A 54,461-nucleotide genomic window follows, 5' to 3' on the forward strand; every position below is an offset into this window, starting at 1 on the left:
ACCGAAAACGACTTCGTCGTATCCACCACCGGACCCGACGTCGCCGCATAAGCCGAAGCCCCGTTCAAGCGCAACGCAGAACCGGACTTACCCGCAACACCCAGCTCGGCACCGCCACCCAACTGCGCGGAGAAATCCTCGGCGGCACCTCCCACCGCACGCCGCGAACCCGCACCCTCGTCCAGGCCGAACCGTGCCTTGCCGGTGAAGGTGCTGCCCTCGAACCATGATTCGATGTTGTCGGTGCGGGCCGCGGTCGCACTGTTGCCCTGTCCCGACTGGCCGAGGCAGCCGACCTGGTCAGCACGGCTCTGCACCCCGGCGATGCGCCCGTTGCCGTCGAGAATCGGGCCGCCGGCATCTCCCTTGCAGATCCGGCCGCCCGTCAGCCCCAGGGTGGTGGCGGTGGTGCCGGCCTGCGTGACGTTGCTGGTGTGGGGGCTGCTGGGCAGCCACTCGGTGTCGGTACGGCCGTATCCCGCAGCGGCGAGAGACGCTCCGGCGGCCGGGGCGCTTCCCGCGAGCGTGGCGGGGGTGATGCCGGTGACCGGTGTGGCCAGCCGGGCGAGCATCACGTCCCGGTCACTGCGCGGTATCAAGTAATCGATCTTCACGGGGGCCTGCCCGGCGAAGGCGGCCGTCGCGTTGAGCGTCGGTGCGGCCGCGCTCCGCATCGGCTTGGCCGGGTTCTCGGCGAAACAGCTTGCCGCGGTCAGCAGCCAGGTCCTGTCGACAAGAGCACCGCTGCAACTCCGGCCACCTTCGCGGCCGGGCTCGTTCACGGTGACACGCGCCAGCCACGGGCGGGCGGCATCGCCGGTCAGCGTCGACGCCGGCTTTCCTTCGCCGACGCTGATCTCGACGAGGAGGTGCTCCTGTTTCTGCGGGTCGGTGGATTCACCGACCGGCGTCCACTCGTTCTTGGCTATCTCGACCTGCTGCTTCTTGTTGTCCGGTGCGGTGAGGGTGATGTCAGCGGCGTGGTCGGCGCTGCCCTTGACCGCGAACACGGCCGGGATCTCCAGCGCGAGGTACCCGGAAGCGCCGTTGATCCGGAAGCAGGTCTTGTCGTTCTTCCGCGACCACACCTCCATCAGGCCCGCGGCGCTGCCGCACTCGGCAAGGGTGATACGGCCGTCGCCGCGCTTGAGGGTGATCCCCTTCTGCTCCTTGATCTTGTCCGCGTCCGGGTAGCTGAAGTCCTCGATCGCATAGCCGGGCTCGCTGCCCGCGACCGGCGACATGTCGACTAAGGAGGCACGAGGAGTGGTGGAGGCGATGACCGCAGCCGCACAGGCCGCTGCTGCCGCACCCGTGACGGTGATCCGCCGTACGAGCTTCATGCGAAGTCCCTTGTGTGAACGGTGAGCTGAGCCGCGCCCGCCCCGTCAGGGAAACCCGCTACCAGGATCGTGATGGTGCGGGCACGGAGAGGCACGATTCAAACACGGGCCTGTACCCCATGCCACTCAATATTTATGCCTAAAACCAGCCAACTCAACCCATAAGGGTTTTGTATTCCTTCTCACGCTTTTACTGCTGGCAGATAGCTAGCGAAAACGCCAGTTAGTTTCATATGGTCACCAGTTGTGCCCCCCATTCAGGCCCGCTCAACAGCCATGCCTTTGACGGGACATGGGGGCGTCGACCACAACACACCTGTCTGGCGGCATGCCGCCCTCTGCGCGCCGCCGCCGGGCGCCTTCCGATGGGACCCACCTTGGACACCACCTTCTGGAGCAGACGACGCGTTCTCGGCGCTTTAGCGGCCACGACCGCCGCTGCCGCCACTTCAAGCCTCGTTCTGAATCCTGTCGCAGCCGTGGCAGCCCCGGCGAGCGGCAGCACCGACGCGGATCCCTTCACCCTGCCCGACACCGACCGGGCCAAGGTCCTCAAGGCGTGGATGACCGGAGGCAAAGCCGCCCGCGCCGCCGCCGAGCAAGCCCTCATGGGCTCCGATGCCGACGTCCAAGCCTTCCTCACCCAGGAGCTGCCCAGGGCGACGGTGGAGGACAACCGGGTCGCCATCATGACCGCCCTGGCCGGCGCCGGAAAGGGCACGCGCCGCGAGGCCGTCCGAGCCATCGAGGGCGGCGATGCGGCCATCGCCGCATTCCTCCAGGGCGGCTACAAACCCGCCGTCATGGAAGACTTGCGCGTGGTCACCGCCACCGTCATGGCCACAGGCGACAAAGCCGTGCGCCGGGAGGCAGGCGCCGCCCTCAGCAACGACACCCAGCCGACCCTGGAGACCTTCCTCACCGAAGGCCAGTACGCCGCCCGCCTGGAAGACATGCGGGTAGAGGTGTCGAAGATGCTCACGGATGCCGGGCCCGAGGTGAAGAAGTACGCCTCCCGCGCCCTCTCCGGCACCGCCCAGGACGTCGAATGGTTCCTCGACACCGGCCAGCACATCGCCCGGGCCCGTGACCAGGAGTCGTCGACGATCGAGGAACTCGTCGCGGTCGTCGAGCGCGAAGGCAAGCGGGCCGACGCGCAGACCAAGCTCGCTGAGGAAGCCTCCGCCCGCGCCGTCACGGCGGCCGAGAAGGCGAAGGAGGCCGCACAGAAAGCGGCTGCCGAGGCGGAGGCCGCGAAGGAAGACGTGATCAGGTCCGGCAAGGCCGCCCGGAAGGCAGCCGGTGCCGCGCAGGGCGCGGCCGATGCCGCCCGTACCGCCATCCGCGCCTCCCACGCCGCCGTCACCGCCTCCCGCCGCGCCGCCTATGCCGCGACAGCCGCGAGCCAGGCCGCCGCCACTGCCGGGAGCGCGGCCGCGGCCGCCTACAACTCCGCCATCGCCGCCTCCAGGGACGCCTCGAAGGCCGGCGCCGCGAAGGACGCGGCGGTCGCCGCGCGGAATGCCGCCTCCAGGGCCCGCAGCGCCGCGAAGGCCGCCGACTTCGCGGCCTCCGCCTCCGCGCAGGCCGCGTCCGCCGGCTCCGCCGCCGCCTCCGCCGCCCGGAACGCCGCCTCCGCCGCGAACAGCGCGGCCACGGCTGCCTCCGCGGCCGGCAAGGCACAGGCCGAGGCGGCCGAGGCCAGGCGGCAGGCGGGCATCGCCAGCAGCAACGCTGCTATTGCCACCAACGCCGCCGGCACTGCCCAGGCATTGGCCAACGCCTCTGCCAAGGCAGCACGCACCGCGCGCGATGCCGCCAATTCCGCCGCCGATCACGCGGAGAAGTCCGCTGACGCCGCCGAGTGGGCCGCCAAGTACGCGGGCCAGGCGCTCGAATACGCGAAGAAGTCTCAGGAGTTCGCCAACGGGGCCACCAACGCCGCGAACAACGCCACCACGGCCGTCACCGCGGCGATCGAGGTGGAGAAGAAGGCCCGGGAAGCCGAATGGCAGCGCCTGGACGAAGAAATGAAGCAGGCCATGGAGGAGGCCCGGCTGCTGGCGCAGATCGAACAGCAGGAGCGGACCGAGTTCGCCGAGAAGCGCACGCAGGCGGCGCAGGCGGACCAGGCCACAAAGGACCTCCTCAGCCAGGCCGAGGCCGCTCTGAAGGCGAACGACCTCGGCCTGGCCGCCACCCTGGGCCGCAAGGCCGCCATCGCTCTCCTCAACTCACATGGCACGTGGGGCAGGGAGGCGGCCCGGTTCGCCCTGGCCGGCACCGACGCCGACATTCACGCCTGGATCGACACCGACCGAGCCATCGCCCAGCGGCAGGACGATCGAGAAACCGCCCTCTACGTCGCCCAGATCTCCACCCCGGCCGTCGCGGAAGCGGCGCAGAAGGCTCTGGAGAACGACGCCGTCGACGCCCCCGGCAAGTTCCTGGAGACAGGAGCCATCGAGGCCGCCGCGATGGACAACCGCGTCCAGGTCTTCGGCATCCTCGCCAATAACCCGGGTACCGCGGTCAAGAAGGCGGCGAATGAGGCGATCAACGCCGATACCGCCAAGGCGCTGCACCTTTTCTTCAACACCACCTACCAGGAGGCGCTGAAGGAGGACGACGCGGTTGCCACCGCCACCATCCTCGCCAAGGCGGGCCCCTACACCAAAGCCTATGCGCGGGCTGCAATGGAGGGGCCCGCGTGGATGCGCCGCAATTTCGTCCTCGCGGTGCAGTACAAGACCGCCCAGCTCGACCACGACTCCGCCACCCACACCGCCGCCATCCGGGGCGCGATCGCCGCCGCCGCGAAGATCGCCCACAAGGCACAGGAGGACGCGGCACGCGCCCAGGAGGCCGCGGCCAAGGCACGCGACGCCGCGAAGGAAGCCGCTGAGTGGGCGGACAAGGCCAACGCCTCGGCAACCCGTGCGCAGTCGTACGCGAAGGAGGCGAAGGAGAACGCGGACGCCGCCGACAAGTCAGCGGCGGCAGCGCAGGCTTCCGCGAACGAAGCGAAGAAGGCAGCCACCGTCGCCCGGTCGGCCGCCCGGTCGGCGAACTTCTCGGCCAACCGCGCTTTGGACGCCGCGCGTCGCGCGGTGTCCTCTGCCAATAGCGCCCAGTCCTCCGCGGCCAGCGCCCACTCCTCCGCCGTCCAGGCGGGTAAGGACGCCAAGACAGCGGCTTCAGCCGCGAGCCAGGCTCACCAGATCGCCTCGGCCAAGCGCAAGGCTGAGATCGCGGAGGCGGCCAGGAAGGCGGCTGAGGAGGCGCGCAGGGTCAAGGAGAGCGGCAAGAGCCCGAGCGATACGCCGGACAACGATGACGTCAAGGGCGGCGACACCCCTTGGTGGAGGGACGCGGGGTGGTGGGCGAACGCCACCAACTGGGCAAGCATCGGCACCGGATTCATCGCTGCCGGCCTCGGTATCGCCAGCCTGGCCTTCCCTCCCCTCGCAGTTGTCGCCGGCGGATTCGGCATCGCGTCCCTGGCGCTCGGCGGAGTAAGCTCAGTGTTCACGGGAATCGCGCACGGATTCTCAAGCAAGGAGTTCTATGCGTCCGCCGGAAGCGCGGCCCTGGGCCTGATCACCTTCGGACAGTCCAAGTGGATCGGCATCGCCGGCGGAAGTAAAGTCACGACGAAGATCACGCAGTTCGGACACGACCTGGTCTCACCGGTCACCGGCCTGCTGGGATCCATAGGGCTCTGACCAGCGTCATTGCATGACCCGCATCGAGGGCTGGCGACGCGTCCGGTCGCCAGCCCTTCGGCATGCCGAAAGGGACCGCCTCGTGCTCGCATCTCTCCCTATCGCCTATCTACTGCTCATGGCCGCCGTAGCTACCCTCATCTTCTGCCTCGCCATGATCAAATGGATTCCCAGCCGCAAAGGGAAAGCGGTATTCCCTCTGGTATCCATCGGGTGCTGCCTCGGCATGGTCCTGGTCGGGCGGCTCCAATACCAGCATTGGGCGCCGCAACAGATGCTGGTGCTGTACTCCTTCGCGTGGACCGGGGTGACGATCGGGCTGTTCCCGTCCAGGAAGCTTCTGCACACATACGCCGTCGAGATCAACCAAGGCGTGAAGCGGGAGAAGTACGAGATTCCCGCGCGCTACCAAATCGCCGCCGTGGCTTCAGTCATTGTCATGTGCTTCTTGGCGTACGGCCTGTCGCAGTGAATGGCCCGCCGCCCACCCCCAGGCCCCACCAGGTGGCTCGCCGGGCCATCTGGGAGATCCAGGCCGCTGCTGCGCGGTCGGCCCAGTGGGTGTTGGCCGGTTTCACCACGTGCGGCAGGTCGACGGGGCGAAGGCTGCCGTAGTCGGTGAAGCGCTCCACCCCGCAACGTCCGCATCGCGCCCGGCCTTTGGACTGCGTCCAGGCTGACTCGTGGCGGCACTCCCCCGCCAGGACTGCCGCACTCACCGTCGACCTCCGGCCAGCAGGTGATCCATGCGCCAGTGACTACGCTGCGCGACGAGGGCATCGCCGACCTCCACCTCGTCGTCGCTTCAAGCGGCGTGGCTGACCTTTGATGACGAACAGGCTGGGTGCGTAGAGACACAGCCGACCAGCGACGGCTTCATTGCCATAGGCGACAGCAAAGATCGGCCCCGCGGCGCCCTTGCCTTCCCCCCTGCCGCCTGGTCGACTTTTATACGCGCCATACAGCGCAACACCCTTAACTCGTGAGTGAGGTGACGCAGTGATGCGACGACGCGGCCTGCCCGTCTCGGCGTGGCGCAAGTCCTCCTACAGCGGAGAGACAGGGCCACAGTGCGTCGAAATACAGCCGACCAGCGACGACTTGATCGCCATCGGCGACAGCAAAGACCGCCCTCGAGGCGCCCTAGCCGTTCCCCCAGCCACTTGGTCGACCTTCATACGCGCCCTACAGCGCAACACACTTCACCCCTCCTGACGCGACCGGAACAGTACCGCCAGCCCCGTCCCCGCCCCCAGCGTCACCAGCACGCACCCCAGCAACATCGCCCGACTCATCGGCGGGCCGCTGTGCGCCAGCTCATGACCGTCCCCGGCCACCGGCGGAGCCGACGACACCGCCGGGGCCCGGGCCTCCGTCGGCGAACCCCGCAAGGCGAACGCTCCCACCAGCAGCACCGCGACCACCAGCGTCACCACGCCCACCACCGGCCCGGCCCGGCCGAGAAAGCCGGACCGGGCACGGCGCCGTTTCCCGGGACCACCCATACCGAAAATATGCCTACCCGGGGACGGGGAACCGTGCAGCACACACCCGCGTTCCCCCGAACGCCGGAGGCGCAGGGCGTCAGAGCGCCTCGGCCGTCGCACGACTCGCGGCAGCCACCGGTGACGGCCCGCGCAGGCCCGCGCTCAGCGCCACATTGACGGCCAGGGCGACCGCGGCCAAGGTCAGGGCGGTGCGCAGCCCGGTGAGGAATCCGGCGGAGGCCGCCTCGCCGACGAGCAGGCCCATCACGGCTACCCCGATGAGGCCGCCGAGCTGCCGCGAGGCGTTCAGGACGCCGGAGGCGATGCCGGCGTTCTCGGGGTCGACCGACCCCAGCATGGCGTTCGTCATGGACGGCACGACCAGGCCGATGCCGAACCCGGCGAGGAGGAACGGCGCGAGGATCGCCAGGTAGCCGCTGGAGCCGACCGCCGGGACGACGGCGAGGTAACCGACGGCGGCCAGGGCGTTGCCGGTGACCAGGACCGTCCGGGCACCGAAGCGCTTGACCAGCGGCCCGCACACCAGGTTGGCGATCATGATCGTGGCGGTCATGGGGAGGAAGGCGAGCCCGGCGGTGATCGGCTCGTAGGACCAGACCTGTTGGAAGAAGATGCTGAAGACGAAGATGAGCCCGTAGAAGGAGAAGTTGATCAGCACGCCGATGAGCGAGGTGGAGCTGAACGCCTTCCGGCCGAAGAGGTGCAGCGGCAGCATGGGGTCGCTGCTGCGCCGCTCCACTGCGATGAATCCGGTCAGAGCCAGGACGAAGACGGCGAGGCTGCTCAGGACGAGCACGGAGCCCCAGCCCCGGGAGCCGGCCTCGACGACGGCCGTGGTGAGGGTGCCGAGGCTGAGGACGGCGAGCAGTTGTCCGGGCAGGTCCAGGGAGCGGCGGACGGTGGTGTCGCGGGCGGGGGCGGGCATCGCGTAGGCGCGGGTGAGCAGGATGCCGACGGCGGCGATCGGGACGTTGACGTAGAAGATGGAGCGCCAGCCGAGCGCGTCCACGAGGATGCCGCCGGCCACCGGGCCGAGCGCCAGCGCCAGACCGCCGGCGGCGGCCCAGAGGCTGACCGCGCGGGTGCGCGCGGCGGGGTCGGGGAAGTTGGTGTTCACGATCGACAGGGAGGAAGGAACGATCATGGCGGCGCCCACCCCCTGGACGACGCGGGAGGCGACGAGCGTCAGCAGTGTGGGCGAGGCGCCGCAGGCGAGTGACGTGAGGGCGAAGAGCGCGAAGCCCCAGAGGAAGATCTTCTTGGGGTCGAAGCGGTCGCCCATGGCGCCCGCGGTCAGCAGGAAGGCGGCGAAGGTGAGCGTGTAGCCGTTGATCACCCATTCCAGGTCGGACATGCTGCCGCCGAAGTCCGCGCCGAGCGCCTTCGTCGCCACGTTGACGACGCTGACGTCGAGGATGACGACGACGAACCCGAGGCATGCCGCGAGCAGGGCCAGGCCGGGCCGGGTCTGACGTCGGTTCTCTGACATTTCCTCTTCTCCCCCGGACGGTAGACTGTTCGCAGAGAAGCGAACACCTCCGGAGTGTACGCACGTCGACGAACACTCAGCAAGGCGTCAGGGAGGAAACGGACATGACGGCAGAACAGCCCGCCACGCCCACCAGCCACCGCATGCCACCGGTCCACACGGATCCCCGCGACGTGCCGCTGGAGGCCGCGCTGACGGCGCTCGCCGACCCCGTTCGGCAGACCCTCGTACGGGAACTGGCCTCCGCCGGTGACTGGGAGCGCCCGTGCGGAAGCTTCGACGTGCCGGTGGGCAAGGCGACTCTCAGCCGTCACTTCAGCGTCCTGCGTGACGCCGGGCTTCTGGAGCAGCGCGACGCGGGCCCGAAGCGGCTCAACCGCTTGAGGCGGCCCGAGTTCGACGAGCGGTTCCCCGGCCTGCTGGACCTCGTGCTGCGAGACGAGGGCGGCACGCGGTAGGTCGGGGACGCTGGGACCCCGTGTCGGGGCGGATTGGTGTCGCCAACCTACCGGGATCCCGGCCCGGCGAGGCGGCTACGCCTCCTTGAGCACCTGCCGCTGCCGGCCGAGCCCGTCGATCTCCAGCTCGACGACGTCCCCGGCGCGCAGGTACGGCTTGGGCTCGGGGTGGCCGAGGGCGACGCCGCCGGGGGTGCCGGTGTTGATGATGTCGCCGGGGTGGAGGGTCATGAAGCGGCTGACGTAGCGGATCAGCTCGGCGACGGGGAAGATCTGGTCGGCGGTGGTGCCGTCCTGCTTGAGCGTGCCGTTGACCCACAGCCGCAAGCGGAGCGACTGGGGGTCGGGGATCTCGTCGGGGGTGGCGAGCCAGGGGCCGAGGGGGTTGAAGGTCTCGCAGTTCTTGCCCTTGTCCCACTGACCGCCGCGCTCCATCTGGAAGGCGCGCTCGGATACGTCGTGAGCGAGGGTGTAGCCGGCGACGGCGGCGAGGGCCTCCTCGTCGGTGTCGAGGTAGCGCGCGGTGCGGCCGATGACGACGGCGAGCTCGACTTCCCAGTCGGTCTTCTCGCTGCCGCGGGGGATGAGCACGGTGTCGTCGGGGCCGACGACGGTGTCGGCGGCCTTGAGGAAGAGGACGGGCTCCGAGGGGACGCGGACCCGCAGCTCCGCGGCGTGGCTGTGGTAGTTGAGGCCCACGCAGACGATCTTGCCGATGCGGGCGACCGGCGGGCCGGTCCGCAGGCCCGTGGGGTCGAGGACGGGCAGGATGCGGGCGCCGACGGCGGCGCGTACGCGTTCGAGCGCGGCCCGGTCGGCGAACAGCCGGCCGTCCACGTCGTCGACGACGGAGGTCAGGTCGCGCAGCGCCCCTTCCTCGTCCAGCAGTGCGGGGCGTTCCGCCCCCACCGGTCCCACACGTAGCAGCTTCATCGGTACGGCTCCCGAGGTCGAAAGGTCGGCCCGGGCGAGGCCGCCCGGGCCGGCCAATGGGGACGGCCATCGAGTGATCGTGATTGGTTGATCGTGCAAGGACGGGGGCGCTCTTCGCAAGGCTCCTTTCGGCCTGCGGGCGGTGACGTGGCGCAAGCCACGTCCCTATGGGGCGGAAGGCGACATCTTCGCCGTTCGCCACCGCTGGAGGCGGGCGCGTTCGACGGCGGTCCAGGTGCTGCTGGTGACCAGGTAGAGGCCGGCGGCCAGGGGTACGAGGGCGACGGTGACGAGCGTGCCGAAGGCGAACAGGGGCATGATCTTGGCCAGCCCCGCCATGCCGGGCATGTCGGCGCCGTCCACCGCGCCGGGCAGGGGCATCCGGCGGGCGCGGCGGTAGGTCCACGTGGCGACCGCGGCGACGACGGCGAACAGGCCGAGGTAGACGAGGCCCTGGGCACCGAACACGCCGCCGTCGCCGAGTGCACCGGCCCACCGCCCACCGAGCGGGGCACCCAGGAGAGCGTGGTCGAGCAGCTCGCCGCCCGAGCCGGTGGAGAACAGGTGGTACATCACGTAGAAGACGGGCAGTTGCAGCAGGGTCGGGCCGATGCCGGACAGCGGGGAGATCCCGGCCTTCGCGTGCAGTTCGCGCGTCGCACGCATCAGGCGCTCCGGGTCGCGCTGGTGCTTGCGCCGCAGCTCGGCCACCTGGGGGGCCAGCTCGGCCCGCGCCCGTTCGCCCCGGGCGGCGGCCCGGGCCAGCGGGTGCAGGGCGAGCCGGACGCACAGGGTGAACAGGACGATCGCGGCGGCCGTCGCCGAGGCCCCGAAGAGCGGGTCGAGAGTGCGTGCGAAATGGTCGAGCAGGGAACCGAGCGAGGCGAATACGGACATGGGTGAGCCCTCCACGGGTCTCGTCGTGCCGGAGTGAGGATTCGGCGTGACGAGCCGCGGGCGCGGCGGGACAGGCGGCCGGCGAGCGGCAGCCGGGGGCGGGAGCGCCTACGCGGCCGTCAGGAGGGGACGGCCGGGCGCTCGGGGCCGCCTGCGGCCCCTGGCGTCGGGATCGCGCTGGGCGAGGAACGCCGTGCGCGACTCCCGGTCCCGTATCGCGGTGCGTATGCGGGTGGGCGTGACGGGCCCGCCGGTGCCGGCCGCGGCGGCGACGGTGCAGAGCACCAGCGCGGCCGAGACGGCGGTGGTCGCGGCCACGGCGACCGCGCTCAGCAAGCCCTCCTGGGCGAGGAGCAGTTCGGACAGCAGAAGGAGGAGCACACTCACGTACGTACGGAACACGGCACTCACGAGCAGCTCTCCTTTCTCCACTGAATGATCCACCGGGTGGGCAGGTCGGGCGCTCCCACCGGGTCAGTCGGTCGTTCCGATGCTAGACCGTCCCACTGACAACCGGCCCGGCCGGGGGTGATCGGGCCCGGGGTCAGCGGCCAGGACCTCGGCATCCGGACGGGCGGCCTCCGCCGGCCCCGGCCGGGGACCCAGCCAGGAAACACCCAGTGCCACCAGCAGGTTCACCCCGAGAGCGAGGGCACCCGCGTTCACGCCCCAGACCGGATCGTGCTCGGTGAAGACGAGGGCGCACACGAGGACTTCCCCGGTCACCAGGCCGCTCACCGCACCCCACAGGGTCAACTTCCGCCACACCAGGCCCAGCAGGATCATGGGAACAAGTTGGGCCATGCCCTCGTAGGAGATGAGGGAGAGCCGGACCAGGGTGTTGGGCTCGGTGTAGGTGAGGACCAGCGCCAGAACCCCCGTGGCCACGACCACCACTTGCGCGCCCAGCTTCTGCCGGTCCGGCCGGCCGGCCAGCCGGGGCAGGACACCCAGCACGCTCTTGCCCCACATCGTGCCGATGACCAGCATGAACACCGCCATGGGCACGATCGACGACAGAGCCGCCGCGGCCCCGATCAGGCCGACCGCCCAGGCGGGCAGCGAGTCCACGACGAGCTTGAAGAGGGCCAGGTTGGAGCCGGCCCCGGTCAGCCCGGGCACGACGAAGATCGCCGCCATGCCGAGCAGCATCGGCACGAAGAGCAGGACGTTGTAGAAGGGGAGCAGCATCGCGTTGCGGCGCAGGGCGTCGGCGCTGCGGGCGCCGAGGTAGCCCGCGACGGTGGTCGGGAAGATCACCACGGTCAGGGAGTTCAGGAAACTCGTGGTGACGTACCAGCCGCCGCCGAGCCCGCTGCCGCCGTGGCCGGTGAAGGTCAGCCACTCGGGCTTCTCCGCCACGACACGGTCCAGGAACGGGCCGTAGCCGTCGAAGTAGTGCACCGGGACGTAGATCGCGAGGAAGCCGAGCGTCCCGATGACCAGCAGGTCCTTGAGCACGGACACCCAGGCGCTGCCGCGCAGCCCGCTGATCACGACGAAGCCCGTGGTGACGGCGAAGGCGAGGAAGTACGCCCAGTTCAGGCTGATCGCGCCGTAGGAGATGGTGGAGACGACCACACCCATGCCCGTGATCTGGAGCTGGATGTAGGGGAGCAGACAGACGGTGGCGAGGATCGCGACGGCCGTGCCGAGCCAGGGCCGGCCGTAGCGGTGGGCGACCATGTCGGTGATGGTGACGAGGCCGTGCCGGCGCGCGTACGCCCAGAGGGTCGGACCGACGACATAGCCGAGGGCGTAGCCGCAGGACATGTACGCGATGACGTAGAGGACTGGGGCGCCGTGGTTGTAGCCCCAGCCCGCGGCGCCGAGGTAGCTGAAGCTGGTGTAGCCCTCGCCCGCCATCAGGACCCAGATGAAGACGGTGCCCAGGCTGCGGCCGCCCACCGACCACTCGGCCAGCCCGCCGCCCGCACCGCGGCCGCGGACGGCCAGCAGGCCCAGGGCGACGGTGAGCACCATGAAGCAGCCGAAGACGGAGGTGGCGACGGCGGCGTTCACACGCGCCCCCGCTTCCGGTCGCCGCGCCAGGCGAGGAAGACGGCGCCCGGGGTGAGCAGGGTCGCCAGCAACAGCCAGAAGAAGAGGAAGGGCAGCCCGAACACCGTCGGGTGGACCCGGTCCACGAGGGGCAGCGCGCCCAGGTAGAGCGCGTAGGGAATGAGCAACCACAACAAGGTGGGACGTTTCAGCACGCCGCAGACCCTAGCGGGGCAACCCGGCCTACCGAGTCACCCGGACCCCGGCCGACCCGGCTGCCCCGGCTGACCCGGCTGTTCTGGCTGTTCTGGCTGACCCTTTCGCCCCGGCTGACCCGGCTGACCTGGCTGTCCCGGCTGTCCCGGCTGCTCTGGCTGCTCTGGTTGCTCTGGTTGCTCTGGTTGGCTCTGACCGTCCCGACTGACCCCGGTTGCCCTGCCTGCCCCGCCTGCCCCTGGCTGCCCCTGTTGCTCACGGCCGTTTCCAGCCGCTCCCAGCCGTTCTCAGCCCCTTCACGGCCTCGAAGCGGAATCGCCGGCGGCGGTGCAACCCTTTCTCGGGCGCCGGTGTTCCAAGGGGTGAAAGGCAGAGACGGCGGAGAGCGGGCCGGTCAGGGGCCGACTCTTCTCGTCAGGCCCGACCCTGGTCACGTCTCTCCCATGAACAAGGAGGACTCGCTCGTGGACGACCTCGCGTCTTTGACCGCGACTCAGCTCGCCGCACTGATCCGGAACCGCAGCGTCTCGCCCGTGGAGGCCGTCCGCGGCAGCCTGGAGCGGATCGAGCGCCTCAATCCGTCGGTCAACGCCTTCGTCACCGTCTGTGGTGACGAAGCGCTCGCCGCCGCCGAGCAGGCCGAGCGGGAGGTGATGTCTGGTGCCGAGCTGGGCCCCTTGCACGGCGTTCCCATCGCCGCGAAGGATCTCGATCCCGTCGACGGCGTCCGGATCACTCGTGGCTCGCGCCTGTTCGCCGACGACGTGGCGCAGGAGACGATCCTCTGCGTCGACCGCCTGGTGCGGGGCGGCGCGATCGTCGTCGGCAAGACGAACACCCCGGAATTCGGCTTCAAGGCCACCACGGACAACGCGCTGTTCGGCCCCACCTCCACCCCGTTCAACCTCTCCATGAACGCGGGCGGCTCCTCCGGCGGGAGCGCCGCCGCGGTCGCCTCGGGCATGGTCCCCCTGGCCCAGGGCTCGGACGCCGGCGGCTCCCTCCGCGTGCCCGGCGCCTTCTGCGGCGTCTTCACGATGATGACGACGTTCGGCCGGGTGGCCGTCCCGGCCCGCCCCAACGCCTTCCGCCGCTACAACCCCATGGTCTGCTACGCCCCCTTGGCCCGCTCCGTGGAGGACGCCGTCCTCGGGCTGGACCTGATGTCGGGGCCGCACTCCCGCGACCCTTACTCCTTCCCCGTCACCGACACCCTCGCCTCGGCCATGGAGCCCTCCCTCGCCGGGATGCGGATCGCCTATCTCCCCGACCTGGGCGGCTACCCGGTGGAGCCGGAGGTCGAGCGGATCGTCCGGGACGCCCTGCCCGCCCTGAAGGAGGCCGGGGCGGAGATCATCGAGCCGGATTTCCGGCTGCCGATGCCGCACGGCGAGCTGACGGCCATGTGGCGCCGTTACCTCTCCCTGTGCCACGCGGAATCCGCCGAGGTCACCCGGCGGCTGGGCATGGACTTCCTCGGCGAGGAGGGCCGCGTCATCGACCCCGAGTACCTGGACAGCGTGCGCACCGGCGCTGCGCTGACCGCCGTCGATTTCCGCCTCGGCGACCTGCTGCGCACCCAGATCCTGGAAGCCTTCGAAGCCGTCTTCGACGACTTCGACCTGATCGTCAGCCCGGTCAACTCGGTGGCGGGCATACCCAACGACACCACCCGCACCACCGTCGGCCCCCGCCAGGTGCAGGGCGAGGATGTCGACCACCTGGTCGGCTGGTCGCTGACCAGCCCGTTCAACCTGATCGGCAGCCCTGCCGCGACCATCCCGGCCGGTTTCGCGTCCAACGGCGTCCCCGTCGGCCTCCAGCTCGCGGCCCGGCGGCACAACGACCACGCCGTCGTCCGGGGCGCCACCGCCTTCCAGGCCCGGGCGCCCTGGCAGAACCACTACCGCACTCTCTGGGGCTCGCTCTCCAGCGGCAGCTGACCCGCCGGACCCACCGGGCCCGGCGGGTCCGCAGTCACACTCACCTAAGGAAGGACGGTCCCACCCATGGAGAACCCGGTCATCTCCGGGCCGGACGCCCCGGGCACGGCGCCGAGGGCGGCGCTCTTCGACCTCGACGGCACCCTGGTCGCCACGGAACACCGCAGCCGCGCCGCGTGGACCCGGCTGTTCCAGAACCACGGGCTGCCCGTGGACGACGCGCTGCTCGCCACCTTCGTCGGGCGGCGCGGCCAGGAGGCCCTCGGCGATCATGTGCACCGGTTCGCCGGCAGCACCGTCGACGAGCTCTTCCAGGAGGCGGTCGGCTATCTCAACGGCCCCGACAGCCCGCCCGCCTACCCGGTGCCCGGCGCCGAGGCGCTGGTGAAGCGGCTGCACGCCGAAGGCGTCCCGATCGGCGTGGTCACCTCCGGCCTGCGGGAGCACGTCCAGGCCCTCCTCGATCTGGTGGGCGGCGCCGACCTCTTCGCCACCATCATCACGGCCGAGGACGTGAGCCTGGGCAAACCGCACCCCGAGGGCTATCAGGCGGGCTGCGCGGCCCTCGGCGTCGAACCGGCCCGGGCGGTCGCGTTCGAGGACGCCCCCGCCGGTATCGCGGCGGCCAAGAGCGCCGGGATGGCCTGCGTGGGCATCACCACCACCCACCCGGCCGCCGATCTCCGGCAGGCCGACCACGTGGTGCCCGACCTCACCGAGGTCGCCTGGCCACCGATCCCCCACGGCACCACCGTGTGACGGCCACCCCGACGGCCGCCCCGAGCGGCGCCCCCTGAGACGGACACCTCTTCAAGGACAGGACCTGCCATGCGGTCACAGCACTCCGGCACGGAGAGCGGGGAAAGCCCCCGGGACGGGAAGCCGGCCCCGGCACCCGCCGGGGGAACACCCGCACCGCCCGTTCCCCCCGGGGACAGCGGCGCGGGCGGTGCGGCCCGCCCGCAGGGCGCGCAGCGGTGGCGGCTCCTGGCGGTCCTGCTGGCCGCCCAGTTCATGGCCAATGTGGACACCGCCATAGCCAATATCGCCGCACCCTCCATCCAGAGCGGGCTCGGCGCCTCCGGCGGCGAGGTCGGGCTGGTGATCTCCGGCTATGTGGTGGCCTACGCGGTGCTGCTGGTGATCGGGGCCCGGCTGGGGGCGGCCCACGGGCACCGCCGGATCTTCGACCTGGGCATGGCGGTGTTCACGGCGGCGTCCCTCGCCTGCGCCCTGGCGCCCGGGCCGGCGGTGCTCATCGCGGCCAGGGTGGTCCAGGGCGCGGGCGCAGCCCTGATGGTGCCTCAGGTCCTCAGCGGCATACAGCTGCATTTCGCCGGCCGGCACCGCATCAGGGCCCTGGGCTACTACGCCGTCGCCCTCTCCGGCGGCGCCGTCGCCGGGCAGGCGGCGGGCGGGCTGCTGATCGCGGCCGACATCTACGGCCTGAGCTGGCGCCCGATATTCCTGATCAACGTCCCCATCGGGCTGCTGCTCATCGCCGCGGCGGCCCGCTGGATGCCCGACGACAGGCCGGACACCCGGCAGGCCCGCGAGACGCGCGAGCTCGACCTGTGGGGCATGGTGACGCTCGGGGCCGCCGTGCTGCTGCTCATCGTCCCGCTGCTGCTGGGTACGGACCAGGGCTGGCCGGTGTGGATGTGGGTGTCCCTCGCCGGAAGCGTGGCGGCGTTCCTCGCCTTCCGGCGGAGCGAGCGCTCCCTGACCGCCCGGGGGCGGCGGCCGCTGATAGCCGAGGAGGTGATCCGGGAGCCCGCCGTGCGCTGGTCCCTGATCGCCCACGGCGTGACCACCATGACGTACTTCGCCCTGCTGTTCGTGCTGGCGATCTACCTTCAGGACGGTCTCGGCCGGGGCCCGGCCTACGCCGGGATGGCGATGGTCTCCTGGGTGGCCGCGTTCGGGCTGGCCGGGCCCCTGCTGGCCCGCATACCCGAGCGCCACAGGGCGGCCATGCCCGCCCTGGGCTGTCTGATATTGGCCGTGGGCTACGCCGCCGTCTGGACGTACCTGCTGGCCGGGCACCGGAGCGGCCCCACCCTGTTCGTGCTCCTGGGCGTGGGCGGGCTCGGCCTGGGCATCAGCTCCAACGCCCTCATCGGCTGGATGACGTTCGCCTTGCCCGACCGCTACGCCGCCGACCTCTCCGGCGTCATCAGCACCAACGCCCAGCTGTGCGGGGCACTGGGGGTCGCGGCCCTCGGCGGGTGCTTCCTCGCCCTGACGGAGAGCGGCTCCCCCGGGCGCTCCGCCCGGGCCCTGGGAATCTTCCTCTGCGTCTGCGTGGCGCTGTCGCTGCTGAGTGCCGTGGCGGCCCACCGCGGCACCCGAGGCCGCCCGGCCGGCTGACTCCGGCCCGGCCCCCGACCCTGGGCCCAGGGCCCAGGGCCTCAGCCCCCGCGCCACGTCCGTCCTAGGCCCCCAGCAGCCGCGAGACCGTGTAGATGCACAGTCCCGCCAGTGCGCCCACCACCGTGCCGTTGATCCTGATGAACTGCAGGTCGCGGCCGATATGCGCCTCGATCTTGCGGGAGGTGTGGTCGGCGTCCCAGCCGGCCACGGTGTCCGTGATCAGGGCGGTGATCTCGTCCCGGTAGGTCGTCACCACATAGACGGCCGCGTCCTCCAGCCACCCGTCGAACTTCTCCCGCATCCTGGCGTCCGACGCCAGCCGCGTGCCCAGCGAAAGGACCGCCGCCCGCACCCGCAGCCGCAGCTCACTGCGCTCGTCCTCCGCGGCCGCCACGATCATCGCCCGGACCGAGCCCCACGCCGAGGCGATCAGGTCCTGCACCTCGCCCCGGCCCAGCACCTCGGACTTCAGCCGCTCGACCCGTGCCCGGGTGTCCGTGTCGGACTGCAGGTCGCGGGCGAAGTCGGCGAGGAAGCGGTCGACGGCGCCGCGCGCCGGGTGGTCGGGCATGTCGCGCATCTCCGCCGCGAAGCGCAGCAGCTCCTTGTAGACCCGCTCGCCGACCTTCCGGTCCACGAACCGCGGCGTCCAGCCCGGTGCGCCGCCCGTGACCGCGCCCATCACGGAGTCGCCGTGCTCCACGAGCCAGTCGTGGGCCCGTACGCACACCAGGTCCACCACCCGGTGGTGGCCGCCGTCCGCGACGATCCGGTCCAGCATGCCCCCGATGCCGGGGGCGATCTCCTGGGCGTCGGCCCGCCGGGTGATGGCCTCCCCGACGACCGCCTGCACATCGGAGTCCCGCAGGACGGTCAGGGCCCCGCGCAGCGCCGTGGCCAGCTCGGCGGTCACCCGGTCGGCGTGCGCGGGCTCGGCCAGCCAGGCCCCCAGCCGGGAGGAGATCCCCACGGCCCGCAGCCGGACGCGGACCACGTCGCCGGAGAGGAAGTTCTCGCCGACGAATTCGCCGAGGCTCTGGCCCAGCTGGTCCTTCTTGGTCGGGATGATCGCCGTGTGCGGGATCGGCAGCCCCATCGGGCGGCGGAAGAGCGCGGTCACGGCGAACCAGTCGGCCAGGGCACCCACCATGCCCGCCTCGGCCGCGGCCGCCACATAGCCCGCCCAGGCGCCCGCCCCCGAGTCCTGCGCCCATTTCGCCAGGGCGTAGACGAGCGCCACGAAGAGCAGCAGCCCGGTCGCGAGCGCCTTCATGCGGCGCACACCGCGGTTTTTCTCCTCATCTGCGGCGCTATAGGTGAGACCGCCCACCGCAGCGGGCATCACCCTTTCGGCGGTTGCCGCATCGTCACCAGGGGACTGTTCCATCCGCACCACCCGTTCCGGCCGTCTCCTGTGCATTGTCCCTACTCGACGTACTCAGGGAACGGACCGGGAGTTCCCCGCGTCTGACAAGTCGCATGTGACACGTTGTGTGATCCGTCCGGCCGCCGGGTGCCCCCGGGGCCACCGTGGGATCATGGAACGGCGATCGGACCGCGAGGGCGCTGTTGCTGATCAGTCGCTGTTTTCGTGCCCGGTTCCGCCCCCGGAGCGTCTCGCTCCGCCACCCCCCAGGAGACACCCGCCATGAACAGGCCACCCTTGCCCCGCGGCACGGCCTACGCCGTCCTCGCCGCACTGGCGGCCGTGGTGATCCTCGTCTCGACCGCGATATTCGCCGGGGTCGGCGGGCGTGCCGGACAGACCGCCACGGGGCCGCGCGACACCCCCGCCACCACCGCGGCCGCCTCCGGCGCCTGGATCGGTTCCTGGGCCACCTCCCCCTCCTCCGCCGAGCCCAACACCCTCCGCGGCTTCCCCGGACAGTCCATCCGTAACGTCGTGCACACCAGCATCGGCGGCACCGGCGCCCGCATCCAGCTCTCCAACCTCTACGGCACCCAGCCGCTGGCCGTCACCCACGCCTCGCTCGCCCTCGCCGCGCGCCCCGGCTCCCCCGCCGCGGCGCCCGACAGCATGCGCCGCCTGACCTTCGCCGGGCAGCCCACGACGACCATCCCGGCCGGGCAGTCCCAGCTCAGCGACCCCGTCCAGCTCGTCGTCCCGGCCGCCCGCGACCTGCTGGTCACCACCTTCTCCCCGACCCCCTCGGGCCCGGTGACCCACCACCCGCACGCCCGTCAGACGTCCTACCTCGCCCAGGGCGACCGGACCGAGGACACCGCCGGCGCCGGATACACCACCAAGAGCAAGTACTGGCGCTACCTGACCGCCGTCGACGTCTGGACCCACGAGGCCGACGGCGCCGTCGTCGCCCTCGGCGACTCCATCACGGACGGCGTCACCGCCACCCCCGACGCCAACCGCCGCTGGACGGACTTCCTCGCCGCCCGCCTGCGCACCGAGCCGGGCGCACCCCGCTACGGCGTCCTCAACGAGGGCATCAGCGGCAACCGCGTCCTCCTCGGCAACACCGGCCCCGCCCCGGTGAACAACCCCAGCGCCCTCGAACGCCTCGACCGTGACGTCCTCTCCCGCGCGGGCGCCCGCGTCGTGGTCGTCGAGCTCGGCATCAACGACATCCTGCGGCGCCCCCAGCAGAGCGATCCCCAGCAGATTGTGGCGGGCCTGCGCAAGCTCGTCGAGCGGGCCCACGCACGGGGTCTGCGCGTCGTCGGCTCGACGCTGACGCCCTTCGGCGGCCACCGCGGCGGGCAGCCGCCCCAGGAGGCCGTACGCCAGGGCGTCAACGAGCTGGTGCGCTCCGGAAAGGTCTTCGACTCCGTCGTGGACTTCGACCTGGCCCTGCGGGACCCGGCGGCCCCCCTGCGGCTGCTCCCGCAGTACGACTCCGGCGACCACCTCCACCCGAGCGACGCCGGGTACGCGGCGATGGCCCGCGCCCTGAACCTCGACACCCTCAAGGGCCAGGCCCAGACGGCGCTCTGAGCGCCCGCGCGGCCCCGGCCGGTCCCGCGAGAGGGCGTCACTCCAGGGGCTTGCGGCGCTCCTCTCGGAGCTGCTCGCGCCGCGCCCGGCGCTCCTTGCGGGCGACGCCCACCCCGCCCCAGAAGGCCAGCCCGGTGATCCGCACCCGCGGAGCCCCGGGGGTGCCCGGGCCGCCGGCTTTGTCGTCGAAGCCGCCCATGATGCCGACGCCGCCGACCTGCACGTCCAGGTCCGGCGGTGCGATCACCTGCATCCCGCCCATGATCGCGAAGCAGCGGATGACGACCTCACGGTCCTCGAAGCGCGCCTCGCGCAGATCGATCTCCCCGCCGCCCCAGAAGGCGAACGCCGTGAAGCGGCGCGGCGCGGTCCAGCTGCCCCGACGCTGGAAGCCGCCCATGACGGCCACGGCCCAGGTCGAGCTCGGCGGCCCGCCGATCCGGTCCGCCCACCCCTCCGCCACCGGCGCAGGCGCGCCCCTCTCGGCGAGGGAGGTCGCGGACCCGGGCACCGGCAGGTCCCGGACGAGCGGCTCCAGCTCCCCGTGCGTCCGCGCCTTGTAGACCGCGTCCAGCCGCTGCGCGAACTCCTCCATGTCCAGCCGCCCCTCGGCGACGGCCTCGCGCAGCGCCTCGGCGACCCGGTCACGCTCGGCATCGGAGGCCCGCATTTCCGGCAGTTCGCTCATCATGTCGAACAGCCTAACGAGAACGAGCCGCCCCGCTACCGAGGCGCCCCGCTAGCGGGGCGCGGTGCGACCCTCCGCGTACATCTTGGCGATGACGTCCTCGATGTCCGGCTCCCGCACCGACAGGTCCACCAGCGGATACCTCTCGGCGACCGCGGCCACGATCGGCGCCGCGCTGGCTCCGGTGGCGAACGCCAGCCACTGGCGCGGCCCTTCGACCTTGACCGTCCGCGCCCCGGGCACGTCCTCGATCGGCGGAAGCTCACGTTCGAGGTCGACCACGAGGGTGCGTTCGCTCTCCCCCACCGCGTGCAGACCGCTCAACCCCCCGTCGTAGACCAGCCGCCCGTGGTCGATGACCATCACGCGCTTGCACAGCTGCTCGATGTCGGTGAGGTCGTGCGTGGTGAGCAGCACCGTCGTGCCCTGCCGCGCGTTCACCTCCCGCAGGAACTCCCGCACCTTCGCCTTGCTGACCACGTCCAGGCCGATCGTCGGCTCGTCCAGGTAGAGCACCTCGGGGTCGTGCAGCAGCGCGGCGGCGATGTCACCGCGCATCCGCTGGCCGAGCGAGAGCTGCCGCACGGGCACGTCCAGGAGGGCGCCGAGGTCGAGGAGGTCGACGCAGCGCTCCATATTGGCCCGGTAACGGACGTCGGGGATCCGGTACATGCGGCGGACGAGTTTGTAGGAGTCGCGCAGCGGCAGGTCCCACCACAGGGACGTGCGCTGCCCGAAGACGACCCCGATGCGGTGCGCCAGCTTCGTGCGGTCGCGGGAGGGGTCGATGCCCGCGACGCGCAGCCGGCCCGCGCTGGGCGTCAGGATGCCCGTCAGCATTTTGATGGTGGTGGACTTCCCGGCGCCGTTGGGGCCGATGTACCCGACCATCTCCCCGCGCGGCACGGAGAAGCTGATGTCGTCCACGGCCCGCACCCGGCACCGCTCGCGGCGCAGGAACCCCTTCCTGCGGTGGACGTCGAAAACCTTCTCGACACCGGCGAGTTCGATAAAGCCTTCCACCATGCTCAGCTCCGCTCTAGCTTCCCGTGCTCCGGTAGCTCCTCAGTCCCGCCCGCCACACCAGCCCGGCACCCGTGAGCATCACGACCGCGACCGCCGGCCCGCAGAAGTCCACCCAGTCCGGCAGCCCCAGCGAGTCCTCCCGGCCCAGGAGCCGCAGCGCCGGCAGCCAGTTGACGAAAGCCAGGGGCACGACGAACGTCACCCCGCGGACCAGTTCCTCGGCGAAGACCGTGGGCGGGTACTGGAGCATCACCGAGCCGCCGTAGGTGAAGGAGTTCTGCACCTGGGCCGCGTCGGTGGCCCAGAACTGGAAGGCGGCACCCGCGATGAAGACCGAGGTGAAGATCAGCGCGCCGGTAAACACCATCACCACGACGAAGAGGGCCTTGGGCACCGTCCAGGCGACGTCCACCCGCGCCAGCCCCCAGCCCAGGATCAGGACGCCCTGGCTGATGCGCCCGAGCCGGCGCAGCGCGAACCGGTCGGCGGCCACCTGCGCGAGCACCGGGGCCGGGCGCACCAGGAGGGTGTCGAGCGTGCCGTCGCGCACCCGCTGCCCGATCTTGTCCATGGTGCCGAGGGCGAGGTCGGCGAGGCCGAGGGACGTGCTCGTCGCCCCGTACAGCAGCGCGATCTCCGCGAGGGAGAAGCCGCCCAGGGCGTCGATGTGGGAGAACATCAGCACGATGGCGACGAAGTCGAGCGCGCTGGCGGCGAAGTTGCCCAGCGCCGTCAGCACGAACGACAGCCGGTAGGCCATCGTGGAGCGCACCCACATCGCGACGATCAGCCCGTAGGCCCGCAGTCCTTCGGCCACGGGCAGCGGCCTAACCACCCTGCACCACCACCTTCGTCGTCGCCAGGGCCTGCACGCCCCGCCCGGCCGCCAGCAGGACCGCCGCCCAGAGCGCCTGGAAGCCCAGCGCCCCGGCCAGGGCGGCGCCGCCGTACCGGCCGAGCAGGACGTCGACGGGCACCTGGAGCATGGCCGCCCACGGCAGCGTCCGCACCACCTCGCCGAACGCGCCGGGGAAGACGGTCAGCGGTAGCAGCAGCCCCGAGAAGAACATGCACATCAAATGGCTGATCATGTTGACGCCGGCGCCGTCCAGAAGCCAGAACGCGCACAGCCCCACCAGGAAGTTCACCGCGAAGCCCACGACGACCCCGAGGAAGACCGACAGGAGGAAGACCGCCCAGCGCAGGGGGTCGGCCGGCAGGGCCAGTTCAAAGGCGAGCGCGCCGACCGTCAACGGCACGATGCCGCGCCCCAGCAGGTGGAAGGCCGCCCGCCCCAGGTCGCCGGCCAGCCACCACAGCTGGAGGTCGGCGGGCCGGTACAGGTCGACGGCGATGTCCCCGGAGCGGATGCGCCCCTGGAGCTCCTCCTGGAAACCGCCGCCGAGCAGGGCCGTGGCTGCGAGCAGCGCCTGGCTGACCCAGACGAACGTCAGGGCCTGGGACTGGTCGTAGCCGCCCAGGTGCGGGCGCTCGTCCCACAGGGCGATGAAGGTGTAGGCGATGACGAAGCCGAAGACGGTGTTGGTGAAGACGCCCGCGGCAGTGGCCACCCGGTAGGTGGCATACCGTCGGAAACCACTCACCGCAACGGCCGCATACAGCCGCATCCCGGGACGCCTCTCGTCGTTGAACCTCGATAGTCCGCTGACCCCGAAGCGCAGGAGCCTAGCCGTCCGGCACCGGCATCGACCACGCATATTTCACCCGGTGGAGTGGTCGGGTTGATCCGGACGGCCCTGACAGAGCGGTCACAGGTGCGCTACGTCCCCCCGGCGCGGAACGCATGATGCGAGAGTGGTTTCGGGGCATACGCCGCACGGCGACCGCCCGACACGACACCGCCTCACCGAGGCACAACCCCGGTGGCGGCCGAGGAGTCCCTACAGACATGAGCGACGAGCAGGCACAGCAGCAGCCGGCCGGCGGTGATGCGAACACCGGACCGGCGGGCTGGTCGCCGCAGGGCGGGAGGGCCCGCAGATCCGCCCGCCCCAAGCGGACGGGCTGGCGCCGGCTCCTGCCGACGTGGCGCATGGTGCTCGGCACGTTCCTGCTGATCGTCCTGGGCATCGCGGGCGTCCTGATCGCGGGGTACACCCTCGTCGACATCCCCCCGGCCAACAAGGCGGCCACCGCCGAGAGCAACGTCTTCCTCTACGCCGACGGCTCCCAACTCGCCCGCGACGGCGAGGTCAACCGCGAGAGCGTCCCCCTGTCGAAGGTCCCCAAGGACGTCCAGCACGCGGTCCTGGCCGCCGAGGACCGCGATTTCTACTCCGAGTCGGCCGTCAACCCCGAGGCGATGGTCCGCGCCGCGTGGAACACCGCCACCGGCAAGGGCAAGCAGTCCGGCTCCACCATCACCCAGCAGTACGTGAAGAACTACTACCTGGGGCAGGAACAGACCATCAGCCGCAAGGCCAAGGAATTCTTCATCGCCATCAAGCTCGACCGCGAGTCGAGCAAGGACCAGATCCTCGAAGGCTATCTGAACACCAGCTACTTCGGACGGAACGCCTACGGCATCCAGGCCGCCGCCCAGGCGTACTACGGCAAGGACTCCGACAAGCTCGACGCCGCCGAGGGCGCCTACCTCGCCACCCTCCTCAACGCGCCCAGCGCCTACGACGTGGGGGCCCACCCGGAGAACAAGCCGCGCGCCACCTCCCGCTGGAACTACGTCCTCGACGGCATGGTCAAGAAGAAGTGGCTCACCAAGGCCGACCGCGCGGCCATGAAATTCCCCGCCCCCGGCAAGTCCAAGCCCCGGCTGAGCATGGCCGGACAGCGCGGCTACCTCGTGGAGGCGGTCAAGGACTACCTGACCAGCAGCAACATCATCGATGATCAGACGCTGGCCGCCGGCGGCTACCGCATCACCACCACCATCGACCGCAAGAAACAGGACGCGTTCGTCGACGCCGTGCAGAAGCAGCTGATGGACGAGCTCAGCGACAGCCGCCCGGTCGACCGGTACGTACGAGCCGGAGGCGCCTCCATCGACCCGAAGTCGGGCCGGGTCGTCGCCCTCTACGGCGGCGTCGACTACACCAAGCAGTACGTCAACAACGCCACCCGCCGCGACTACCAGGTCGGCTCCACCTTCAAGCCGTTCGTGTTCACCTCGGCCGTCGACAACGACGCGACGACGCAGAACGGCCGGCCCATCACCCCCGACACGGTCTACGACGGCACCGACAAGCGCCAGGTGCAGGGGCCCGGCGGCCCGGTGGGCTACGCCCCCGAGAACGAGGACGGCTTCTCCCGGCCGCGCATCACCGTCACCAAGGCCACCGACCTGTCCGTCAACGCCGTCTACGCGCAGATGGCCCAGGACGTCGGCCCCGCCAAGGTCAAGGAGACCGCCGTCGCCCTCGGGCTCCCCGAGAAGACCCCCGACCTGACCGCCACGCCCTCCATCGCCCTCGGCGTCGCCACCGCCAGCGTCCTGGACATGACCCAGGCGTACGCGACCCTCGCCAACCACGGCCGGCACGGCCCGTACAGCTTGGTCGACAAGGTCACCAAGAGCGGCGAGGACCTCCAGCTGCCCGCCAAGGACATCAAGCAGGCCGTCTCCCGCGAGGCCGCCGACACCACGACCGCGATCCTGGAGAGCGTCGTCGACAACGGCACCGGCGCCGCGGCCCAGGCCGCCGGACGGCCCGCGGCGGGCAAGACCGGCACGGCGGAGGAGGACAAGGCCGCCTGGTTCGCGGGCTACACCCCCGACCTGGCCACCGTCGTCGCCGTGATGGGCCAGGACTCCGACACCGGCGACCAGAAGCCGCTCTACGGGGCGGGCGGGCTGCCCCGCATCAACGGCGGCGGCTTCCCGGCGCAGATCTGGGCCGCCTATACGGCCGACGCCCTGGACGGCACCCCCGCCAAGGGCTTCGACCTGAACACCGCGAGCGGCGGACGCGTCCCGCCCCTGGAGCCGCCCACGTCCGCGCCGCCCCCGCCGGCCACCAGCGCCCCGCCGGTCCCGACGCCCTCGCCGTTCCCCCCGCCGAGGACCTCGGCACCGCCGCTGCCGCCGACCGGCCCGCCGACCCCGCCGGGCCCGCCGACCGGGCCGCCCACCCCGCCGTTCTTCACCTTCCTGCCCCCCGAGCCGGGAGGCGGGCCCGGGGGCGGAGGACTGGACGGCGATCTGCTGGGCGGCTACTGAGCGCTCAGTGCCCGGAGGTCGCCTTCAGGCCGACCACGGCCACCAGCAGCAGGACGATGAAGAAGATGCGCGCGGCGGTCGCCGGCTCGCCCAGCACCACCATGCCGAGCACCGCCGCGCCGGCCGCGCCGATGCCCACCCACACGCCGTAGGCGGTGCCGATGGGAAGGGTCCGCGCGGCCTGCGAGAGCAACAGCATGCTGGCGGCGATACCCGCGACGGTGAACACGCTCGGCCACAGCCGGGTGAACCCGTCGGTGAACTTCATGCCGATCGACCAGCCGACCTCGAGCAGACCGGCGACGGCGAGCAGAACCCATGCCATGACGGCACCTCCGTGGATCGTTCTCCTACAGGGGTGCGTCGTCTTGTCCTGACCCGGTACGGCGCGTCTCGTCGGGCACTGACGACCGTATCAAAAAGGACTAATTGCCGGTAGTGACCAAGGGCCGCGCGAGGCGACAGCGGACACCGCTACAGATACAGCCCCGTGGAGTCCTCCGACCCCTCCAGCCGCTCCGCCGCCACCGCGTGCAGATCCCGCTCGCGCATCAGGACGTACGCGACACCGCGCACCTCCACCTCGGCCCGGTCCTCCGGGTCGTACAGCACCCGGTCACCCGGCTCCACCGTGCGCACGTTCTGTCCGACCGCGACGACCTCGGCCCAGGCCAGCCGGCGGCCCACCGCCGCCGTCGCCGGAATGACGATCCCGCCGGTGGACCGGCGCTCGCCCTCGGGGATGTCGGTCCGCACCAGCACCCGGTCGTGGAGCATCCGGATGGGCAGCTTGTCGTGGGTGGTGTTCTTACTCACGCCATGACCGTACCTGCCCGCGCCCCGCCCCGAGGCCACAGGTCATGGATCCGCCGGTGTGAGCTACGCCCGCCGACGACGCGAGGAGACCGCCAGCAGCCCGATCACACCCACGGCCACCATGGCCACCGGCACGATCCGCTCCAGCCGCGGCGCACCCTCGTCCGTCACGAACCGCCCTCGAACATCCGTCACCAGACGGTTCGCCGCCACATAGGCCCGCCCGGCCGTGTGGTCCACCTTCGCGGCCACCTTCGCCTTCGCATCGCCCATGATCGTCTTCGGATGCATCCGCACCCCGATCTCGTCGAGCGTCACGGCGAGCTCGTTCCGCCTGCGGGCGATGTCCGCCTCGATCTGCGCAGGGGTCCTGGCATCCGACACCGCGCTGCCTCCGTCGTCTCGAAAAGAGTGATGATGACTGATTAGGACAGTCTGTCAGCTCGCCGCACCCCGTGCCCCGCGGCACCCCCGATCGAGGACCTGACTACTCTCGGGGACACAGCCCCCAGCGCACCGGACGTCACGAGGAGACCCATGAGCGAGCGACTGCAGCCCGGCGACAGCGCCCCCGCCTTCACCCTGCCCGACGCGGACGGCCGGCAGGTCTCCCTCGCCGACCACAAGGGCCGCAAGGTCATCGTCTACTTCTACCCCGCCGCCCTCACCCCCGGCTGCACCAAGCAGGCGTGCGACTTCACCGACAACCTCGACTTCCTCGCCGGCCACGGCTACGACGTCATCGGCATCTCGCCCGACAAGCCCGAGAAGCTCGCCAAGTTCCGCGAGAAGGAAGACCTCAAGGTCACCCTCCTCGGCGACCCCGACAAGGACGTCCTCACCGCCTACGGGGCCTTCGGCGAGAAGAAGCTCTACGGCAAGACCGTCACCGGCGTCATCCGCTCCACCGTCATCGTCGACGAGGACGGCAAGGTCGAACGCGCCCTCTACAACGTCAAGGCCACCGGCCACGTCGCCAAGATCATCAAGGACCTGGCGCTGTAGCCCGCCGCACCACCGGCCGCTCCTCCGGCTCGTCCTCGGCCTCCGGCAGGTCGAGGACGGCCTCGGCACCGCCACCCTCCGCCGTACCGAACTCCAGCCGGGCCCCCAGCACCACCGCCTGACCCACCGCGATCGTCAGCCCCAGACCGTGCCCCGTGCCCCGCTCCGGCGCCGCCGTACGGAACCGCCGCGGCCCCTGGTCCATCAGCTCCGGCGGATAGCCCCCGCCGTGATCCCGGACCACGATGCGCGTCCCGTCCACGGTCACCTCGATCGGCGGCTTCCCGTGCTTCGCCGCGTTCGCCAGGATGTTCACCAGGATCCGCTCCACCCGGCGGGCGTCCGTCGCCACGATCCGGCCCTCGCCGACCACCGCGACCGCCACATCGTCCACCCCCCGCTGCCCCCGCGCCCGCTTCACGATCCCGCGCACCAGCGACGGCAGCTCCACCGGATCCAGCTGCGCCCGCTCCACCCCGGAATCCAGCCGCGAGACCTCCAGCAGGTCCTCCACCAGCGACCGCATCGTCTGCGCCCGCTCCTGCACCATCTCCACCGCCCGCGGATGCGGCAGCAGCTCCGCCGACGCCACCAGCCCGGCCACCGGCGTCCGCAGCTCGTGCGCCACATCCGCCGTGAACTCCCGCTCCGCCTCCACCCGCGCCGCCAGCGACATCGCCATGTGGTGCACCGAACGGCCCAGCTCCGCCACCTCGTCCCGGCCACCGGCCGCCAGCGCCTCCGCGTCCGGCGGCCCGCCCGCGGCGATCCGCCGCGCCGCGGCCGCACTGCGCCGCAGCCGCCGCGACAGGCTCTGCGCCACGAACCACGCGACGACCGCCATCAGCGCGACCGTCGCCGCCCCCGCCACCACCAGCGCCTTGTCCATCGCCGTCTGCACCGGATCCCGGTCCGGATACGGCGCCGCCACCGACAGCACCTTCCCGCCCTCGACCTCCGTGGCCGCCCACACCCGCGGATCCCCGCCCCCGCTGATGTACGTACCCGACCGCCCCTTGGCCACCTCCCGCGACAGCTCGGCCGGCAGCGTCGAATCGTCGAGCTGCGCCCCCAGGGCGAGCTGGCCGTCCCGCTGGTAGACCTGGAGCGCCGAACTGAGCAGCCCGTCCTGGTAGGCCAGGGCCTGCCGGTCGCGCTCCACGGCCGCGATGTGGTGCACGGCCAGGCCCAGGACCACGACGGCGAGTGCGGTGACGAAGGAGATCGCGAGCGCGATCCGGCCGCGGATGCCCATCACGCGATCGGGTAAGTCTCGTGCGGCTCGCCCAGGGGCGTCGCCTTCGTGTAATCCACCGAGAGCCCCGTGAACGCCATCATCCCGTCAACGTTCTTCGCGCCGTAGAGGTGGAAACGGGCCGGGAACGACGCCACACCGGCACCGTTCGCCCCGCGCGAGACCTGCACCACACCACTGCCCTCAGCGCCGTCCACCGCGTACCGGTCCCACTTGATCCCGCTCGCCACCATGCCCGCGTCCGCGCACGTCAGCGTGATGATCTCCGGCTCCACCACCGGCTCACCCAGCCCGCACTCCCGGACCCCCGGCGCCCGCTGCGGCGACCGCGTCGCCGCCTGCGCCTCGGCCCGCGGAGCCTTCGACTTCTGCGCCGCGGCCGTCTTCGGGGCGTCGGCCACCGCGCTCGCCCGGTCCCACGCCTGGCTGAACCACACACCGCCGACCGCGAGAACGGTCACCGCCGCCAGGACCGCCACAACGGTCCGCATGCTCGCCCGGCGCGACTGGGCACGGTCGGCCATCGGCCTCTCTTCCTGGGTGGGGACACTCCGCGGGGGCGCACTGCGTGCCCTCTCGCCCTGAGGGACGGTGAAATCGGGTGGCGCGTTCCCTTCCCGCCTATATCAGGTTCCGCTTCCTGCCGCGTCAGCCGAGTGACCTATCTCGCGAACCCCCTCCCGACCGGTTTGAGCCGACGCGCAGCGCGCAGACGCATCACGTTCTGCGCATCCACGCGCGTACCAGCTCCAGCACGCGTACCAGCACTGCCGCACAGCGCGGCCGAACGACCGAGAGGAAGCCGAGCCGTGCCCACCGGCAGCAGCACCGAGGCCGACCCCGGCCACGACCCCGACCCGTCCGCCGTCAAACGCCACCGGGCCCTCTTCCGCGCCGTCGACCGACGCCGGAACCCCCGCCTCCGGCGTACCGACATCACCGTCACCGACGAGCGGACCGTCAGACGCGCCGTGAAGGCGGCCGCCCTCGGCAACGCCATGGAATGGTTCGACTTCGGTATCTACAGCTACCTCGCGGTCACCATCGGCGATGTCTTCTTCCCCTCCGGCAACGACACCGTCCGGCTGCTGTCCTCCCTGGCCACCTTCGCCGTCGCCTTCCTCGTCCGCCCCCTCGGCGGCCTCTTCTTCGGCCCCCTCGGCGACCGCATCGGCCGCAAGCGCGTCCTGGCCATGACCATGATCCTGATGGCCGCCGGCACCTTCGCGATCGGCCTGATCCCCTCCTACGCGGCCATCGGCTTCTGGTCACCGGTCCTGCTGATCTGCTTCCGCATGCTCCAGGGCTTCTCCACCGGCGGCGAGTACGGCGGCGCGTCCACGTTCATCGCCGAGTACGCCCCCGACAAACGCCGCGGTTTCTTCGGCAGCTTCCTCGAATTCGGCACCCTCGCCGGCTACATCGGCGCCGCCGGCCTGGTCACCCTCATGAGCTCGACGCTCGGCAGCGACACCATGAGCGACTGGGGCTGGCGCATCCCCTTCCTCGTCGCGGGCCCCCTCGGCCTCGTCGGCCTCTACCTGCGCATGAAGCTGGAGGACACCCCCGCCTTCCAGAAACTGGAGGAGGACAACCACAGCGAACACATCAGCAGCGAGACCGCCGAACTGCGGCAGATCTTCGTCAGCAACTGGTCACGGCTGGTCCTGTGCGTGGTCCTGGCCGGCGCCTACGGCATCACCGACTACATGCTGCTCTCGTACATGCCGACGTACCTCACGGACGAGCTGAAGTACGACGACGCCCACGGCCTGCTGGTCCTCATCGCCACGATGGCCCTGCTGATGGTGATCATCACCTTCGTCGGCCGCCTCAACGACCGAATAGGCCGCAAACCGCTGCTGATGGCGGGCATGGGCGGCTTCTTCGTCCTGTCGGTACCGGCGTTCCTGCTGCTGAAACAGGGCAGCCTCGTGGCCGTCTTCGCCGGCATGCTGATGCTGGGCCTGCCGCTGGTCTGCCTCCTGGGCACGATGTCGGCGGCGCTCCCGGCCCTCTTCCCCACCCACGTCCGCTACGGGTCGCTGTCCATCGGCTACAACATCTCCACGTCCCTCTTCGGCGGCACGACGCCGCTGGTCATCACGGGCCTGATCAGCGCCACGGGCAGCGACATGGTCCCGGCGTTCTACTCGATGGCGGCGGCCCTGGTGGGCATGATCGCGGTCGCCTGCATGAAGGAAACGGCCCAACAGCCGCTGGAGGGCTCCCCGCCGTCGGTGTCGACGAAGGAGGAAGCAGCGGAAATGGTGGAGTCCCGGGCCCCGGAGCCGCGCTTCTAAGCCTTGCCTCACGGATGGCGTAACCGATCGCGCGTACGGTCGTTGAACGCGTGAGGCTGCCGTGCTGGTGGCCGTACCCGAAACGCAACCGTCGCGCCCACCGGACGGGAACGGGGTACGGCCTATGGCCGTGCCCTTTTCCCTCCGGAGTGCTGGGGAGGGGAAGTATGCCGGTCAGTCCGTACATCCGGGAGTTGTCGGCCGAGGCGGCAGGTAGCGTCCGTCGGCCGTGCATCCATCCGGTGAGCGGCGGTCAAGGCCCCGCCGGAGTTCAGCTGCTTGGTCACCGATCCGCTGCCGGGTGCACCGGTGTCTGATCTCTACGACCGCGAAAGGCTGGTCACCGCTGTCGCAAAGTCGCGCGGTTGGGCCGCTCTGATGCGTGAGCTCGGCGTCAAAGCGAGCGGCGGCAGACGCAGAGTTCTCCAGGAGAAGGTCGCCGCCCACGGCATCGACACCAGCCACTTCAAACAGCGCAGTCCTTGGCGCAAGTACCCCGACGACGCCATAGCCAAGGCCGTCGCGTCGTCCACCACTCTGCGTGAAGTGGTCCAGAAGCTGGGCGCGCCCCCGGCTACGGGGACGCTCTCCCACATCCGGCGCCGCATCCTTGCCGCAGGCATCGACGTCAGCCACTTCCCCGGCCTGAACCGTCCACAGCTCGACCTGCCGCTCACCGCCGAGGAACTCAAGGCGTCCGCCGCAGTCGCGACCAGCGTTCGCGCCGTGGCACGAGATCTTGGCGTTCCCGACGACAGCCGGTCGCGCGCGGCACTCCGGCGCATGCTCAACGAGCTGGGCATCGACACCACACACTTCCGCAATACTCGGCTTGCGCTGCCTGAAGGCCGCGTGCGAGAAGCCATCGCCGATGCCACAAGTTTCGCCGACGTCATGCGCGCGCTCGGGTTGTCTGTGAACGACACCAATCACCGCCGCTTACGACGACGCGTAGCTGAACTCGGGCTGGACACGTCCCACTTCACACGGAAGCCTCGGGCCGCGATCCGGGTCACCGCTCCCCGGCCCATCGCCGATGAGGTTCTCCGAGTGCACCCCAAAGGGTCACCTCGCGTGAACCACCAGCGCCTCCGCCGAGCCCTCGGCGAGATCGGCGTCCCTTATCGCTGCATCTCCTGCGGCAACGAGGGCGACTGGCTGGGCCGACCGATCACACTGCAAATCGACCACATCAGCGGCGACTGGCTCGACAACCGGCCTGAGAATCTTCGCTACCTCTGCCCCAACTGCCACGCCCTGACAAGCACCTGGTGCCGTAACCGCCGAGGAGGACGCGAAGCCATCACGTAGCAGTCCCGGTGCCCTCGCAGCCGCCAAACCGATACGATGGTTGGCGGCTAGCGGCCGTGGCGCAGCAGGTTGACGCGATCGGTTTAGGTCCGATTTGTCCTTTTGGACTAGGTGGGTTCGAATCCCACCGGCCGCACAGCGAGAAGGGCCGCCCCCGACGGGACGGCCCTTCGGCGTTGACCGGAACCGCTCAGCCCAACAGCTCCCGAACCACCGGCACCAGCCCCCGGAACGCCTTCCCCCGGTGGCTGATCGCGTTCTTCTCGTCCGGGGTGAGCTCCGCGCACGTGCGGGTCTCTCCCAGCGGCTGGAGGATCGGGTCGTAGCCGAAGCCGAAGCCGCCCGTCGGTTCGTGGCGGAGGGTGCCCTCCAGGCGGCCTTCCACCACGCGTTCCGTTCCGTCCGGGAGGGCCAAGGCCGCCGCGCACGCGAAGTGGGCGGTCCGGTGTTCGTCGGCGATGTCGCTCAGCTGGGAGAGCAGCAGGTCGAGGTTGGCCTTGTCGTTGCCGTGGGCGCCGGCCCAGCGGGCGGAGAAGATGCCGGGGGCTCCGCCCAGGACGTCGACGCACAGGCCGGAGTCGTCCGCGACCGCGGGATGGCCGGTGGCGCGGGCCAGGGCGTGGGCCTTGAGGAGGGCGTTCTCGGCGAAGGTGACGCCCGTCTCCCGGACGTCCGGGACCTCGGGGTAGGCGTCGGCGCCGACGAGCTCGACGTCGAGGCCGGCGGACTCCAGGATGGCGTGGAGTTCGGTGACCTTGTTGGCATTGCGGGTGGCGAGGATCAGGCGCTTCATGGACGGATTATCCCAAGTCAGCCGGGCTTGCAGACGTTGGTCAGCTCCCCGGCCGCGTCCTTGACCGGGGTGAGGTCGGGCCGCTTGCCGTCGCGGAGGGAGGCGCTGACGTTGTCGGCGGCCGTCTGGAGGTGGTCGAGGGCCCGCTGGACGCTCTTGTCGTCCGTCTTGGCCTTGAGCTTGCGGCTCTCCGCCTCCAGGCTGTCGAGGGCCTTCTCCGCGGTGTCGGCGTTCGACAGGTCCCGTTCGAGGGCGTCGACGTCCTGGGTTATCTGGAGGGCCACGCGGGCGCAGTCGAAGGCTTTCTGCGCGGCGTCGCACCCCACCACCGCGGGTACGGCCAGGGCCACGAGGGCGGCGGCGGTCACGGCGGTGGTGCGGTGGCGGCGTACGGACATGGAAAGGCCCTCCCCGGCGGAGCGAGTACGGGTGCGCGGGCGATTCGCCGCGCACCCGTACCTATAAACGCCTGGATCGCAGAGAGGGTTGCCGTGCCGCGACCGGTGGAGCTACAGCGTCGCGGCGAGCGCCTCGCGCTGGGCAGCGTCGAGGGAGGCGCAGCCGGCGACGGCGAGGTCGAGGAGGGCGTTGAGCTCGTCGCGGGCGAAGGGCTCGGCCTCGGCGGTGCCCTGGACCTCGACGAAGCGGCCGTCGCCGGTGCAGACGACGTTCATGTCGGTCTCGGCGCGCACGTCCTCCTCGTAGCAGAGGTCGAGGAGGGGGACGCCGTCGACGATGCCGACGCTGACGGCGCCGACGGTGCCGGTGAGCGGCTGACGGCCGTGCTTGATGAGCTTCTTGCCCTGGGCCCAGGCGACGGCGTCGGCGAGGGCGACGTAGGCGCCGGTGATGGCGGCGGTTCGGGTGCCGCCGTCGGCCTGGAGGACGTCGCAGTCCAGGACGATGGTGTTCTCGCCGAGCGCCTTGAAGTCGATGACGGCGCGCAGGGAGCGGCCGATGAGGCGGGAGATCTCGTGGGTGCGGCCGCCGATCTTGCCGCGGACGGATTCGCGGTCGCCGCGGGTGTTGGTGGAGCGGGGCAGCATCGAGTACTCGGCGGTGACCCAGCCCTCGCCGGTGCCCTTGCGCCAGCGGGGCACGCCCTCGGTGACGCTGGCGGTGCAGAAGACCTTGGTGTCGCCGAAGGAGACGAGGACGGAGCCTTCGGCGTGCTTGCTCCATCCGCGCTGGATGGTCACCGGGCGGAGCTGGTCGGGGGTGCGGCCGTCGATGCGAGACATGGTGATGAGCCTATAGGCAACGCGAAGGGCCCCGTTCCGGTTCGGTGGGAACCGGGCGCGGGGCCCTTCGGCAGGAGCTCAGCGGCTCACATCATGTCTTCGATCTCGCCGGCGATCGGGTCGGCGTCGGTGCCGATGACGACCTGGATGGCGGTGCCCATCTTGACGACGCCGTGGGCGCCGGCGGCCTTGAGGGCGGCCTCGTCGACGAGGTCGGGGTTCACGACCTCGGTGCGCAGTCGGGTGATGCAGCCCTCGACCTCTTCGATGTTGTCGAGCCCGCCGAGCCCGGCGACGATCTTCTCAGCCTTGGTGGCCATGTGCACTCCTGGTTGTCTCGGCCCTTCGGCGGTCTCGCCGACCGGCTTTCACACGTTAGCCCACGTTCAGCCCAATTACGCGGGCGTATGTCTGTCATCTGGTGAAAGATGACGACCATCCGGCGCTGCGCTCCGGGATGCCCGGAACACCTCCCCAAGTGGTCTACACCAGTATGCGCCAAGCACCGAGTGGACTGTCGCCGGGGCGGCAGCCTGGAGGACGCAGATGAGTTCGAACGCCGCGGCGGTCCCCCAGCGGAAGTGGACGCAGGGCCTTTTCCAGAATCTGCAGAAGATGGGGCGCAGTCTCCAGCTGCCGATCGCCGTGCTGCCGGCGGCGGGCATCCTCAACCGGCTGGGGCAGCCGGACGTCTTCGGCAAGGACGGCCTGGGCTGGACGGATGTGGCGAAGGTCTTCGCGGGCGCGGGCGGCGCGCTCTTGGATTCCGGGCTGGGGCTGCCGCTGTTGTTCTGTGTCGGTGTCGCGATCGGCATGGCGAAGAAGGCGGACGGTTCGACGGCGCTGGCCGCGGTGGTGGCCTTCCTCGTGTACTTCTCGGTGCTGCACCAGTTTCCGGAGAGCTGTCCGACGGAGTCGAAGTTCGGCGGCGCGGGGCTGTGGAGCGGCGTCTGTGTGAGTACGGTCGGCGCGGCCGCGCCCGCCACGTTCCAGAATCCGGGGGTGTTCGGCGGCATCGTCATCGGGCTGCTGAGCGCCTGGTTCTGGATGCGTTTCCACCGGGTGAAGCTGGTGGACTGGCTGGGGTTCTTCAACGGGCGCCGGCTGGTGCCGATCATGATGTCGTTCGTGGCGCTGATCTTCGCGGTGCTCTGTCTGTGGGTGTGGCCGCCGGTGGGTGACGCGCTGACGAGCTTCAGCGAGTGGCTTTCGGATCTGGGTTCGGCGGGCGCGGGTGTCTTCGGGGTCGCGAACCGGGCGCTGCTGGTGGTCGGGGTGCACCAGTTCCTGAACACGTTCATGTGGTTTCAGTTCGGGGATTACACCAAGCCGGACGGCACGGTGGTGCACGGTGACATCAACCGTTTCCTGGCGGGTGACCCGGACGCGGGTCAGTTCACGACCGGCTTCTTTCCGATCATGATGTTCGCGCTGCCGGCGGCGGCGCTGGCGATCACGCACTGTGCGCGGCCGCACCGGCGGAAGGTGGTCGGCGGCATGATGCTGTCGGTGGCGCTGACGTCGTTCGTCACGGGCATCACGGAGCCGATCGAGTATTCGTTCCTCTTCATCGCGCCGGCGCTGTACGCGGTGCACGCGGTGCTCACGGGTGTGTCGATGGCGGTGACGTGGGGATTCGGGGTGCACGACGGGTTCAGCTTCTCGGCGGGCCTGATCGACTACGTCATCAACTGGGGGCTGGCGACGAAGCCGTGGCTGATCATTCCGATCGGGCTGTGCTTCGGTGTCGTGTACTACGTGATTTTCCGCTTCGCGATTACGAAGTTCGATCTGCCGACGCCGGGGCGGGAACCGGAGGAGCTGGCGGAGGAGATCGAACGGGAGAACGTGAAGTGAGGCGCGTCCACCTGACGTGAGGAGCCGGTGACGCTGCGCTGGATTTTCGTCCGGCGCGAGGACCCCCGGGCCGCGGGCCCGGGGGTCGTTCGGCGTGTGGGGCAGGCCACGGAGATCGACGGATTCCTTTATCCCGGACTCACGTGCTACAACAGGTCTAAACCACTGAGTGGTGTAGACCATATTGCGGGCCCACCCCCCTTCCCCTTGAGCGCCCGCCTCACCTGGAGGAATCCGATGAGTACGGCTAGCGGCAAGGCGGCGAAGGCGGCGCCTGAGCCGGCACCGGAAAAGAAGAAGTTCGGCGCCGGTGCGATGGCCATCGCCCAGCGTATCGGCCGCAGCCTCATGCTGCCGGTGGCGGTGCTGCCCGCCGCCGCGCTGATGGTCCGCCTGGGCCAGGACGACATGCTGGGCCGGGCCTCGTTCCCGGAGTTCCTGAACAAGATCGCCGAGTTTATGGCGGCCGGTGGCGGCGCGATCCTCGACAACATGGCGCTGCTGTTCGCCGTGGGTGTCGCGATCGGCTACGCCAAGAAGTCGGACGGCTCCACGGCGCTGGCCGCCGTGGCCGGTTACCTGGTCTTCCAGAAGGTGCTGGCGACCTTCACCGACGGCAGCCTGCCGAAGAAGGAGGCCGTGGCCGACCACAAGGTCGTCATGGTGGAGCAGGCGGTCGACGCCAAGGTCCTCGGCGGTGTGGTCATGGGCCTCGTGGTGGCCCTGATCTACCAGCGCTTCTACCGCACCAAGCTGCCCGACTGGGCGGGCTTCTTCGGCGGCCGCCGTCTGGTGCCGATCCTGTCTTCCTTCGCGGGCCTGGTCATAGGTGTCCTGTTCGGTTACATCTGGCCGGTGCTCGGCACGGGTCTGCACAACTTCAGCGAGTGGCTGGTCGGCTCCGGCGCCGTGGGCGCGGGCATCTACGGTGTCTTCAACCGTGCGCTGATCCCCGTCGGCATGCACCACCTGCTGAACTCCTTCCCGTGGTTCCAGGCCGGTTCGTTCGAGGGCCCCAAGGGCACCGTCAACGGTGACATCGCCCGCTTCCTGGCCGGTGACCCCAACGCGGGCCAGTTCATGACCGGCTTCTTCCCGATCATGATGTTCGCGCTGCCGGCCGCCTGCCTGGCGATCGTGCACTGCGCCCGCCCCGAGAACCGCAAGGTCGTCGGCGGCATGATGTTCTCGCTCGCGGCCACCGCGTTCGTCACCGGTGTGACCGAGCCGATCGAGTTCACGTTCATGTTCGTCGCGCCGGTGCTCTACGCGATCCACGCGGTGCTGACCGGTCTGTCGATGGGCCTGACGTGGGCGCTCGGCATGAAGGACGGCTTCGGCTTCTCGGCCGGTGTCATCGACTTCCTGCTGAACCTGGGCATCGCGTCCAAGCCGTGGATGATCGTCCTCACCGGTCTGTGCTTCGCCGCGGTCTACTACGTGGTGTTCCGGTTCGCCATCATCAAGTTCAATCTGAAGACCCCGGGCCGGGAGTCGGAAGAGGAATCCGCCGAATTGAAGGCGTGACCTTCCTCGGGCGTGCGCACCACCCAATAGCGCAGCAATAAAGGAAAGGGCCCCGGAATCCCATGGATTCCGGGGCCCTTTCTGTTTTATGGCCTTGGTAAAAGCCCGGCCCGGGTCGGCCTAGACCTCGTACACGGCACCCGTCGCGGCCAGTTCGGTGGGGCCGTCGAAGACGGCGCGGGCGTCGCGGAGGTTGGTGAGCGGGTCGGTCCACGGCGGGATGTGGGTCAGGACCAGCCGCCGCGCCCCGGCGCGGGCGGCGTGTTCGCCCGCCTCGCGGCCGTTGAGGTGCAGGTCGGGGATGTTCTCCTTGCCGTGCGTGAAGGACGCCTCGCACAGCAGGAGGTCGGTGCCCACGGCCAGGTCGTGCAGAGCCTGGCAGGGGCCGGTGTCGCCGGAGTAGACCAGGGAGGTGCCGCCGTGCTCGACGCGGAAGGCGAACGCCTCGACGGGGTGGCGCACCCGGTCCGTGCGGATGGTGAAGGGGCCGAGGGTGAAGGTGCCGGGTTCGAGGGTGCGGAAGTCGAAGACCTCGCTCATGCACCTCTCGTCGGGCACGTCGTCGTAGGCGGTGGCCAGGCGGCGCTCGGTGCCCTCCGGGCCGTGGACGGGGATGGGCCCGGCGCGGCCGCCTTCGTGCCGGTAGTAGCGGGCGACGAAGTAGCCGCACATGTCGATGCAGTGGTCGGGGTGCAGATGCGACAGCAGGATGGCATCGAGGTCGTACAGACCGATGTGGCGCTGCAGCTCGCCCAGGGCGCCGTTGCCCATGTCGAGGAGCAGCCGGAAGCCGTCGGCCTCTACGAGGTAGCTCGAGCAGGGTGATTCCGTGGACGGGAACGACCCCGAGCATCCGACGACGGTGAGCTTCATGCGGGCCTGAACCTCCGTGGGCTGGTTACGGGGGGCCATGCGGTCCGTCGAGCGTAAGGCGCGAAACGGGTGGTCGCTCCTCGGCGAGGTGGGGTTGTGGCTGAAGTCACCGGTACGGACGCTCGGGTCCGCACGGCCCCCGCCGGGCCCGGTCCGGGGGCCGGCGGGGGCCGTGCGGGGGCCTTCAGGCCCAGAGCTGTCCCTGCAGGGCCTCGACCGCGGCCTCGTCGGTGTCGGCGGTGTAGACGCCCGTGGAGAGGTACTTCCAGCCGCCGTCGGCGACGACGAAGACGATGTCGGCGCGCTCGCCGGCCCGCTCGGCCTTGCGGGCCGTTCCGAGGGCCGCGTGCAGGACGGCGCCGGTGGAGATGCCCGCGAAGATGCCCTCCTGGGCGAGGAGTTCCCTGGTCCGGCGCACGGCGTCCGTGGAGCCGACGGAGAAGCGGGTGGTGAGGACGGAGGCGTCGTAGAGCTCGGGGACGAAGCCCTCGTCGAGATTGCGCAGCCCGTAGACGAGGTCGTCGTAGCGCGGCTCGGCGGCGATGATCCGTACGCCGGGGACGTGCTCGCGCAGATAGCGGCCGACGCCCATGAGGGTGCCGGTGGTGCCGAGCCCGGCCACGAAGTGGGTGATCTCGGGGAGGTCCGCGAGGATCTCGGGGCCCGTGGTGGCGTAGTGGGCGCCCGCGTTGCCGGGATTGCCGTACTGGTAGAGCATCACCCAGTCGGGGTGCTGCCCGGCGAGCTCCTTGGCGACGCGGACGGCGGTGTTGGAGCCTCCGGCGGCCGGCGAGGCGATGATCTCCGCGCCCCACATGGCGAGGAGCTGCCGCCGTTCCTCGCTGGTGTTCTCGGGCATGACGCACACGATGCGGTAGCCCTTGAGGCGGGCGGCCATGGCGAGGGAGATGCCGGTGTTGCCGGAGGTGGGCTCCAGGATGGTGCAGCCCGGGGTCAGCCTGCCGTCCTGCTCCGCCTGCTCGATCATGTGCAGGGCGGGGCGGTCCTTGATGGAGCCGGTGGGGTTGCGGTCCTCCAGCTTGGCCCAGACCCGGACGTCGGCGGACGGGGAGAGGCGCGGCAGGCGGACGAGCGGGGTGTTGCCCACCGCGGCCAGGGGGCTGTCGTAGCGCACGGGTCAGTCCCGGCCGCCGGCCACGGCCGGGAGGATGGTGACGCTGTCGCCGTCGGTGAGCTCGGTGGTGATGCCGGCGAGGAAGCGGACGTCCTCGTCGTTGAGGTAGACGTTGACGAAGCGGCGCAGCTCGCCGCCGGCCGCCTCGTCGACCAGGCGCTCGCGGATGCCGGGGTGGCGGGCCTCCAGGTCCTTGAAGAGCTCGTCGATCGTGGCGCCGCTGCCCTCCACGGCCTTCTCGCCGTCGGTGTAGGTGCGGAGGATGGTCGGGATGCGGACCTCGATGGCCATGGGGGTGCTCCTGTCGGATATGCGGGAAGGCCCGGGCGGGCAGAGCAGGGCGGTGCGGGAGGGGCGGAGCGTCACGCCGAGGCGGTGGGGCGCGGACAGAGCGCGGCGGCGACACGGCACAGGTCCACGTGGCGGCGCGCTACGAGCAGCGTGCTGCCCGGCGTCTTCTCGCGCATGTCGTGGACAACCATGGGCGCATCGTATCGATTCCCTGTGCGTTTCCCGGAAGTTCGTCCCGGCATGCGGACCGGATGGTCTCAGTAGGCAGTCACGATCCGGACTTCCTCCTCGGTGATCCGTCCTTCGGCTATCCGGAAGGAGCGGAACTGGAAGGGGCCCGCGCCGTCGGTGTCGGCGGTGGAGACGAGCACGTAGTGGGCGCCGGGCTCGTTGGCGTAGCTGAGGTCGGTGCGGGAGGGGTACGCCTCGGTGGCGGTGTGCGAGTGGTAGATGATGACGGGTTCCTCGTCGCGGTCGTCCATCTCGCGGTAGAGCTTGAGCAGGTCGCCGGAGTCGAACTCGTAGAAGGTGGGCGAGCGGGCGGCGTTGAGCATGGGGACGAAGCGCTCGGGGCGGTCGCTGCCGGCGGGGCCGGCGACCACGCCGCACGCCTCGTCGGGGTGGTCGGCCCGGGCGTGGGCGACGATCTGGTCGTGGAGGGCGCGGGTGAGGGTCAGCATGGGGCCCAGAATAAGCAGAAGGGCCCGCCCGTACCGAGGAGCGGTACGGACGGGCCCGGATGCCGGACGATCCCGTGGGGTCAGGGCCGGCCGAGCGGGGCGGTCAGCCCTCGGCGCGCGCGGCGGCGGCCATCTCGGCGTAGTGCTCGGGCGACTTGCGCTCGAACGCCTTCGGGTTGCGCTTCTTGAGGATCAGGTAGGAGACCCACATGATCGCGGCCCAGACGGGCGCGCAGTAGAGCGAGACGCGCGAGTTCTCGTCGATGCCCATCAGCACGATGACCATGAAGATGAACGCGAGCGCGAAGAGGCTCGTCCAGGGGGCGCCGGGGGCGCGGAACTCCGACTGCGGCAGTTCGCCGCGGTCGGCCTTGCGGCGGTAGCGGAGCTGGGCGATGAGGATCATGATCCAGGCCCACATGCCGGAGATGGTCGCGAAGGAGACGACGTAGTTGAACGCCTCGCCCGGCCACTGGTAGTTGATCCACACACCGACGAGCATCAGCGCGGCGGAGACGGTGGTGCCGCGCAGCGGCAGGCCCCGCTTGGTGAGGACGCCGAAGAACTTCGGGCCCTGACCGTTGAGCGAGAGGTCGCGCAGCATGCGGCCGGTGGAGTACATGCCGGAGTTGCAGGAGGACAGCGCCGCGGTGAGCACCACGAAGTTGACGATGGCGGCACCGGCCGGCAGGCCGATCCGGGCGAACGCCTCCACGAAGGGGCTCTTGCCGGCCTCGAAGGCGGTCCACGGGACCACGGACAGGATGATGATCAGCGCACCGATGTAGAAGACGGCGATGCGCCACGGGACGGTGTTGATGGCCTTGGGCAGGGTCTTCTTCGGGTCCTTGGCCTCGCCCGCGGTGACGCCGACGAGCTCGACGGCGAGGAAGGCGAACATGACGATCTGGAGCGTCATCAGCATGCTGACGATGCCGTCGTCGCCGGCGAAGAAGCCGCCGTGGGACCAGAGGTTGCTGACCGTGGCGGTGTCACCGGCGTCGGAGAAGCCGAGGGTGAGGACGCCGATGCCGATCAGGATCATGCCGATGATGGCGGTGACCTTGACCATGGAGAACCAGAACTCCAGCTCACCGAAGAGCTTCACGGAGATCAGGTTGGCGAAGTAGAGGATGACCGTGAAGGCGAGCGCGGAGAGCCATTGCGGGATCGTCTTGTCCCAGTAATGGACGTAGGTGGCCGCGGCGGTCACCTCGGTGATGCCGGTGACGACCCAGAAGAGCCAGTAGGTCCAGCCGGTCACATAGCCCCAGAAGGGGCCCAGGAACTCCCGCGCGTAGTCCGAGAAGGAGCCCGACACCGGGCGGTACATGAGCAGCTCACCGAGCGCTCGCATGATGAAGAAGATGACCAGGCCCGCGATGGCGTAAGCCAGGATCAGGCTGGGCCCGGCCTTGGCTATGGCCTTGCCCGCGCCGAGAAACAAACCGGTGCCGATGGCGCCACCAATGGCGATCATCTGGATCTGTCGGTTGCCCAGCCCTCGCTGGTAACCCTCGGAAGCTCCCTGTCCGCTTCCGTTCTGCCCTGCGGAGTCCGCTGCTGCGGTACGGTCCGCGACCTGCTCAGAGGTCATGGTGGTGCGCCTTTCTCCATACCGATCCGGTCGTTCGGATCGGGTCCAGATCCCCCCGGATGGAGTCCTGCAGATGCCGACGGTCGGCCGGCGAAGCGCTCCCGCCGCGACATGGGTGGCGTCGCGGAGGCAGGTCGTGAAGATTTATCACGAGTGACGGGCAGATCGTCCGGGCGATTGTGGCGCACACCACAATAGAAGTAGGACAAAAGTAATAATGGCAGCCAAGAGCGGCCATCACAGTGATTCGATCGTTATCCGGAATTGAGCGTTCGCTGAGCGGACACCCGTGTCGTGATCATGAACATCGCCCGAATTCAGGGCGTGGATTCAGGACACCCGGGGGACCGGATCAGGACATCAGCGCCTCGACCAGCGTCTCCTGCAGGCCCCCCAGCCAGAGGTAGGCCATCACCATGGGCTTGCGCGGGTCCTCGTCCGGCAGCCGGAACAGCGTCTCGCTGTCGTCGTCGGCCTTGATCTCCAGCCGGGCCGCGATGGCCAGGCGCAGGTCGTTGAGCGAGCCGAGCCACTGCCGGCAGTCCTCCGGACCCAGGCGCAGCACGGCGCCGGTGTCGCCCGCGACGGTCAGCGAGTCGAGGGAGCGGACGACGCCGAGGGCGTCCTCGCGCTTGCGGGCGCGCAGGTCGTTCTCGGTGTAGCGGCGGAACTCGGAGGCGTGCGCGCGCTCCTGCGGGCCCGGCTCGGCGCCGGGTTCGCCGTAGGCGTCCGGGAAGAGCCGGGCGAGCGCCGGGTCGGAGGGCGGTTCGCTGGGGCCCTCGGCGAAGAGCCGGGCCAGCGGGTCGGCGTCCTCGGGGCCCTGGGTCTCCCCCGGGCCGATGAGCTCCAGGAGCTGGACGGCCAGGCTGCGCAGGATGGAGATCTCGACCTCGTCCAGGGCCACGGCGGCCCCGCCGCCGGGGAGCGGCTCGAAGTGCCCGGCCATCAGCGGTCCTGCGACAGGGTCGCCCACAGGCCGTAGCCGTGCATCGCCTGCACGTCGCGCTCCATTTCCTCGCGGCTGCCGCTGGAGACGGTGGCGCGGCCCTTGTGGTGGACGTCGAGCATCAGCTTGTGCGCCTTGTCCTTCGAGTAGCCGAAGTAGGCCTGGAAAACATACGTCACATAACTCATGAGGTTGACGGGATCGTTGTGGACCAGGGTCACCCAGGGGACGTCGGGCTCGGCCACGGCGAAGGGGGATTCGCCCGTCTCGGGTCGCTCGATCTCGACCGGTGCAACACTCACCCTTCCCATGCTGCCACTCGCGGGCGGCCGATGCACAAAGGGGTACCGCTCCGGGGCGGTGGCGGGACCGGCCGGGCCCCAGAAATCGTCACTCTGACGAGAGCTGGGGGTAGCATCTGATGCCATGAACGCTGCGGACTTGAGGCTCCCGGTGGACGTACCGTCGACGTCCCTTTTCACCGACCGTTACGAACTGACGATGCTGCAGGCCGCGCTGCGGGCCGGCAGCGCCGGGCGCCGCTCGGTCTTCGAGGTCTTCACCCGCCGGCTCCCCGAGGGCCGCCGCTACGGGGTCGTGGCGGGCACGGGCCGGGTCCTGGACGCCGTGGAGAACTTCCGCTTCGACGCGCCCGTCCTGGAGTTCCTGGCGGAGCAGCGCATCGTGGACGGGCCCACGCTGGACTGGCTGGCCGACTACCGCTTCCGCGGTGACATCTGGGGCTACCCCGAGGGCGAGGTGTACTTCCCCGGCTCGCCGATCATGCGCGTCGAGGGCACCTTCGCCGAGGCGGTGCTGCTGGAGACGGTGATCCTCTCGATCCTCAACCACGACTCCGCCGTCGCGGCGGCCGCGTCGCGGATGTCGGTCGCGGCCGGCGGGCGGCCGCTGATCGAGATGGGGGCCCGGCGCACCCATGAGCTGGCGGCCGTGGCCGCGGCCCGCGCCGCGTACGTGGGCGGCTTCACCTCGACGTCCGACCTGGCGGCCGGCTTCCGATACAACATCCCGACGGTCGGCACCAGTGCGCATGCCTTCACGCTGCTGCACGACAGCGAGCGCGACGCCTTCCGGGCCCAGGTCGACTCGCTCGGCGGGGGCACGACCCTGCTGGTGGACACCTTCGATGTCACCGAGGCCGTCCGGATGGCCGTGGAGATCGCCGGGCCGGACCTCGGCGCGGTCCGGATCGACTCCGGTGACCTGCTGCTGCTCGCGCACCGGGTGCGGCAGCAGCTGGACGACCTGGGGGCCACGAAGACGCGGATCGTCGTCACCAGCGATCTGGACGAGTACGCGATCGCCTCCCTGGCCGCCGCCCCCGTGGACGCCTACGGGGTGGGCACCCAGCTGGTGACCGGCAGCGGGCACCCGACGTGCTCGATGGTCTACAAGCTCGTGGCCCGCGCGGACTCGGACGGGGCCGACGCCCCGCTGCGGCCGGTGGCGAAGAAGTCGATGGGCGGCAAGAGCTCGATCGGCGGCCGCAAGTGGGCGGCGCGCCGGGTGGACGCGGACGGGGTCGCCGAGGCCGAGGTCGTCGGCACCGGGCCGGTGCCGCAGGAGCTCGCCGGCCGTCAGCTGGCCGTGGAGCTCGTCCGGGCGGGTGAGGTCGTCGCCCGGGAGCCCCTGGACGCGGCGCGCGACCGGCACGCGCGGGCGCGCGCGGGGCTGCCGATGTCGGCGATGCAGCTCTCGCGCGGTGAGGCGGTCCTGCCGACGGAGTACGCCTGAGGCCGGCCGGGGCCGGGGCACCCCCGGCGCGCCCGGGGGTGCCCCGGAGTCCCTCTCCCATTACGTCACGGGAGTCACTACCCTCGGTCACAGCGACTTGATCCGCACTGTCGGCCGAGGGCCCTTCCACCAAAGGATCCGCACTATGCAGCGTGCACTGATCATCGTCGACGTGCAGAACGACTTCTGCGAGGGCGGCAGCCTCGCGGTGGCCGGTGGCGCCGATGTGGCCGCGGCCATCACCGACCTCGTGGGTGCGGCGACCGCGGGCTACCGCCACGTCGTCGCCACGCGCGATCACCACATGGACCCCGGTGATCACTTCTCCGACCGGCCGGATTACGAGCGCTCCTGGCCCGCGCACTGCGTGGCCGGCACCGAGGGCAGCAGCTTCCACCCGAACTTCGCGCCCGTCATCGCCTCCGGCGCCATAGACGCCGTGTTCGACAAGGGTGCCTACTCCGCCGCGTACAGCGGCTTCGAGGGCGCCGACGAGAACGGGGTGTCCCTGGCCGACTGGCTCCGCGAGCGGGGCGTCACCGAGGTCGACGTGGTGGGCCTGGCCACGGACCACTGCGTGCGGGCCACGGCCCTGGACGCGGCGCGGGAGGGCTTCGCCACGCAGGTCCTGCTGGATCTGACGGCCGGGGTGGCCGCAGGAACGACGGAACGGGCCCTGGAAGAGCTCCGGGACGCCGGTGTGGAGCTGAGCGGCAAGCCGGTGGTCCAGGGCGGCTGAGGGACAGCCTCACGGGCTCGGCGAAGCCCGTACGGCCCAGCCGCGCCCCGTAGGGCACGGGGCCGGCATGGCGCAGGCCGCCCGAAGGCACCCCCGGCGGCAGCCGGGAACACGCACCTGGAAGGGGCGCGGGGAACTGCGCGACCAGCCACAGCGCACCCGCAGACGAACACGCCGACCGCCCGTGCAGAGGCCGACGGGATACAGGCCGGCCCGCCCGAAGGCCCCCGAAGGGGCGCGGGGAAACTGCGCGACCAGCCACTACGCACCCGCAGACGACGCGCCCCGACTGCCGGCGGAGCGCAGCTCAGGCGGCCGGCCGCCGCCGCCGCAACAGGCTCCCTATCGGATGCCAGGACTCCGTGTCGTCATCCGGCGTGGCCCGCCAGACCAGCCCGTCGGGATGGTGCAGAACGGCGGTTATCTCATCGGGCGTGGGCGGCTCGCTGTTGCCCCGGAGGTAGACCGCGCGCAGCCCGAGGTTGCGCAGCCGCGTCAGGGCCCGCTGGCGGTTCACGGCGTGCACCAGGACCCGTACGCGGGCGCCGGGGGTGCCGCTGCCGCCGGGCGGGCTCGGCAGGGAGAGGGCGACGACCACGCTGCCGCCCGGGAGCTTGGCGAATCCACCGCCGGCCATGCGCGTCACCTCTCCCCCGGAGCCCGCCGGCACCGGCTCCCCGGTGGGCGTGTCAATAACAGCGTCACGACAGTCATCTAAACGCGATCGGCCGCCGCCCGCTAGGGGGCGACGGCCGATACCGCTATGACCTGCGGCGATACTGCCTACCGGGCGCTCAGCGGCCGGAGGGGCTCACCTGGAGGATCATCGTGGAGCCGTTCAGAGCCTCGTGGAGGATCTTGATCCGGGTGTTGGTGTCAGTAATCTTCACACCGCCGGTGGGGTTCGCCTCGTCGTAGTACGAGCCCTTGCGGTCGTCGAAGAACGGCGTCCCGAGCTTGCCCTTGACGCGCTTGGCAACGCCGTCGGTGTGGACCGTGTAGCCCTGCGCCGGGAACCAGCTGAAGGTCGAGTCGTACGCCTGGAAGCGGTTGCCCATGAGCTTGCCGTTGGTCCACTTCTCGGCCTTCGGGTGGGCGTCGACCGGCAGGATGCGGCCGGTGCCCGGGTGCGTGCCGACGTTGTTGTCGGCTTCGGAGGTGTCCCACTTCCAGATCAGCAGGCCCTTCTGGAAGGGGTAGTGCTCCACCCACTGCGGCTTGGTGCTCTTCCAGCCGAAGTTGTACGGGCCGGTGCGCAGGGTCTCGTCGTAGGAGACGTACTGGCGGTTCTCCGCGATGTAGTACTGCGGGTAGTCCTTGGTGAAGGAGGCGCCGATGCGCGTGAAGCCCTTCGCCGTCCAGCCGTTGTCGTCGCCCTCGGCGCCGTCCGTGAAGAGCGCCTTGCCGTCGGCGGTGACGCTGATGGCGTCGGCGGTGAAGCCCTTGCCGCCGGCGCCGCCGTCGGTCTGGTAGCGCAGGCGCAGGTCGATCTTCTTGCCCGCGTAGGCGTCCAGCGGGTAGGAGAGCTTCTTGTACGCGCCGGAGACACCGGTCAGGGCCGGCTTGTCGCTGCCGTCACGGGTGATGGTCTTGCCGTCGGCGGTGCCGTCGACCGGGGTCCAGTTGGCGCCGCCGTCCGTGGAGACCTCGGCGTAGAGGTAGTCGTAGTTCTCCTCGATGTCCCACCAGCCCGAGAGGTCCAGGGAGGCCTTGGCCTTGCCGGTGAGGTCGACGGGCCGGGAGACGGTGTTCTTCAGGTCGTCGCCGGATCCGCTCCACCACTGCTTGGTGCCCTCGACGGGCGTGGTGATCTCGGTCTTGACGGACTTGGCGGGCAGGTCGACGACGAGCGCCTGCTTGTCCTTGGTGTTGTACTCGGCGACGCCCAGCTTGTGCGTCGACTTCGTCGCCGCCTTCGCCTTGTCGTAGTTGAGCCAGCCGAGCTGGAGCTTGTCCCAGGCGCTCATGTCGCCGGGGAGGTCGCCTATGGAGTCCTTGCCGGCGCCGAGCCAGGAGCCGGACGACATCAGCGACCAGTAGGCGACGGAGGATTCGCCCTTGCCGGTGGTGTCGTACTCGTCGGGCAGGCCCAGGTCGTGGGCGTACTCGTGGGCGAAGACACCGAGGCCGCCGTTCTCGGGCTGCATGGTGTAGTCGCCGACCCAGATGCCGGTGTCACCGATCTGGGTGCCGCCGGCCTTGTTGGCCGCGGGGCCGGTGCGGCCGGCGTCGGAGCCGTAGGCGTACCAGCGGTGGGCCCAGATGGCGTCGGTCTTCTGCACGCCGCCGCCGGCGGATTCGTCCTCACCGGCGTGCACGATCTGGAAGTGGTCGATGTAGCCGTCGGGCTCGTTGAAGTTGCCGTCGCCGTCGTGGTCGTTGCGGTCCCACTGGTCGTACTTGGCGAGCTCTTCCTTGACCTGGGCGTCGGTGCGGCCGGCCGCCTTCTGGTCCTTGACCCACTGGTTGACGCCGTCGCGCACGAGGTCCCAGGCGCTGGGGCAGTTGGTGGAGCCGCAGTAGTTCGAGCCGTAGCGGGCCTCGTTGTTGGGGACCTTCACCCAGGCGGTGACGTCACCCTCGACGGAGTAGCGGCCCGAGGACTGCCGCTCGTAGTACTTGGCGAGCGACTCCTTCTTCTTGTCGTGCGAGAAGTAGAGATCCTGGAAGTACTCGCGGTTGAAGTCCTTGCGCCAGGCGGTGCTGTTGTCCTTCTTGCGGTCCGGCTGCTCTATCTGGTTGTGCGCGGGGCCGGGCGTGCCGCCGAACTTCTTCACCGGGGGCTTGGGGCCGTCGGGGCCGTCCGGGTCGTACATGGTCGTGTCGTCGACCTTGTCGCCGAACTCCGCCAGGATCGTGAAGATCCGGTCGGTCTTCTCGCGGGCGAGCTCGACGTACTTGCCCTTGCCGAGCTTGACGACCTTCGAGCCGTCGCGCTGCTCGGTCTTGGCGTCACCGGCGATGACCTGCTCGAGTGCGGCCTTGCGCTTGGCCTCGTTCTTCTTGGTGAACGGGCCCTTGAGGTCGTGTTCGACGCCGCGCCCGGTCTGCTCGGGGTCCTGGCGCACGATGGAGGCGGGCTGGTCAGACCCGCTGGTGGAGCCGTTGGTTCCGGCCGCCTGGGCGAATCCGGCCGAAAGGGTCGCTGCGCCGAGCGCGACGACCGTGGCCACGGCGGCGGATCCGGCGATCCTCCGTTGGCTGCTCTTCACTTGTTTTTGTCCTCCCCAGTATCAAACTGTGGAGGTATTTGACCGGAGAGACGCAAGAAAAGACAGGTCTTGACTGTACCTGCACAAGCAAGTACGTTATCCGGTCTTTAACTTGCGAATTTCGGACATCAACGGGCGCGCCGATCTCACCTGTTGGACAGGGCGATGAGTCCATGCGCCCCCCGTGCTCCGATACCGTGGGTTAGGTCACGCTTACCGGCAGTTCCGCTCGGGCAGACAGGACCGTAGAGTCGATTGGTGTACGCACCAGCCGGCTCCGCACCCCCTACACACGGCCCTTGAGGACGGATCCCGCCATGCCGCGTCCGACTCCCGCACAGATAATCCTTGGTTCGGCCACCGTCATCTTCTCGACCCTCGCCATGCTGCTGCTCGCCCAGCCGCGTTCGGGGATCGGAACCGCGGTCATCGCCCTTGCCGCTCTCGCACTCGGCCTTCTGGTCGCCGTCACCGTGCCGGCGCCCCGCGCGTCCCGTCACGGGATCGGCCTTGCCGGCGGGGCCGGCAAGGCCGATCGGGGCGGGAAGGCCCGCAGAGTCCGGGTCCGCCGGACGTCTTTCCGTGTTCCTGGACAGCGCGCGCCACTGCCCGCCGAGTCGAGGATGGGCGAGTCCCTACACGGCTGAGACCACCACGGTCTTGGCCGCTTTGTCGTGAATGCATTGGTGATACGGCATATCCCACGTGCACCACAGCACATTGACGAGCCAGAAGACGAAGCCGCAGCACGGCACGACATTGGGCAAGGAGTAGACGGCGGCGCGGACCCAGCCGGGCTTTCCCTCGGGGACCGCGCCGTTGTCCAGCATCGCGACCCGGATCTTCATGGCCATCTTGCCGACGGTCTGGCCCCGGGTGGTGAGCATCAGGCCCTCGTAGACGAAGTACACGACGGCGATGATGATGCCGAGGCTGGTCGACCTGCCGTCGTTGTCCGTCATATCCCAGTCCCAGCCCCAGGTCGCGGCCGAGAAGACGAGGCTGACGGGGATGGCGACGAGCAGTCCGTCGATGATGCGGGCGATCAGCCGCCGCCACCGGCTCGCGAGCGGCGGCATGCCGGCCAGCGGGTCGGCGGCGCCGAACTGGTCGCCGTAGGGGTTGCCCGGGCCGCCGCCGGGAGCACCACCGCCGCCGTAGGGGTCACCGCCGTACGGGCCGCCCGCCGGGCCACCGCTCGCGCTCCCGCCGTACGGGCCGCCGCCGGGTGCAGCGCCGCCGCCGGAGCCGCCGGCGGGTGGGGTCTGCGGGGGCTGCTTCAGGAACGGGTCGTCGTCATGAGGCTGGTCGGTGCTCATGGCCCGAGTAGAACCCAGGGTTCCGGCCGTCGCATCCGGCCGTATGCCGTTCGAGTGCCCCGGCCGTCAGCGGCTGTTCGAGGCCACGAACGTGCGGGCCGCCTTGTCGTGCCAGCACTGCCGCCAGGGGCGGTCGAACAGGCACCACAGGACGCCCAGCACGCCGACGGCCAGCACGCCCAGTACGCCGTACGTCAGCCAGCGGCGCAACGCCGCCGCGAAGGACGGCGTGTCGTGCGACTCGATGTCGAGGACCCGCACCCCGCACAGCTTCTTGCCGAGCGTGCGCCCCCACTTGGCGTGGGGCAGCGCCTCGTAGACCAGGCCGGCGACCAGGAGGACGCCCAGCACGATGCCCAGGTACGAGCCCGTGGTGCCGTCCAGGAGGTAGACGGTGACGGTCTCGCCGGACTGCTTCGCCTGTTCGATCTTCGCGTCGATGTGGTCGGCGGCCCTGCCCCACAGCGGCACGGCCACGGCGCCCACGACGGCGCCGAGCACGGCCGAGTCGACGATCCGGGCGGCGAGCCGCCGGCCGAGCGGGGCGGGGCGCCCCTGGTCCTGCGCGGCCCGCAGGAACGGGTCGTCCTTGGGCGGCTTCCACGGGGCGGGACTCTCGGCGGCCTTGGCCGCCTGCGGCGGCGCCGAGGCCACCGGCTGCTGCCGGGCGAGCTGGTGGACCTGCTGGGCCCAGCCGCCGGGCCGCTCCCCCTCGGGCGGGGCCGGACGGTCCGCCGGGGCCGGCCGCTCGGGCGCGGGTGCGGACCGGGCGGGCACGACGGGCCGTTCCCCGGCCGGGGCGGGCCGCGCCTGCCGCAGGCCGGCGGCCGGGGGCGCCTCCTGGGCACGGGCGTCGGGCCAGTCCTGGGGGACGGGGGTGACGCCGTCCGGCGGCTTCGGGGCCGTCCGCAGCTGGATGGTGCCACCGGGCCGCTGCGGGGCGGTGACGGGCCCGGAGGCGGCGTGGGCGACCGGGGTGGCCGGCCCCTCCCGGCCGGCCTGCCGGGAGGGGCCGGAGGGTGCCGGGGAGGGGTCGGGGCCGGTGGCGCCGGAACCCGCGGTGCCGGGGCCCGGCTTGCCGCTCTTGCCGGCCCGCTTGAGGACCCGCTCGGCACCGGTGTCCGTCAGACGGGGGTCGCGGGCCGGGGGGATCACCGCGCCCGCGCGCTCGTTGAAGGGGCCGCGCGGGGCCTGCTCGTCACCGGCACCATCACCGCCGCCCGCCGCTTCCGCGCGGGCGTCCCGCAGCGCGGGCTCCTCGTCGAGGAACATCGGCCCCGTCTCCTCCGGCAACTGCGGGGCGGGCCGCCCCGCTTCCCGGCGCCGGGGGGTGGGGGGCACGGGGGACGCGAGGGCGGGCGCGGCGGACGGGGCGGCTCCGGCGGGCGGGGCGGGCATCGGCTCGCCCTCGGCGGGCGCGGGCCGGCTCGTACCGGGCACCCAGGCCGTGCCGCTCCAGTACCGGATGTAGCCAGGAATGGACGGGTCCGGGTAGAACCCCTCGACGGGGCTGCTGTCGGCGGATCCTGAGGTAGGAGCGCTCATGATGTCCGATGTCCCGTATCTGCTCGGCCGTACCGGGGTGTCGTGTCGGTGGGCGGGTGGCTGGCGATATGCAGTCTGCCGCACGCGCGCGACATCCTGTGTGCGCGGTTCCGGTGCCCTTGTGACCTCAATGCACAAAAGGCAACCCGGGACGCTGCAGACAGGTCTACCAGACGGCTCACCACTCTGCGGCCGTCCCATGGGCGGGACCACTCACACGTGCGACCGGCGGGCACGGCGCCGGACGTGCCGAACCCGCCGCGGGAAAGTTCGGATCGATGGAGCGAAGTCGCGTAATGGTGTGAGGCCGGGGCGCTCTATCCGGTGGGCTCCGTTCGCGAGGAGCCGCACAGCGAGACCAGCAGAGCAGAGAGGGCGCACTTGATGCACACCGTGGTGGAACGAGAAGTGGAACTCAGCCTGGTGCTGTCGCCTGAGCGCAGCATCCCCGTCCCGGCCCGGCTGTCCTACAGCACGGCCGACCCGTACGCCGTCCGGATCGCCTTCCATGTCACCTCGGACTCGCCGGTGAACTGGACGTTCGCCCGGGAGCTGCTGGTGCAGGGCGTCTTCCGGCCGTCGGGGCACGGGGACGTGCGGGTGTGGCCGACCAAGGCGCAGGGGCGCAGCGTCGTGTGCATGGCGCTGTCCTCGCCGGACGGGGAGGCGCTGCTGGAGGCGCCCGCTCCGGCGGTGTCGGCGTGGCTGGAGCACACGCTGCGGGAGGTGGCCCCGGGCTCGGAGCCGGAGCGGCTCGCGCTGGACGAGGCCCTGCGCGAGCTGCTGGGGGCCTGAGGGCCCGCGGGGCCGTTCGCGGGCCGGGTCAGAAGAGCTTGCCGGGGTTGAGGATGCCGAGGGGGTCGAAGACCTGCTTGACGGAGCGCTGGAGCTCCAGGCCGACGGGGCCCAGCTCCCGGGCCAGCCACTCGCGCTTGAGGACGCCGACGCCGTGCTCGCCCGTGATGGTGCCGCCCAGTACCAGGCCCAGGGCCATGATCTCGTCGAAGGACTCCCGGGCCCGGCGCGCCTCGTCCTCGTCGGCGGCGTCGAAGCAGACGACGGGGTGGGTGTTGCCGTCGCCCGCGTGGGCGCAGACGCCGATGGTGAGGTCGTACTTCCGGGCGATGGCGGCGGTGCCGTCGAGCATGGCGGCCAGCCGGGAGCGGGGGACGCACACGTCGTCGATCATCGTGGCCGATTTGAGGGCCTCCAGGGCCGTCAGGGTCAGCCGGCGCGCCTGGAGCAGGAGGTCGGACTCGGCGGGCGACGCGGCGGGCACGACCTCGGTGGCTCCGGCGGCGGTGCACAGCTCGGCGACGGCGGCGAGGTCCGCGGCGGGTTCGGGGGTGTCGAAGGCGGCGAGGAGGAGGGCCTCGGTGGTCTCGGGGAGGCCCATGCGGGCCATCGCGTTGACGGCCCGGACGGAGGTGCGGTCCATCAGTTCGAGCAGGGAGGGGGCGTGGCCGCGGGCCATGATCTCGCAGACCGCCTCGCAGGCGGCGGCGACGGAGGGGAACTCGGCGGCCAGGGCGAGCTGTTCGGGCGGCGCGGGCTTCAGGGCGAGCACGGCGCGGACGACGACGCCGAGGCTGCCTTCGGAGCCGACGAACAGCCGGGTCAGGTCGTAGCCGGCGACGCCCTTGGCGGTGCGGCGGCCGGTGGTCAGCAGGCGTCCGTCGGCGAGGACGATGTCGAGGCCGAGAACGTACTCGGCGGTGACTCCGTACTTCACGCAGCACAGGCCGCCGGAGGCGGTGCCGATGTTCCCGCCGATGGTGCACTGTTCCCAACTGGAGGGGTCCGGCGGGTAATAGAGCCCCCGTTCGGCGACGGCCCGGGAGAGCACGGCGTTGACGACGCCCGGTTCGACGACGGCGATCCGGTCGACCGGGTTGATGTCGATGATCTGGTCCATTTTGACGAGCGAGAGCACGATGCACCCGTCGGAGGCGTTGGCGCCCCCGGAGAGCCCGGTTCGGGCCCCTTGCGGGACGACGGGCACGCGCAGCGCGGTAGCGGTCCGCATGACGTGCTGCACCTGTTCGACGGTGCGCGGCAACACGACGACGGCGGGCGCACCGGCTTCGCAGAAGCTCGCCATGTCGTTGGCGTAGGAGCGGGTGATGTCGGGGTCGAGAAGAATCGCTTCCGCGGGGAGTTCCTCGCTGAGCGCGGCGATGAGGGCGTCCATGGCCTCACCCTGTCACCGGGCCCCGCAGGGGGAAAGATCCCCGAAGGGCGGGGCGGGCCGGTTTTCCGGCCCGCCGCCGCCTTTGCGGCCCGGCCCGGCCGCACCCTTTCAGCCGATCTCGGCCGAACCAGCCCGCCCGGCGTCTGAGGGCGATCCTTGAGCCCAGGAGTTCCCACCGGCCCGGGCCACAACCAGCCCGCCCGGCGTTTGAGGGCATCGTGAACCCGCACCCGGAACGAGCGGGCACCGAAAACCCCGGAACCCCGAACCGGTCAGAGGTTCCCCCGCTTCTCCTGCTCCCGCT

Annotated in this window: 56 protein-coding genes, 1 tRNA gene and 1 riboswitch (1 of these 58 running past the window's edge); of the genes, 20 read left to right on the top strand and 37 right to left on the bottom strand. The window is 70.7% G+C overall.

Annotation, left to right across the window (positions count from 1 at the left end; genetic code table 11):
- Positions 1 to 1,244: trypsin-like serine protease (locus ABZ951_RS10705; protein ID WP_361279639.1), on the bottom strand; the 1,244-nt coding region annotated here is incomplete at its 3' end.
- Positions 1,245 to 1,822: 578 nt separating this feature from the next.
- Here ABZ951_RS10705 and ABZ951_RS10710 point away from each other — a divergent pair.
- Positions 1,823 to 5,068 carry a hypothetical protein gene (locus ABZ951_RS10710; protein WP_361279641.1) on the top strand — a complete coding sequence of 1,082 codons (3,246 nt, stop codon included), beginning with the start codon at positions 1,823 to 1,825 and terminating at the stop codon, positions 5,066 to 5,068.
- A gap of 13 nt (positions 5,069 to 5,081) precedes the next feature.
- Positions 5,082 to 5,540: a hypothetical protein gene (locus ABZ951_RS10715; RefSeq protein WP_344091212.1), complete on the top strand. Its 459-nt coding sequence runs from the start codon at positions 5,082 to 5,084 to the stop codon at positions 5,538 to 5,540.
- Here the strand turns inward: ABZ951_RS10715 and ABZ951_RS10720 are convergent.
- Positions 5,506 to 5,787: a DUF6255 family natural product biosynthesis protein gene (locus ABZ951_RS10720; protein ID WP_361279643.1), complete on the bottom strand. Its 282-nt coding sequence runs from the start codon at positions 5,785 to 5,787 to the stop codon at positions 5,506 to 5,508. The two genes, ABZ951_RS10715 and ABZ951_RS10720, sit on opposite strands and share 35 nt — an antisense overlap.
- A 99-nt stretch (positions 5,788 to 5,886) precedes the next feature.
- Between ABZ951_RS10720 and ABZ951_RS10725 the strand changes: the two genes are divergently transcribed.
- Both ABZ951_RS10725 and ABZ951_RS10730 read left to right on the top strand, forming a co-directional pair.
- Complete coding sequence (locus tag ABZ951_RS10725; RefSeq protein ID WP_344091315.1) at positions 5,887 to 6,054, top strand: DUF397 domain-containing protein; 168 nt, start codon at positions 5,887 to 5,889, stop codon at positions 6,052 to 6,054.
- A gap of 16 nt (positions 6,055 to 6,070) precedes the next feature.
- Positions 6,071 to 6,283 (top strand): DUF397 domain-containing protein, encoded by a 213-nt coding sequence (locus tag ABZ951_RS10730; protein ID WP_344091214.1) that lies wholly within the window; start codon positions 6,071 to 6,073, stop codon positions 6,281 to 6,283.
- Here ABZ951_RS10730 and ABZ951_RS10735 read toward each other — a convergent pair.
- The gene (locus ABZ951_RS10735) at positions 6,271 to 6,573 is read right to left on the bottom strand and encodes a hypothetical protein (protein WP_344091216.1); all 303 of its coding nucleotides are present in this window, start codon (positions 6,571 to 6,573) and stop codon (positions 6,271 to 6,273) included. The genes ABZ951_RS10730 and ABZ951_RS10735 overlap by 13 nt on opposite strands.
- Before the next feature lie 79 nt (positions 6,574 to 6,652).
- Positions 6,653 to 8,065, bottom strand: a complete 1,413-nt coding sequence (locus tag ABZ951_RS10740) for an MFS transporter (protein ID WP_344091218.1) — start codon at positions 8,063 to 8,065, stop codon at positions 6,653 to 6,655.
- Positions 8,066 to 8,169: 104 nt separating this feature from the next.
- On the opposite strand from ABZ951_RS10740, the gene ABZ951_RS10745 reads away from it, so the two are divergent.
- Complete coding sequence (locus ABZ951_RS10745; RefSeq protein ID WP_344091220.1) at positions 8,170 to 8,523, top strand: transcriptional regulator; 354 nt, start codon at positions 8,170 to 8,172, stop codon at positions 8,521 to 8,523.
- Positions 8,524 to 8,598: 75 nt separating this feature from the next.
- Here ABZ951_RS10745 and ABZ951_RS10750 read toward each other — a convergent pair whose 3' ends face one another.
- The 5 genes from ABZ951_RS10750 to ABZ951_RS10770 all read right to left on the bottom strand — a co-directional run bounded on the left by ABZ951_RS10750 (position 8,599) and on the right by ABZ951_RS10770 (position 12,569).
- Positions 8,599 to 9,456 carry a fumarylacetoacetate hydrolase family protein gene (locus tag ABZ951_RS10750; RefSeq protein ID WP_344091222.1) on the bottom strand — a complete coding sequence of 286 codons (858 nt, stop codon included), beginning with the start codon at positions 9,454 to 9,456 and terminating at the stop codon, positions 8,599 to 8,601.
- Positions 9,457 to 9,621: 165 nt separating this feature from the next.
- Complete coding sequence (gene yidC / locus ABZ951_RS10755; RefSeq protein ID WP_344091224.1) at positions 9,622 to 10,353, bottom strand: membrane protein insertase YidC; 732 nt, start codon at positions 10,351 to 10,353, stop codon at positions 9,622 to 9,624.
- 108 nt (positions 10,354 to 10,461) lie between these two features.
- A complete protein-coding gene (locus ABZ951_RS10760; RefSeq protein ID WP_344091227.1) occupies positions 10,462 to 10,764 on the bottom strand; it encodes a DUF6412 domain-containing protein in 303 nt (100 codons plus the stop codon).
- 63 nt (positions 10,765 to 10,827) lie between these two features.
- Complete coding sequence (locus ABZ951_RS10765) at positions 10,828 to 12,375, bottom strand: sodium:solute symporter family protein (RefSeq protein ID WP_344091229.1); 1,548 nt, start codon at positions 12,373 to 12,375, stop codon at positions 10,828 to 10,830.
- Positions 12,372 to 12,569, bottom strand: a complete 198-nt coding sequence (locus ABZ951_RS10770) for a DUF3311 domain-containing protein (RefSeq protein WP_344091231.1) — start codon at positions 12,567 to 12,569, stop codon at positions 12,372 to 12,374. The genes ABZ951_RS10765 and ABZ951_RS10770 overlap by 4 nt, the downstream gene beginning before the upstream one ends.
- Before the next feature lie 444 nt (positions 12,570 to 13,013).
- On the opposite strand from ABZ951_RS10770, the gene ABZ951_RS10775 reads away from it, so the two are divergent.
- From ABZ951_RS10775 to ABZ951_RS10785, 3 genes are all read left to right on the top strand, one after another.
- Positions 13,014 to 14,513: an amidase gene (locus ABZ951_RS10775; protein ID WP_344091233.1), complete on the top strand. Its 1,500-nt coding sequence runs from the start codon at positions 13,014 to 13,016 to the stop codon at positions 14,511 to 14,513.
- Positions 14,514 to 14,579: 66 nt separating this feature from the next.
- Positions 14,580 to 15,272: an HAD family phosphatase gene (locus tag ABZ951_RS10780; RefSeq protein WP_344091235.1), complete on the top strand. Its 693-nt coding sequence runs from the start codon at positions 14,580 to 14,582 to the stop codon at positions 15,270 to 15,272.
- Between the two features lie 69 nt (positions 15,273 to 15,341).
- A complete protein-coding gene (locus ABZ951_RS10785; protein WP_344091238.1) occupies positions 15,342 to 16,883 on the top strand; it encodes an MFS transporter in 1,542 nt (513 codons plus the stop codon).
- 64 nt (positions 16,884 to 16,947) lie between these two features.
- Here ABZ951_RS10785 and ABZ951_RS10790 read toward each other — a convergent pair whose 3' ends face one another.
- The gene (locus ABZ951_RS10790) at positions 16,948 to 18,228 is read right to left on the bottom strand and encodes a DUF445 domain-containing protein (RefSeq protein ID WP_344091241.1); all 1,281 of its coding nucleotides are present in this window, start codon (positions 18,226 to 18,228) and stop codon (positions 16,948 to 16,950) included.
- Positions 18,229 to 18,534: 306 nt separating this feature from the next.
- Here ABZ951_RS10790 and ABZ951_RS10795 point away from each other — a divergent pair, with 306 nt between their 5' ends.
- Positions 18,535 to 19,857: a GDSL-type esterase/lipase family protein gene (locus tag ABZ951_RS10795; protein ID WP_344091243.1), complete on the top strand. Its 1,323-nt coding sequence runs from the start codon at positions 18,535 to 18,537 to the stop codon at positions 19,855 to 19,857.
- 37 nt (positions 19,858 to 19,894) lie between these two features.
- Here the strand turns inward: ABZ951_RS10795 and ABZ951_RS10800 are convergent, their stop codons facing one another.
- The 4 genes from ABZ951_RS10800 to ABZ951_RS10815 are packed head-to-tail and all read right to left on the bottom strand — an operon-like array spanning position 19,895 to position 23,199.
- Positions 19,895 to 20,548, bottom strand: coding sequence for a DUF1707 domain-containing protein (locus ABZ951_RS10800; RefSeq protein WP_344091245.1), 654 nt, complete (start codon positions 20,546 to 20,548; stop codon positions 19,895 to 19,897).
- Between the two features lie 48 nt (positions 20,549 to 20,596).
- Positions 20,597 to 21,571: an ATP-binding cassette domain-containing protein gene (locus tag ABZ951_RS10805; protein ID WP_344091247.1), complete on the bottom strand. Its 975-nt coding sequence runs from the start codon at positions 21,569 to 21,571 to the stop codon at positions 20,597 to 20,599.
- A 13-nt stretch (positions 21,572 to 21,584) separates the two neighbouring features.
- Positions 21,585 to 22,349 carry an ABC transporter permease gene (locus ABZ951_RS10810; RefSeq protein WP_344091317.1) on the bottom strand — a complete coding sequence of 255 codons (765 nt, stop codon included), beginning with the start codon at positions 22,347 to 22,349 and terminating at the stop codon, positions 21,585 to 21,587.
- Positions 22,350 to 22,398: 49 nt separating this feature from the next.
- Positions 22,399 to 23,199 carry an ABC-2 family transporter protein gene (locus tag ABZ951_RS10815; protein WP_344091250.1) on the bottom strand — a complete coding sequence of 267 codons (801 nt, stop codon included), beginning with the start codon at positions 23,197 to 23,199 and terminating at the stop codon, positions 22,399 to 22,401.
- Between the two features lie 281 nt (positions 23,200 to 23,480).
- On the opposite strand from ABZ951_RS10815, the gene ABZ951_RS10820 reads away from it, so the two are divergent.
- On the top strand, positions 23,481 to 25,766 hold the full coding sequence (locus ABZ951_RS10820; RefSeq protein WP_344091252.1) for a transglycosylase domain-containing protein: 2,286 nt from the start codon (positions 23,481 to 23,483) through the stop codon (positions 25,764 to 25,766).
- A gap of 4 nt (positions 25,767 to 25,770) precedes the next feature.
- On the opposite strand, the gene ABZ951_RS10825 is transcribed toward ABZ951_RS10820, so the two are convergent.
- From ABZ951_RS10825 to ABZ951_RS10835, 3 genes are all read right to left on the bottom strand, one after another.
- Entirely contained in the window at positions 25,771 to 26,091 is a 321-nt protein-coding gene (locus ABZ951_RS10825; RefSeq protein ID WP_344091254.1) for a multidrug efflux SMR transporter, read from the bottom strand.
- Positions 26,092 to 26,123: 32 nt separating this feature from the next.
- A riboswitch (guanidine-III (ykkC-III) riboswitch) is annotated at positions 26,124 to 26,190 on the bottom strand.
- A 50-nt stretch (positions 26,191 to 26,240) separates the two neighbouring features.
- The gene (locus ABZ951_RS10830; RefSeq protein ID WP_344091257.1) at positions 26,241 to 26,582 is read right to left on the bottom strand and encodes a co-chaperone GroES; all 342 of its coding nucleotides are present in this window, start codon (positions 26,580 to 26,582) and stop codon (positions 26,241 to 26,243) included.
- A 63-nt stretch (positions 26,583 to 26,645) separates the two neighbouring features.
- Positions 26,646 to 26,966, bottom strand: coding sequence for a DUF3618 domain-containing protein (locus tag ABZ951_RS10835; protein WP_344091259.1), 321 nt, complete (start codon positions 26,964 to 26,966; stop codon positions 26,646 to 26,648).
- Between the two features lie 153 nt (positions 26,967 to 27,119).
- Between ABZ951_RS10835 and bcp the strand changes: the two genes are divergently transcribed.
- Positions 27,120 to 27,587 carry a thioredoxin-dependent thiol peroxidase gene (gene bcp, locus ABZ951_RS10840; RefSeq protein WP_344091261.1) on the top strand — a complete coding sequence of 156 codons (468 nt, stop codon included), beginning with the start codon at positions 27,120 to 27,122 and terminating at the stop codon, positions 27,585 to 27,587.
- Here the strand turns inward: bcp and ABZ951_RS10845 are convergent.
- Together ABZ951_RS10845 and ABZ951_RS10850 are read right to left on the bottom strand one after the other, a co-directional pair.
- The gene (locus tag ABZ951_RS10845) at positions 27,568 to 28,842 is read right to left on the bottom strand and encodes a HAMP domain-containing sensor histidine kinase (RefSeq protein ID WP_344091263.1); all 1,275 of its coding nucleotides are present in this window, start codon (positions 28,840 to 28,842) and stop codon (positions 27,568 to 27,570) included. The two genes, bcp and ABZ951_RS10845, sit on opposite strands and share 20 nt — an antisense overlap.
- Positions 28,842 to 29,366, bottom strand: a complete 525-nt coding sequence (locus ABZ951_RS10850; RefSeq protein ID WP_344091265.1) for a hypothetical protein — start codon at positions 29,364 to 29,366, stop codon at positions 28,842 to 28,844. Before ABZ951_RS10850 ends, ABZ951_RS10845 begins: the two co-directional genes overlap by 1 nt.
- A 285-nt stretch (positions 29,367 to 29,651) precedes the next feature.
- On the opposite strand from ABZ951_RS10850, the gene proP reads away from it, so the two are divergent.
- The 3 genes from proP (at position 29,652) to ABZ951_RS10865 (ending at position 32,592) form a co-directional block, all read left to right on the top strand.
- Positions 29,652 to 31,145 (top strand): glycine betaine/L-proline transporter ProP, encoded by a 1,494-nt coding sequence (gene proP / locus ABZ951_RS10855; RefSeq protein WP_344091267.1) that lies wholly within the window; start codon positions 29,652 to 29,654, stop codon positions 31,143 to 31,145.
- Between the two features lie 309 nt (positions 31,146 to 31,454).
- On the top strand, positions 31,455 to 32,456 hold the full coding sequence (locus ABZ951_RS10860) for an HNH endonuclease signature motif containing protein (RefSeq protein WP_361279652.1): 1,002 nt from the start codon (positions 31,455 to 31,457) through the stop codon (positions 32,454 to 32,456).
- A gap of 50 nt (positions 32,457 to 32,506) precedes the next feature.
- A tRNA-Leu gene (locus ABZ951_RS10865) sits at positions 32,507 to 32,592 on the top strand.
- A gap of 54 nt (positions 32,593 to 32,646) precedes the next feature.
- Here the strand turns inward: ABZ951_RS10865 and rdgB are convergent.
- The 4 genes from rdgB to ABZ951_RS10885 all read right to left on the bottom strand — a co-directional run bounded on the left by rdgB (position 32,647) and on the right by ABZ951_RS10885 (position 34,810).
- A complete protein-coding gene (rdgB, locus tag ABZ951_RS10870) occupies positions 32,647 to 33,249 on the bottom strand; it encodes an RdgB/HAM1 family non-canonical purine NTP pyrophosphatase (protein WP_344091271.1) in 603 nt (200 codons plus the stop codon).
- A 17-nt stretch (positions 33,250 to 33,266) separates the two neighbouring features.
- Entirely contained in the window at positions 33,267 to 33,647 is a 381-nt protein-coding gene (locus ABZ951_RS10875) for a hypothetical protein (protein WP_344091273.1), read from the bottom strand.
- Positions 33,648 to 33,758: 111 nt separating this feature from the next.
- Positions 33,759 to 34,490: a ribonuclease PH gene (gene rph, locus ABZ951_RS10880; protein WP_344091275.1), complete on the bottom strand. Its 732-nt coding sequence runs from the start codon at positions 34,488 to 34,490 to the stop codon at positions 33,759 to 33,761.
- Positions 34,491 to 34,576: 86 nt separating this feature from the next.
- Complete coding sequence (locus tag ABZ951_RS10885; RefSeq protein WP_185031809.1) at positions 34,577 to 34,810, bottom strand: PTS glucose/sucrose transporter subunit IIB; 234 nt, start codon at positions 34,808 to 34,810, stop codon at positions 34,577 to 34,579.
- A gap of 226 nt (positions 34,811 to 35,036) precedes the next feature.
- On the opposite strand from ABZ951_RS10885, the gene ABZ951_RS10890 reads away from it, so the two are divergent.
- Positions 35,037 to 36,347, top strand: coding sequence for a PTS transporter subunit EIIC (locus tag ABZ951_RS10890; RefSeq protein WP_344091279.1), 1,311 nt, complete (start codon positions 35,037 to 35,039; stop codon positions 36,345 to 36,347).
- Positions 36,348 to 36,584: 237 nt separating this feature from the next.
- Positions 36,585 to 37,874, top strand: a complete 1,290-nt coding sequence (locus ABZ951_RS10895) for a PTS transporter subunit EIIC (RefSeq protein WP_344091281.1) — start codon at positions 36,585 to 36,587, stop codon at positions 37,872 to 37,874.
- Between the two features lie 120 nt (positions 37,875 to 37,994).
- Here the strand turns inward: ABZ951_RS10895 and ABZ951_RS10900 are convergent, their stop codons facing one another.
- From ABZ951_RS10900 to clpS, 8 genes are all read right to left on the bottom strand, one after another.
- Positions 37,995 to 38,747: an MBL fold metallo-hydrolase gene (locus tag ABZ951_RS10900; protein WP_344091320.1), complete on the bottom strand. Its 753-nt coding sequence runs from the start codon at positions 38,745 to 38,747 to the stop codon at positions 37,995 to 37,997.
- 184 nt (positions 38,748 to 38,931) lie between these two features.
- Positions 38,932 to 39,882, bottom strand: a complete 951-nt coding sequence (locus tag ABZ951_RS10905) for a cysteine synthase (protein ID WP_344091283.1) — start codon at positions 39,880 to 39,882, stop codon at positions 38,932 to 38,934.
- A gap of 3 nt (positions 39,883 to 39,885) precedes the next feature.
- Positions 39,886 to 40,173: a MoaD/ThiS family protein gene (locus tag ABZ951_RS10910; RefSeq protein WP_344091285.1), complete on the bottom strand. Its 288-nt coding sequence runs from the start codon at positions 40,171 to 40,173 to the stop codon at positions 39,886 to 39,888.
- A 71-nt stretch (positions 40,174 to 40,244) separates the two neighbouring features.
- Positions 40,245 to 40,364, bottom strand: a complete 120-nt coding sequence (locus ABZ951_RS10915; RefSeq protein ID WP_344091287.1) for a putative leader peptide — start codon at positions 40,362 to 40,364, stop codon at positions 40,245 to 40,247.
- Between the two features lie 66 nt (positions 40,365 to 40,430).
- Entirely contained in the window at positions 40,431 to 40,853 is a 423-nt protein-coding gene (locus ABZ951_RS10920; RefSeq protein WP_344091289.1) for a M67 family metallopeptidase, read from the bottom strand.
- 103 nt (positions 40,854 to 40,956) lie between these two features.
- A complete protein-coding gene (locus tag ABZ951_RS10925) occupies positions 40,957 to 42,450 on the bottom strand; it encodes an amino acid permease (protein WP_344091292.1) in 1,494 nt (497 codons plus the stop codon).
- A gap of 352 nt (positions 42,451 to 42,802) precedes the next feature.
- Complete coding sequence (locus ABZ951_RS10930; RefSeq protein ID WP_344091294.1) at positions 42,803 to 43,396, bottom strand: DUF2017 domain-containing protein; 594 nt, start codon at positions 43,394 to 43,396, stop codon at positions 42,803 to 42,805.
- Complete coding sequence (gene clpS / locus ABZ951_RS10935; protein ID WP_344091296.1) at positions 43,396 to 43,707, bottom strand: ATP-dependent Clp protease adapter ClpS; 312 nt, start codon at positions 43,705 to 43,707, stop codon at positions 43,396 to 43,398. Before clpS ends, ABZ951_RS10930 begins: the two co-directional genes overlap by 1 nt.
- Before the next feature lie 115 nt (positions 43,708 to 43,822).
- Between clpS and ABZ951_RS10940 the strand changes: the two genes are divergently transcribed.
- Positions 43,823 to 45,151 (top strand): nicotinate phosphoribosyltransferase, encoded by a 1,329-nt coding sequence (locus ABZ951_RS10940; RefSeq protein ID WP_344091298.1) that lies wholly within the window; start codon positions 43,823 to 43,825, stop codon positions 45,149 to 45,151.
- Positions 45,152 to 45,296: 145 nt separating this feature from the next.
- Positions 45,297 to 45,890, top strand: coding sequence for an isochorismatase family protein (locus ABZ951_RS10945; RefSeq protein WP_344091300.1), 594 nt, complete (start codon positions 45,297 to 45,299; stop codon positions 45,888 to 45,890).
- Positions 45,891 to 46,197: 307 nt separating this feature from the next.
- Here ABZ951_RS10945 and ABZ951_RS10950 read toward each other — a convergent pair whose 3' ends face one another.
- Both ABZ951_RS10950 and ABZ951_RS10955 read right to left on the bottom strand, forming a co-directional pair.
- Positions 46,198 to 46,527, bottom strand: a complete 330-nt coding sequence (locus tag ABZ951_RS10950; RefSeq protein ID WP_344091302.1) for a hypothetical protein — start codon at positions 46,525 to 46,527, stop codon at positions 46,198 to 46,200.
- A gap of 157 nt (positions 46,528 to 46,684) precedes the next feature.
- A complete protein-coding gene (locus ABZ951_RS10955) occupies positions 46,685 to 49,102 on the bottom strand; it encodes an immune inhibitor A domain-containing protein (protein ID WP_344091304.1) in 2,418 nt (805 codons plus the stop codon).
- Positions 49,103 to 49,419: 317 nt separating this feature from the next.
- Between ABZ951_RS10955 and ABZ951_RS10960 the strand changes: the two genes are divergently transcribed.
- Positions 49,420 to 49,749, top strand: a complete 330-nt coding sequence (locus ABZ951_RS10960; RefSeq protein ID WP_344091307.1) for a hypothetical protein — start codon at positions 49,420 to 49,422, stop codon at positions 49,747 to 49,749.
- Here ABZ951_RS10960 and ABZ951_RS10965 read toward each other — a convergent pair.
- A complete protein-coding gene (locus tag ABZ951_RS10965; RefSeq protein WP_344091309.1) occupies positions 49,738 to 50,421 on the bottom strand; it encodes an RDD family protein in 684 nt (227 codons plus the stop codon). The genes ABZ951_RS10960 and ABZ951_RS10965 overlap by 12 nt on opposite strands.
- Before the next feature lie 66 nt (positions 50,422 to 50,487).
- On the bottom strand, positions 50,488 to 51,966 hold the full coding sequence (locus tag ABZ951_RS10970) for an RDD family protein (RefSeq protein ID WP_361279660.1): 1,479 nt from the start codon (positions 51,964 to 51,966) through the stop codon (positions 50,488 to 50,490).
- Between the two features lie 384 nt (positions 51,967 to 52,350).
- Here ABZ951_RS10970 and ABZ951_RS10975 point away from each other — a divergent pair, with 384 nt between their 5' ends.
- Positions 52,351 to 52,761: an SsgA family sporulation/cell division regulator gene (locus ABZ951_RS10975; protein WP_344095760.1), complete on the top strand. Its 411-nt coding sequence runs from the start codon at positions 52,351 to 52,353 to the stop codon at positions 52,759 to 52,761.
- 28 nt (positions 52,762 to 52,789) lie between these two features.
- On the opposite strand, the gene ABZ951_RS10980 is transcribed toward ABZ951_RS10975, so the two are convergent.
- Both ABZ951_RS10980 and hppD read right to left on the bottom strand, forming a co-directional pair.
- Complete coding sequence (locus ABZ951_RS10980; RefSeq protein ID WP_344095762.1) at positions 52,790 to 54,157, bottom strand: FAD-linked oxidase C-terminal domain-containing protein; 1,368 nt, start codon at positions 54,155 to 54,157, stop codon at positions 52,790 to 52,792.
- Between the two features lie 272 nt (positions 54,158 to 54,429).
- On the bottom strand, positions 54,430 to 54,461 hold the final stretch of the coding sequence (gene hppD / locus ABZ951_RS10985; protein ID WP_344095764.1) for a 4-hydroxyphenylpyruvate dioxygenase. 1,111 nt of this gene lie beyond the right edge of the window; the window shows 32 of its 1,143 coding nt (coding positions 1,112–1,143); its start codon lies off the right edge, out of view — the gene reads right to left on this strand; its stop codon occupies positions 54,430 to 54,432.

This window comes from Streptomyces sp. NPDC046215 (genome assembly GCF_040646215.1).
GTDB lineage: Bacteria > Actinomycetota > Actinomycetes > Streptomycetales > Streptomycetaceae > Streptomyces > Streptomyces stramineus.

What these genes read in the sequence shown, in the direction of transcription:
- ABZ951_RS10980 (WP_344095762.1), bottom strand. Translation starts at nt 54,157, where the DNA reads ATGGACGCCCTCATCGCCGCGCTCAGCGAGGAACTCCCCGCGGAAGCG.
- ABZ951_RS10780 (WP_344091235.1), top strand. Translation starts at nt 14,580, where the DNA reads ATGGAGAACCCGGTCATCTCCGGGCCGGACGCCCCGGGCACGGCGCCG.
- ABZ951_RS10750 (WP_344091222.1), bottom strand. Translation starts at nt 9,456, where the DNA reads ATGAAGCTGCTACGTGTGGGACCGGTGGGGGCGGAACGCCCCGCACTG.
- ABZ951_RS10745 (WP_344091220.1), top strand. Translation starts at nt 8,170, where the DNA reads ATGACGGCAGAACAGCCCGCCACGCCCACCAGCCACCGCATGCCACCG.
- ABZ951_RS10895 (WP_344091281.1), top strand. Translation starts at nt 36,585, where the DNA reads ATGAGTACGGCTAGCGGCAAGGCGGCGAAGGCGGCGCCTGAGCCGGCA.
- ABZ951_RS10885 (WP_185031809.1), bottom strand. Translation starts at nt 34,810, where the DNA reads ATGGCCACCAAGGCTGAGAAGATCGTCGCCGGGCTCGGCGGGCTCGAC.
- ABZ951_RS10825 (WP_344091254.1), bottom strand. Translation starts at nt 26,091, where the DNA reads ATGGCATGGGTTCTGCTCGCCGTCGCCGGTCTGCTCGAGGTCGGCTGG.
- ABZ951_RS10735 (WP_344091216.1), bottom strand. Translation starts at nt 6,573, where the DNA reads ATGGGTGGTCCCGGGAAACGGCGCCGTGCCCGGTCCGGCTTTCTCGGC.
- ABZ951_RS10795 (WP_344091243.1), top strand. Translation starts at nt 18,535, where the DNA reads ATGAACAGGCCACCCTTGCCCCGCGGCACGGCCTACGCCGTCCTCGCC.
- ABZ951_RS10960 (WP_344091307.1), top strand. Translation starts at nt 49,420, where the DNA reads ATGCCGCGTCCGACTCCCGCACAGATAATCCTTGGTTCGGCCACCGTC.
- ABZ951_RS10910 (WP_344091285.1), bottom strand. Translation starts at nt 40,173, where the DNA reads ATGGCCATCGAGGTCCGCATCCCGACCATCCTCCGCACCTACACCGAC.
- ABZ951_RS10930 (WP_344091294.1), bottom strand. Translation starts at nt 43,396, where the DNA reads ATGGCCGGGCACTTCGAGCCGCTCCCCGGCGGCGGGGCCGCCGTGGCC.
- ABZ951_RS10940 (WP_344091298.1), top strand. Translation starts at nt 43,823, where the DNA reads ATGAACGCTGCGGACTTGAGGCTCCCGGTGGACGTACCGTCGACGTCC.
- clpS (WP_344091296.1), bottom strand. Translation starts at nt 43,707, where the DNA reads ATGGGAAGGGTGAGTGTTGCACCGGTCGAGATCGAGCGACCCGAGACG.
- bcp (WP_344091261.1), top strand. Translation starts at nt 27,120, where the DNA reads ATGAGCGAGCGACTGCAGCCCGGCGACAGCGCCCCCGCCTTCACCCTG.
- ABZ951_RS10875 (WP_344091273.1), bottom strand. Translation starts at nt 33,647, where the DNA reads ATGTCCGTACGCCGCCACCGCACCACCGCCGTGACCGCCGCCGCCCTC.
- ABZ951_RS10900 (WP_344091320.1), bottom strand. Translation starts at nt 38,747, where the DNA reads ATGAAGCTCACCGTCGTCGGATGCTCGGGGTCGTTCCCGTCCACGGAA.
- ABZ951_RS10820 (WP_344091252.1), top strand. Translation starts at nt 23,481, where the DNA reads ATGAGCGACGAGCAGGCACAGCAGCAGCCGGCCGGCGGTGATGCGAAC.
- ABZ951_RS10850 (WP_344091265.1), bottom strand. Translation starts at nt 29,366, where the DNA reads ATGGCCGACCGTGCCCAGTCGCGCCGGGCGAGCATGCGGACCGTTGTG.
- rdgB (WP_344091271.1), bottom strand. Translation starts at nt 33,249, where the DNA reads ATGAAGCGCCTGATCCTCGCCACCCGCAATGCCAACAAGGTCACCGAA.
- rph (WP_344091275.1), bottom strand. Translation starts at nt 34,490, where the DNA reads ATGTCTCGCATCGACGGCCGCACCCCCGACCAGCTCCGCCCGGTGACC.
- ABZ951_RS10970 (WP_361279660.1), bottom strand. Translation starts at nt 51,966, where the DNA reads ATGAGCGCTCCTACCTCAGGATCCGCCGACAGCAGCCCCGTCGAGGGG.
- ABZ951_RS10975 (WP_344095760.1), top strand. Translation starts at nt 52,351, where the DNA reads ATGCACACCGTGGTGGAACGAGAAGTGGAACTCAGCCTGGTGCTGTCG.
- ABZ951_RS10715 (WP_344091212.1), top strand. Translation starts at nt 5,082, where the DNA reads ATGACCCGCATCGAGGGCTGGCGACGCGTCCGGTCGCCAGCCCTTCGG.
- ABZ951_RS10800 (WP_344091245.1), bottom strand. Translation starts at nt 20,548, where the DNA reads ATGATGAGCGAACTGCCGGAAATGCGGGCCTCCGATGCCGAGCGTGAC.
- ABZ951_RS10740 (WP_344091218.1), bottom strand. Translation starts at nt 8,065, where the DNA reads ATGTCAGAGAACCGACGTCAGACCCGGCCCGGCCTGGCCCTGCTCGCG.
- ABZ951_RS10805 (WP_344091247.1), bottom strand. Translation starts at nt 21,571, where the DNA reads ATGGTGGAAGGCTTTATCGAACTCGCCGGTGTCGAGAAGGTTTTCGAC.
- ABZ951_RS10920 (WP_344091289.1), bottom strand. Translation starts at nt 40,853, where the DNA reads ATGCTGACCCTCACCCGCGCCCTCCACGACCAGATCGTCGCCCACGCC.
- ABZ951_RS10965 (WP_344091309.1), bottom strand. Translation starts at nt 50,421, where the DNA reads ATGAGCACCGACCAGCCTCATGACGACGACCCGTTCCTGAAGCAGCCC.
- ABZ951_RS10785 (WP_344091238.1), top strand. Translation starts at nt 15,342, where the DNA reads ATGCGGTCACAGCACTCCGGCACGGAGAGCGGGGAAAGCCCCCGGGAC.
- ABZ951_RS10950 (WP_344091302.1), bottom strand. Translation starts at nt 46,527, where the DNA reads ATGGCCGGCGGTGGATTCGCCAAGCTCCCGGGCGGCAGCGTGGTCGTC.
- ABZ951_RS10925 (WP_344091292.1), bottom strand. Translation starts at nt 42,450, where the DNA reads ATGACCTCTGAGCAGGTCGCGGACCGTACCGCAGCAGCGGACTCCGCA.
- ABZ951_RS10775 (WP_344091233.1), top strand. Translation starts at nt 13,014, where the DNA reads ATGAACAAGGAGGACTCGCTCGTGGACGACCTCGCGTCTTTGACCGCG.
- ABZ951_RS10810 (WP_344091317.1), bottom strand. Translation starts at nt 22,349, where the DNA reads ATGTGGGTGCGCTCCACGATGGCCTACCGGCTGTCGTTCGTGCTGACG.
- ABZ951_RS10890 (WP_344091279.1), top strand. Translation starts at nt 35,037, where the DNA reads ATGAGTTCGAACGCCGCGGCGGTCCCCCAGCGGAAGTGGACGCAGGGC.
- ABZ951_RS10945 (WP_344091300.1), top strand. Translation starts at nt 45,297, where the DNA reads ATGCAGCGTGCACTGATCATCGTCGACGTGCAGAACGACTTCTGCGAG.
- ABZ951_RS10790 (WP_344091241.1), bottom strand. Translation starts at nt 18,228, where the DNA reads ATGCCCGCTGCGGTGGGCGGTCTCACCTATAGCGCCGCAGATGAGGAG.
- ABZ951_RS10915 (WP_344091287.1), bottom strand. Translation starts at nt 40,364, where the DNA reads ATGGTTGTCCACGACATGCGCGAGAAGACGCCGGGCAGCACGCTGCTC.
- ABZ951_RS10730 (WP_344091214.1), top strand. Translation starts at nt 6,071, where the DNA reads ATGCGACGACGCGGCCTGCCCGTCTCGGCGTGGCGCAAGTCCTCCTAC.
- ABZ951_RS10845 (WP_344091263.1), bottom strand. Translation starts at nt 28,842, where the DNA reads ATGGGCATCCGCGGCCGGATCGCGCTCGCGATCTCCTTCGTCACCGCA.
- yidC (WP_344091224.1), bottom strand. Translation starts at nt 10,353, where the DNA reads ATGTCCGTATTCGCCTCGCTCGGTTCCCTGCTCGACCATTTCGCACGC.
- ABZ951_RS10815 (WP_344091250.1), bottom strand. Translation starts at nt 23,199, where the DNA reads ATGCGGCTGTATGCGGCCGTTGCGGTGAGTGGTTTCCGACGGTATGCC.